Source organism: Citrobacter sp. Cu231 (assembly GCF_030332265.1).
GTDB classification, from domain to species: Bacteria; Pseudomonadota; Gammaproteobacteria; order Enterobacterales; family Enterobacteriaceae; genus Citrobacter; species Citrobacter meridianamericanus.
In genome coordinates, this window is sequence record NZ_JAOWIE010000029.1 from 230686 (window position 1) to 288356 (window position 57671).

Here is a 57671-nt window from a genome sequence, read left to right on the forward strand (position 1 = left end):
TCTGCCCAAGGTGTAGCTGTCGTCCCCCAGGTCGACAATGCGATGACCACCGCCTTCAAGCATCACGCCCTGGTCGTGGCTTTCGCTAACGGGTACTCCCAGCCCGGCAGAGAGCAACATAGCGGCTTCAGCTGCCAACGTGCCGCCGGCGTACAGGCCGTAAATACCTTTACCTGCCACTTCAGGTTGAACCTGTCTCTGCTGCGCCACACGCATCAGCAATACCGCCAGTTGTGCAGCATCAGAAAGTGAATTCGCCAGCCAGACGTTACCTTCGCGACGCTGCTCAGGCTTGCTTCCCAGAAACAGCGCGACAACCGGTTTACCCACGTTTTGCATCGCGGCAATAATGCGGGTTCGTACCTGCGGTGACGGTGGTTTAGAGACAAATGCAATCACACGCGTGGCATCATCCGTAGCCAGCATTTCCAGTGCGGTCAATGCGCTGATACCGCCAACATCAGCACTCAGGTCGCGGCCCCCCAGACCGATGGCGTGGCTAACGCCCTGCTGGTGCAGTGCAATCTGCGAAGTAATTTCCTGAATCCCAGTGCCTGAAGCGCCAATCACGCCAATCCCGCCTTCAGGGAGTACGTTGGCGAAAGCTAATGGACTTCCGGCTATCATCGCCGTTCCGCAGTCTGGCCCCATGACGAGAAGCCCGCGCTCGCGCGCCAAGGTTTTCAGCTCAACTTCTTGCTCCAGCGGTACGTTATCGGAAAAGAGCATCACGTTTTTGTTCGCCAACAATCCCTCTTTGGCAACGGACGCGGCATACTCCCCAGCGACCGATATCAGCAACAGATTAGCCTGAGGCAATTTCTGGCACGCACTTTCGAAGCGACGTGCTTTAACCAGTTGATGCGAACTCCCCGACGCATTGGTAATCGCGTTCAGCTCTTTTTCCAGCTGCTCACGGATCAAATCCAATATCCCGAGCTCTTCGCGTTCGGTTCGGACCGCGACACAAATATCGTTTGGCGTGGCGTCAGCAAAGTCGTCGTGCCAGAATCCGGTGGAATCCAGCATCGATTTATTGGCTGGCGTTCCCATCATGACTGAAACCTGATCGACTTCCGGGCGTTCACTGAGTTTTCGGGAAATGATCATCAGGCTGACGGAATCCTGAAAACTTCCCTTTTTAATAAAGGCGTAAATCATTACCGCTACCTCTTTATGTGCGTTTTTCTTTTAAAAACAGCATTGCAACTAAACCGATAGCCAGCAGAGTGGCTGAAACATAAAAGCTGGAAGCCAGGCTTCCGGTCATATCACGTGCCGCGCCGGCAATAATGGGGGCAAGAATAGATGAGCTCATGCCGATGAAATTAAATAAACCAAATGCGGTGCTATAGTTATTTTCATCCACGCTGTCAGCAACCAGAGCAACCAGTACTGGATCAAGCGCCAGTTTACCCACCAGACCATAGACACACAGCGCAATGATTACCCCTGTCATATTCGGCATCCAAATAATTGACAGCATGCTGATAATCGCTATTGGCACCAGGAACATAATTAATGGCTTACGTTTGCCTAATTTGTCAGACAGGCTAGAGAATAACAGCGCGCCAGGAATTGAAATCCAGGCCACCAGCGAAGAGATAAATCCGGTTTCGCTACCAGCGATTCCACGCTCATTTTGCAGATAATAGGGAAGCCAGGTCAGGATAACGAAGAAACCGAACAGGCTACAGAACACCATTATATAAGTGATAATTAAGTTACGATTTTTCAGCAGGTCGCTGAACTTACCTTTTTTCACTGGCGCGCCATCGACGTCAGCGGTGCGTTTTTTCTCTTTCACGAATAGCCAGATTGCCACCCCGACCAACACAGAGGGAACCGCCATCGCATAAAACGGCATACGCCATGAATATCCCTGGTCGTATACCAGCCAGCTTGAGGTCATCAAACCCAGCGCAATACCAAAGGCCATACCACTGTTGATGATCGCACTGCCAAGAGAACGATATTTCTTCGGGATCTGCTCGGAAGAGAGACCGTATTGCGGACCGTAGTAGGTTCCTTCTCCAGCCCCCGTTACCACACGAGCAAATAGCAGTGTATACCAGCTTTTCGCCCAGCCGGTTACCGCGGTGAAAACACCAAATAGAATAAATCCTGGAACCAGTACTTTTTTCTTACCAATTTTATCGCCCAGAATTCCGGCTGGAACCTGAAGCAAAGCATAAGAAAAATAGAATACGGAATTAAGAATACCTAACTGTGTGCCGCTTAAACCAAATTCCTTTTCTAATTCGCCCATCACCGGATTGAGCACCGTACGGTCGGCGTACATAAAAATCCATCCGAGCCAGAACAGGAAAACGGTGACCCACCAGGCCGGTATTCCCTTTTTCTTTGTGGCCTCAGCCACTTCATATGAACCAGACATAAGCAATCTCCCGGTAATAATTACCGCTGAATACCCCATGTTACCTGACACGATACGTGAGGTTTGATGTTTTAACTGCGCCTACCTTATCGGGGTAAAAATGCATTTCATTTGAACAAAGTCACACAAAATCCATTGTTATAAATTCCTGGGAACTGACCATAGTATTATTAAAAAAAGTCTAATAATCATTTTCAAATCAATTTAAATAAAAAGACTGAAATAATAATTAATTATCGAGTTATTTTTGTAGATATTTGACCTGTCGTTCCCATCACATAATAAAGGTAATAAAACGCTATTTTGACCGCGAGATAATTTGCATAATGAGGTCCTCAATGAAAAAGAGAATTGTCATTGCTCTTGGCGGCAATGCGTTATTACAGCGCGGAGAAATTTTGAGCGCAGAAAACCAGCGGCGGAGCATTCAGGTATTTGCTGAGATGGCAGCCGAATTAGCCCGTGACTATCAGTTGGTCATTGTTCATGGTAACGGCCCTCAGGTTGGCCTGCTGGCGCTACAGAATGCAGCATACAAAGAATCCCCGGCCTGGCCGCTGGATATTCTGGTCGCGGAAAGCCAGGGAATGATCGGTTTCGCTATTACTCAGGAACTGGCGTCATCCGCGGGCAACTCTCCCGTCACAACGCTTATGACCCGGGTTGAGGTGGATCCGCAGGATGAAGCCTTCTCAGCTCCCGGTAAGTATATTGGCCCCGTGTATCAACCGGATCAACAGGCTGAGCTGGAAGCACGCTATGGCTGGCAGATGAAAACCGATGGGCAATATATTCGCCGCGTGGTTCCCTCACCAACTCCGCTGAAAATTCTCGATAGCGACGCCATCCGTACGCTGATGGATGCGGGACATACTGTGGTTTGCTGTGGCGGCGGCGGCATTCCGGTTATTGCACAGGGTGATGGTTACCAAGGAACCGAAGCCGTCATTGATAAGGATTTGACTGCTGCCGTTCTGGCACAATCCATCAACGCCGACCATCTGCTGATCCTGACAGACGCCGATGCCGTGTATGAAAACTGGGGAACTCCGCAAGCACGTGCACTACGACATGCTACCGTTGAGGAACTTACGCCATTTGCTGCACCTGATGGTGCGATGGGGCCTAAAGCGGCGGCGGTGATGCAATTTGTCAAACAGACCGGCAACGCGGCATTTATCGGCGCTCTGAAAGATGCTCCGCAGATTCTGGCCGGAGAAAAAGGCACTTGCGTGACACAGTAAACCGCGAAGAACAAAAAGGCTTCCCAGCGGAAGCCTTTTTGTTGTCATCAGCAGACTGAATTACAGAACGTCAACCGCGTTCAGTTCTTTGAAAGCCTGTTCCAGACGGGTGATCATGGTTGCCTGACCAGCACGCAGCCATACGCGCGGATCGTAGTATTTCTTGTTCGGCTGATCTTCGCCTTTCGGGTTGCCCAACTGGCCCTGCAGGTAAGCTTCGTTTGCTTTGTAGTAGTTCAGAACGCCTTCCCAGGTAGCCCATTGGGTATCGGTGTCGATGTTCATTTTCACTACGCCGTAGCTTACGGAGTCTTTAATTTCCTGAGCAGTAGAACCGGAACCGCCGTGGAAGACGAAGTTCAGGCTGTTGTGCGGCAGGTTATGTTTCTTAGAAACATAGTCCTGAGAGTCGCGCAGGATGGTCGGGGTCAGAACGACGTTACCTGGCTTGTAAACGCCGTGTACGTTACCGAAGGACGCAGCGATGGTGAAACGCGGGCTGATTTTGCTCAGCTCAGTGTATGCGTAATCAACGTCTTCCGGCTGGGTGTACAGTGCAGAAGCGTCCATGTGGCTGTTATCCACACCGTCTTCTTCACCACCGGTGCAACCCAGTTCGATTTCCAGAGTCATGCCCATTTTGGACATGCGTGCCAGATATTTGGAGCAGATTTCGATGTTCTCTTCCAGAGACTCTTCAGACAGGTCGATCATATGAGAAGAGAACAGCGGTTTGCCGGTTGCTGCGAAGTGTTTTTCACCCGCGTCCAGCAGACCGTCGATCCACGGCAGCAGTTTCTTCGCGCAGTGGTCAGTGTGCAGGATAACCGGAACACCGTAGTGCTCAGCCATCTGGTGAACGTGATGCGCGCCAGAGATAGCACCCAGGATTGCAGCACCCTGAGGAATGTCGGACTTCACGCCTTTACCCGCGATGAAAGAAGCACCACCGTTGGAGAATTGTACGATTACCGGCGCTTTAACTTTTGCAGCAGTTTCCAAAACGGCGTTGATGGAGTCGGTACCCACGCAGTTAACAGCTGGCAGAGCAAAGTTGTTTTCTTTAGCTACCTGGAAAACTTTCTGTACGTCATCACCAGTGATTACGCCTGGTTTTACGAAATCAAAAATTTTAGACATTTTACGAGTCCTGTATCTTCGGCCTTGGAAAGGGCGCGCGCCCTAAAGCGCGCTAAAATAAGGGCAGGTTTCCCTGCCCATTAAATTCTTACTTTTTAGCACGCTCTTCGAGCATGGCTACTGCTGGCAGTACTTTACCTTCGACGAATTCGAGGAATGCGCCGCCGCCAGTAGAGATGTAGGAGATTTTGTCAGCAATGCCGAACAGGTCGATTGCTGCCAGGGTGTCACCGCCGCCTGCGATAGAGAACGCTTCGCTGTCTGCGATGGCATTAGCAACGATTTCAGTACCTTTGCGGAAGTTCGGGAATTCGAACACGCCAACCGGGCCGTTCCACAGAATGGTTTTCGCATTCTTCAGGATGTCAGCCAACTGCTGTGCAGAAGCGTCGCCGATGTCCAGGATCTGTTCGTCTTCTTTAACGTCGCTAACGGATTTCAGAGTAGCCGGTGCGGTTTCAGAGAATTCAGTCGCTACGCGAACGTCGGTCGGAACCGGAATGTCGCAAGTGGTCAGCAGACGCTTAGCTTCGTCAACGAGATCTGCTTCGTACAGAGATTTGCCCACGTTGTGGCCTTGAGCAGCAACGAAGGTGTTCGCGATACCACCGCCAACAATCAGCTGGTCAGCGATTTTTGACAGGGAGTCCAGAACGGTCAGTTTGGTAGAAACTTTAGAACCACCAACGATAGCAACCATCGGACGAGCAGGTTCTTTCAGCGCTTTACCCAGTGCATCCAGCTCGGCAGCCAACAGCGGACCTGCACAAGCTACATCGGCGAATTTACCGATACCGTGAGTAGACGCCTGCGCACGGTGAGCGGTACCGAAAGCATCCATAACGAATACGTCGCACAGAGCAGCATATTTTTTGGACAGTGCTTCGTCGTCTTTCTTCTCGCCTTTGTTAAAGCGAACGTTTTCCAGAACAACCAGTTCACCGGCAGCGACTTCAACGCCGTCCAGGTAATCTTTTACCAGGCGAACCGGAGCAGACAGTTTGTCTTTCAGGTAGTTAACAACCGGCAGCAGAGAGAATTCTTCGTTGTACTCGCCTTCGGTAGGACGACCCAGGTGGGAAGTTACCATCACTTTAGCACCCTGTTTCAGGGCCAGTTCGATGGTCGGCAGGGAAGCACGAATACGTGCATCGCTGGTTACTTTCCCTTCTTTAACTGGTACGTTCAGGTCCGCACGGATAAAAACGCGTTTACCAGCCAGATCCAGATCGGTCATCTTAATTACAGACATGGTGAATCCTCTCGTTGATTCATAAAGTTTTGTCGACGCTCAAGCGTCGAGCCTGAAACCAATAGCAGCCATCGCTAACGTCGTGTCGAGCATACGGTTAGCAAAGCCCCATTCATTATCACACCAGACCAGCGTTTTGATCAGGTGAGCGCCACTCACGCGCGTTTGCGTACCATCAACGATGGCGCTGTGCGGGTCGTGGTTAAAATCTACAGAGACCAACGGTAATTCCGTATAGTCAACTATACCATGAAATGCACCCTGTGCTGCTTTTTGCAGCAACTGGTTGACTTCACTGGCTTTTACTGGTTTTTTCACCGTCACGCTTAAGTCGATCGCCGTCACATTTATGGTTGGTACACGCACCGCAATCGCTTCAAAACGATCGTTAAACTGCGGGAAAATTCTCGTGATGCCCGCCGCCAGTTTAGTATCAACCGGAATGATCGACTGACTGGCCGCTCGTGTGCGACGCAAGTCAGGATGATAAGCATCAATAACCTGCTGATCGTGCATCGCGGAGTGGATCGTGGTGACGGTACCAGACTCAATGCCGTAAGCATCATCCAGCAATTTAATGACGGGTATTATACAATTCGTGGTGCAGGAGGCATTGGAAACGATCCGGTGCTCAGCGCGCAGCTGATCCTGATTAACGCCAAACACAACGGTTGCGTCGATGTCGTGACTACCAGGATGTGAAAAGAGCACTTTCTTTGCGCCGGCGGCAATATGCGCCTCTCCGTGTTCGCGACTGCCGAAGACCCCCGTACAATCCAGCACAACGTCGACACCCAGTTCGCGCCATGGAAGCGCATCGAGCGTTCGCTCATGCAGAATGCGGATCGCATCATCGCCAACGATGAGCTGGTCTCGTTCCTGACGAACATCCCAGGCAAAACGCCCATGGCTGGTGTCATATTTCAACAAATGCGCCATGCCTGCAGCATCCGCCAGTTCGTTGATTGCCACCACGGTGATTTCCGCCCGACGCCCGGATTCATACAAAGCACGAACCACGTTGCGTCCGATGCGACCGAAACCATTAATCGCTACGCGTACGGTCATAGGTCTCCTGCAAGGATTTCTCAGAAACGATGTGGCAGACAGAGTAATGCAGCAAATCGCTCAGGGAAACCTTACCTGTCGCAAACTGCGACTAATTGGTTAATTGTCGAACATTTAATCGACTGAAACGCTTCAGCTAGAATAAGCGAAACGCGGAATAAAAGGAATGATTGTCCAGCAACAGAACACAGTTATCTGACTTACGTCACATTTTAACGTCCTTCAACGCGACTTTTATTCCATATTCCAGAATTACGAATAACCGTAGCAAGATTATTTCATTGCCATGTCACAAATCCTGATTTATATCAGAAAGCGCCTTAACCCGCGTCTATATTATCAGCGCTACGTCCGAGTCTCGGAGTTCCTCAACTATGACAACATTCTATTCCCAACCATCTGAAGCTCGCTTTCATGCGCTGCGTTTACTACCCGGCGAGGAAGTCTTTTCAGCGCTACATGCGTTTATCCAGCAACATCAACTACAGGCAGCCTGGATAGCGGGTTGCACCGGCAGTTTGACCAACGTTGCTCTGCGCTTCGCCGGATGTGAAGAAACCACCTTACACACGGGGGCGTGGGAAATTATCTCTCTGAACGGCACGCTGGAACTTACCGGCGAGCATCTCCATCTGGCGATTGCCGACCAGCACGGCGCGATGCTGGGCGGACACATGATGCCGGGTTGTACCGTGCGAACCACGCTGGAACTGGTGATTGGCGAGTTGGCGTCTCTGGCATTCAGCCGACAGCCCTGCGCCGTCTCCGGTTATGACGAACTGGTTATTTCATCCCGCTAACGCTTCACTTATTCGAGGTCTTCTATGGCGCGTCGCCAATTTTCCAGCCAGTCTCTGGTACTTATTGTCATTGCTATCGCCATCAACATGGTCGGCGGGCAACTCATCAGCATGTTGAAATTGCCTATTTTTCTCGACTCGATTGGCACGTTGATCAGCGCGGTGCTGTTAGGCCCGGTCGTGGGGATGCTAACCGGATTACTCACTAACCTGTTGTGGGGGCTTTTGACCGATCCTATTGCCGCCGCCTTCGCGCCTGTGGCGATGGTTATTGGACTGGTTGCCGGTTGGCTGGCACGGGCTGGATGGTTTCGCACCTTACCCAAAGTTGTGGTCAGCGGCGTGATCATCACACTTGCCGTGACCCTCGTTGCCGTGCCGATTCGCACGACCCTGTTTGGCGGCGTCACTGGCAGCGGTGCCGATCTTTTTGTTGCCTGGATGCACTCGGTCGGTCAGAACCTGGTGGAGTCCGTCGCCATCACCGTCATCGGAGCGAATCTGGTCGATAAAATCCTCACGGCAATCATCGTCTGGGTGCTGCTGCGACAACTTCCGCTGCGCACCACGCGTCATTTCCCTACGATGTCTGCCGTGCGCTAAATGCATCCGTTTACGTCGTTAACTCTGTGGGCGCTTGCCGCCTGCTCCACGCTCCTGCTGCCAGCCGGAGTGCCGCTCAGCTTGTACGGCGCCGCGACGTTCGTCAGTTTGTTATGTATGAAGGCTACGCGGTCGCGAGCGAAATACGTACTTTGGCTGATGATCCCCTTAGGGCTGGGGCTATGGCTGGTACACGGCGGATGGCTTACCGAGTGGATTAGCGGACAGCCACGCACGCCAGAGCGCTGGGCCAATGCCGTTACGCTCTGGCTGAGGATCCTGGCCATTGTGTCGACATCGCAGATATGGATGCAGTACGTACCGGTTTCGCGCTTTATGCGTGCTCTGTTCGCTTCCCGTCTGCCACCAGGCGTTGCCTACCTGTTTGCTGGCCCGCTGCTGGTGGTTGAACAACTCAAACGACAGCTGGCAATAATTCATGAGGCTCAGCGCGCACGCGGCGTACCGCTGGATGAGTCCTGGTACCAGCGTTTACGCGCCATGCCGGCATTGATTGTGCCGCTTACCCATAACGCGCTCAATGACCTGGCCGTTCGCGGTGCAGCGCTCGATATGCGGGGATTTCGCCTGCATCGCACTCGCACCACGCTTTGGGCGCCGCCAGACAGCACCTTACAACGTCTGGCCCGCTACGGCATGGCAGTTCTGATGGCGGTTGAGACCGGAGTCTGGATATGGTTACGTTAGAGCAGTTTCGCTATATTCCAACGCACGCTATGCGGCCATCCGTCTGTTACGACTTCCATTACGCCAGACCGGGTATGGTGGCTGTTTTTGGCGAGAACGGCAGCGGGAAAAGCACGCTGGCGCAGCTGATGGCTGGCTGGTACCCCGATTTCCTTCCGGGAGATATTGAAGGCACAGGCACGCTCCTGGGTAATCCCATCGGGCAACTGTCGCTGGTCGAGCAGTCGAGTACCATCCAGCTTGTGCAGCAGTCACCTTACCTGCAGCTTTCAGGTTGTACTTTCAGCGTGGAGGAAGAAGTGGCATTTGGCCCGGAAAATCTCTGCCTTACTGAGGTTGAAATTATGCAGCGCATAGATGCCGCCCTGACGCTGACAGAATGTCAGCCCCTGCGCCATCGTCATCCTAGTACCCTTTCCGGCGGGGAAACCCAACGGGTAGTCATTGCCAGCGCACTCGCCATGCAGCCGAAAATATTGATTCTGGATGAAGCGTTCAGCCGCCTGACGGCGCAAGCCACGGCAATGCTGCTGGCGCGACTGCAACAATGGGCACAGGAACGACATGCTTTGGTAATACTTTTCGAACGCAACCCTTCACCTTTTCTCAGCTACTGCCAGCAGGCATGGCAGCTGCGCGACGGAGCATTGTCACCACTATGCTAACGCTAGACCAGGTCAGTTTTCGCTGGCCGAACGCCGCCGATGACTGCTTACACAATATTTCGCTGGAACTCCAGGAGGGTGAATGGCTGGCGCTAACGGGCGATAATGGGGCAGGAAAATCCACGCTTCTGCGCATCATGGCCGGGCTACTGACGCCTTCATCCGGCACAATAACCGTGCAGAATCGCGCGATTGCGCAACTGAAAAATCGGGAGCGTGCCAGGGTGCTCGGCGTATTGTTTCAGGAGGCGGAGAATCAAATTTTTCACAGCAAGGTTGCAGAGGAAGTCGCATTCGGATTACGGCTACAGAAGCTTCCGGCGACTGAAATTGCGCAACGCACAATGGCGGCGCTGCGATTATGTCAGTTAGAGGATGTCGCCGGCGTGCACCCGCTCGATCTGCATACTGCACAAAGACGCATGGTTGCCGTCGCCAGCCTGGAAGCCCTCGCCCCCACTATTCTACTGCTGGATGAGCCCAGCCGGGACTTTGATGCGCACTGGCTTGGCGTCTTCGAAAACTGGCTGGCAGTGTGTCGTGCGCGTGGTGCCAGCGTTGTAGCGATCAGTCATGACGCTGCATTTACGCAGCGCCATTTTTCGCGCGTAGTACGGCTACACAACAAAAATCTCACGCCGTCCGATATGCGCCCTCAAGCGACATCTCCAGCATAAGATCTGCTGGCAGGCTATCTTCCAGCACCCGACGAACATTCGGTCCGTCGGTACGCTCATAAAATGCCTCAGCGTCAGCTTGTGAGAGTCCGCCAGCCAGTTTACGGCCTACCAGTCGCGTACGCAGCGCATTGGCTGGAGCGCGAATAAACAACGAGTAATCACAAAACTCGGCTAACGCTCGCCATCTGTCATCATTGCGCAATAACCAGTTTCCCTCCACAATCACCATCGGCGCAGTCACCCGTATGGCCTCTTCGACCGGATCGTGCTTTTGCCTATCGTATTGCGGCCAGAAGCCTTCCCCTTCCCTTATCTGGCGTAGATTCTGCGCAAGCTTATCCACATCAAAGGTTTCCGGCGCACCTTTGTATGCCCGCAGGTTATGGGCATCCAGCCAGCTGTTGTAGTGATGGAAGCCATCCATCGGCAGCGTCTGGATCTCCGGCAGACAAGGATCCTGAGCGCAGAGATATTCCCAGAAGGTAGTCAGCGTCGATTTACCCGTACCCGGTGGCGCGCAGAGAAAAACTATCGTACGTCGCTGCGGATTAGCGGCCTGTATTTTTGCCAGTTGCTGTAATAACGGTTTGTGGACGTTCTCTATCTCATCATCATGGTAATGTGCTTCAACCTGGAGCCCATTCACCGTTAGTTCGATTTTCACGGCGTTAATTCCTTTAAAATCGCCGTCACCGCCAGCGTCATTGCCGTCTTGACCATTGCGCTAAAGCGCACCTCGGACCACGCAGCAAAGTCGGCAAATTTCATTGACTCCAGCGCGCCGTACAGCGTTGCGTTGCGGGTAATACTGTTCACGTTGCTGACAAAATCCCAGGTGATGTCATCGGCAAAACCGGGAATATTATCCTGCTCGTTCAGGTACTGATAAAACTGGGAAAAATGGGTGATGTCGGCATAAAGCCATTTATCCATTTTTCCCAGCGCATAAATCAGACGTAACGCAACGTCGATATCGTCAAGCGGTCCACTCTGAGCGAGCAACGGCTTCACTGCATATTCCACGATCTCTTCATCGTTATTAACGAACAGCGACGGCAGAAAGCGCTTAATGCCCTGGAGCAAAATGTTATGTGCCGTCGTCATAAACGAAAGTAAATTATTTTGAGCATCCAGTTGCTCAAGCACATCGTCTTCTGTCAGCGTCGTCATTAGTTATCCGATAAATCACCATGAATGCAGAGAGTCTATTATATTACACGTTCGATCCGCGCCGCCGATCAGTAAAGTTTGCGTGCGCACACCATTCGCAACCTGTTGGATCCCTTTCACAAGATCGCCGCCCGTGACCCCCGTCGCGCTGAAGAGGATCTTATTTCCCCCTACCAGTTCGTCGAGCGCATAGATACGGTTAATCTCGACGCCCATTTCCATGCAGCGCTGACGTTCCTGTGCCGCAATCAGACGATTATCTGCGCTATCTCCTTTCGCCGCGCAAAAATCAATCAGTTCAGCCTGCATGTCGCCCCCCAGCGCTTTAACTGCACAAGCTGAAATAACCCCTTCAGGTGCCCCCCCAATGGTATACATCAGGTCATAGGGATTTTCCTGCATACAGGCCAACACGCTTGCGGCTACATCGCCGTCGGGCAGCGCAAAGACTTTGACGCCAAGTCTTGTCGCTTCGGCAATCGCCGGTTGAAGACGCGGTTTATCCAGCGTCACCATCCGCAGTCGCTCCAGCGGTTTGTCCAACACCTCAGCCACATTGCGCAGATTGTCTGCCAACGGCAGCGCCAGATTAATCGCCCCTTTTGCATACCGATTAACAACCAGTTTTTTCATGTACATATCAGGGGCGTGTAACAAACTGCCGCGAGGGGCAAACGCCATGACAGCCAGCGCATTGCATTGCCCCATCGCCACCATTCGCGTGCCTTCAATAGGATCGACGGCAATATCGACCTCAGGTCCAGCGCCTGTTCCCACTTCCTCACCAATCCACAGCATCGGGGCGCGATCAATCTCCCCTTCGCCAATGACGATTCGTCCGCGGATGGCAACACTGTTCAATGCTTCGCGCATTGCCGTCACGGCCAGACCATCAATCTTGTTTTTATCGCCGCACCCGGTTTGCGGCCAGGCTGCCAGCGCAGCCTGCTCCGTGATACGAAATAGCGGCCATGCCAGCGACATCATATCGCCGCCTCCCCGATATCAACGCCGAAGTGTGCCAGCAGGTATTTTTCTGCCTTTTCGTTCCAGATGCCGTGCGTTTCCTCCACCAGCAGCGCCAGCTCTTTGAATAATGGGTCAGTTTTCCCTTTCTCGGCAAAATCAGCAATGGCGGTTAGCGGCATGGTTACGCCGTTATATATCAGCTTTTTACCGCCAGGAATTGCCGGTAAATTCAATACGGTTTCCGGAACCGCATCAAGGCCGCCAATGTGCGTCACCATAAACGAGGGTTGTAGCTGGCCGGTTGCACTGAGCGCAATAGCCTCCTTCATATCATCCGTTGATCCACCAGAGGTTCCGACAACGTGAGTGCTGTTGTAGTGCACGTTGTAAAAATTAAACGGCACTTTAAAGTTGCTGTCCGTCGGACCAGCAAAGAAATTCAGGCAGCCATCTTCCGCGAGTAAATCATCGGCCATTTCAATGACTGCAGGTACTGCCGCATACACAAAGACATCATCAAAACCTGCGTCATGAGTTAACGCACGCAGCATCGTGGTCGGAGAATCCATGCCGGTCGTATTCACATAGATAAGTTCAATCCCTTTTTCTGCCGCCAGCTCAACCGGCAACAGTTTTTTAGCCTGCGCAAGTCGTGCTTCATCAATATCGACCACCACCACACGTGACGGCTGAATACTGCCGTTAATGGCATAATCAATTGCGCCGATGCCCATCGGCCCGGCGCAGGCCAGAAGCGCAATGCTTCCGCCTGGCTTAATCCCCATGCGATGCTCATAAACGTAAGGTGTGGTGTGAAAATTCGCGTTATACGCGCCAATAATGCAGCACATTGGTTCTGCCAATGAGGCGGCGGCAAAATAAGAGCCGTGGTAAGGTAAAACGCATCCCAGATTAATCGCCACCTCCGGGATAATCATATATGTCGCATTACCGCCAAAATATTCGTAGCTGTATCCCGCGGAATATCCACTTGGCAATCCCATCGCGGGTTGCAACACAAAACGCTGACCTTTCTTATATTTATCCGTCAGGTTTTTTCCTACCTCAACAATGATACCTGCACATTCATGTCCGGTAATAACCGGATGATTTTCCAGATCGTCCGGCACGCGTTTATGCTCGCTCCCCAAAGCCGCCGCTTTCCAGGTGGATAAACAAACGCTATCGGATATTACGTTTACTAACAATTCGTTATCTGTAATTGCAGGCAACTCAAATTCACGGATCCGAATATCCTGCTTACCATATATGGCAGCCACTTTCGTTTTCATACTTACTCCAAAAATAGAAGAAGGCTAGTTCGCAGTAATGCGTTTAAATAAATCGTCCAACAGAGGATCACCAATATAGTTTTTAATCAGCACTAATGGCTTTTCACTCACACGTTTAACACGACCTTCAAGACTGGCATGGGTTACAATAATATCTGCATCTTGCGGAACGTTTTCGATAGCATAGTGCGTTACATTAATATTCAATCCCGCTTTCTCCAGACGCTTACGAAACGTTGTAGCCCCCATCGCGCTGGAACCCATTCCCGCATCACAGACGAAAGCAACGCGTTTAATATTTTTATAAGAGAACTTTCCTTCCTGTTTCATCGCCTTGACGGTTCTGGCTGATTCAGCGAAGTCATCTTCAGTTTCTGTTTCTACACTCTTTTCCATTTTCAGGATTACAGAGGTAATCACAAAAGTAACAATGGTTCCCGCTGTAACGCCTGCAATGGTCGCGAGGAAAGAACCTTTTGGCGTTAATGCCAGATAGGCAAATATTGATCCTGGGCTCGGCCCTGCAACCAACCCACCGTCCAACAGGTGGAATACCCACGTCCCGCTCATTCCCCCGGCAATCATCGCAATCAGGGTTAAAGGCTTCATCAGCACATACGGGAAATACAGTTCATGAATACCACCAAGGAAGTGGATAATCATGGCGCCTGGCGCGGATTTTTTACTCATCCCTTTACCAAAAATGGCAAAGCTGAGTAACAGGCCTAACCCCGGCCCAGGGTTGGATGCCACCATGAAGAAAATCGATTTTCCCGTTTCAGAAGCTTGCTGCATTCCCAACGGATAATAGACGCCCTGATCGATAGCATTATTCAAAAAGAGGATTTTCGCGGGCTCATTGATTACAGATAGCAACGGCAGGTAACCCGCATGAACCAACGCTTCAATACACTCCTTCACAAAATTGTTGGCAATGAGAACCGCCGGGCCAATAACTTCGAATCCCAGCAAACATAAGAGCATTCCCGCAATACCCAGAGAGAAGTTATTGATAACCATCTCGAAACCAGCGGGGATGCGTTTTTCCAGCAGGCGGTCGATATGCTTAATCACCCAACCGCCAAGCGGCCCCATCACCATCGCGCCAAGGAACATCGGGATATCCGCGCCAACAATAACGCCAATAGAACCAATGCCTCCCATTACCGCGCCACGTTTCCCGCCAACCAGATGCCCACCGGTGGAGCCAATCATGACGGGCAGTAAATAAGTAATCATCGGGCCGACAATTTTGGCGAAATGCTCATTCGGCATCCAACCAGTAGGAATAAACAATGCGGTTATAAAACCCCAGGCAATAAATGCGCCGATGTTGGGAATGACCATTGCAGTCAAAAACCCACCAAAAGCCTGGACTTTGGCACGAGCAGACTTGTTTTCCATAATAATATCCTGAAAGGAAACGATGAATTATGCGAAGGCGATAATATCCGCCAGTTGTTTTTCTGATTTAGCCGCTAACAAAGCGGTTAGCGCTTCCTCTTCACATAATAATTCACTTAAAGCCTGAATAGCGCCAATGTGAGAGTCAGCATTTGCCGCCGACAATCCGATTAATAATCTGATGCCTTCATCTTCTTCGGAAAATTTCACTTCCTGTTTGAGAAGCGTTAATGACATTCCGGTTTTTAACGCACCACATTCCGGACGAGCGTGTGGCATGGCGACACCAGGCGCTAAAATATAATAAGGACCATTGTTAATCGTTGAGTCTTTGATCGCCTGAATATAATTTGAATTGACATAATGATTGGCGAGCAAGGACGACATAGAAAAGTCAATTGCCTCCTGCCAGTTCTTTGCTGAATCTTTTATTGAAATAGATGATTCGGGAAAGTAATCAATCAGCCGCATACATTTTCCTTATTTTATTTTTAGGGTACGAGTTAACGTTAAAAATAAAATACGCGTACGGCAAAATGAAATCAATCGAGGGGGAAAATACGTGCAGCGCGGAATGTCTTTTTGTGAAGCCTTTAAAAACAGTTGGTTGAGAATAGAAAAACAAAATGCAACATTAATTATGTGATATGCATTACAAATTCCAAATAACACTAAATATCATATTTGTGACTAAGATCCACAACGGGGAGTTGCACAGGGGAAATTAAATTTAATCCGATTAAAAAACGGGCCGCCTGAGCGACCCGTTTTCACCTGCAATCGAAGTTACAGCAGTTCTTTTGCTTTCGCGACCACGTTGTCTACGGTGAAGCCGAATTCTTCAAACAGCAGTTCTGCCGGTGCAGACTCACCAAAAGTAGTCATCCCGAGGATGGCACCGTTCAGACCCACGTATTTGAACCAGTAGTCCGCAATGCCAGCCTCGATAGCGACGCGAGCAGAAACGGCTTTCGGCAGTACGGATTCGCGGTAGGCGGCATCCTGTTTGTCGAACGCATCGGTAGACGGCATGGAGACCACACGCGCCTTCACACCTTCGGCAGTCAGTTTCTCCCATGCCGCAACAGCCAGTTCAACTTCAGAACCGGTGGCGATGAAGATCAGCTCCGGCTGGCCCGCGCAATCTTTCAGCACGTAGCCACCGCGAGCGATATTCGCCAGTTGCTCTGCGGTACGTTCCTGCTGTGCCAGGTTCTGGCGGGAGAGGATCAGCGCGGTCGGGCCGTCCTGACGCTCAACGCCGTATTTCCACGCCACTGCGGATTCAACCTGATCACACGGACGCCATGTGCTCATGTTCGGAGTCACACGCAGAGAAGCAACCTGCTCTACCGGCTGGTGAGTCGGGCCATCTTCACCCAGACCGATGGAGTCGTGGGTGTAGACCATCACCTGACGCTGTTTCATCAGCGCAGCCATACGCACCGCGTTACGAGCATATTCCACGAACATCAGGAAGGTGGAGGTGTACGGCAGGAAACCACCGTGCAGGGAAATGCCGTTTGCGATAGCGGTCATACCGAATTCACGTACACCGTAATGGATGTAGTTACCGGCGGTATCTTCGTTGATGGCCTTAGAACCAGACCACAGAGTCAGGTTAGATGGCGCGAGGTCAGCGGAGCCGCCGAGGAATTCAGGAAGCCATGGACCGAAGGCTTCAATCGCGTTCTGAGACGCTTTACGGCTGGCGATTTTCGCCGGGTTAGCCTGCAGCTTAGCAATGAACTCGTTGGCTTTCGCGTCGAAATCAGACGGCATTTCACCTTTCATACGACGGGTGAATTCAGCAGCTTCCTGCGGGAAAGCTTTGGCATAAGCAGCGAACTTCTCGTTCCATGCGGCTTCTTTTGCCTGGCCGGCTTCTTTCGCATCCCACTGCGCGTAGATTTCAGACGGGATTTCGAACGGCGCGTATTTCCAGCCCAGCTGTTCACGGGTCAGCGCGATTTCTGCATCACCCAGCGGCGCACCGTGAGAGTCGTGAGTACCGGCTTTGTTCGGGGAACCGAAACCGATGATGGTTTTGCACATCAGCAGGGATGGTTTGTCGGTTACTGCGCGAGCTTCTTCAACTGCGCGTTTAATCGCGTCAGCATCATGACCATCTACGCCACGAACCACGTGCCAGCCGTAAGCTTCGAAACGCTTCGCGGTGTCATCGGTGAACCAGCCTTCAACGTGACCATCGATAGAGATGCCGTTGTCATCATAGAACGCAACCAGTTTACCCAGCTTCAGCGTACCGGCCAGGGAACATACCTCGTGAGAGATACCTTCCATCATGCAGCCGTCGCCCATGAAAGCATAAGTGAAGTGATCAACGATGTCGTGACCAGGACGGTTAAACTGCGCCGCCAGCGTTTTTTCAGCGATAGCCATACCCACTGCATTCGCAATGCCCTGACCCAGAGGACCGGTCGTGGTTTCAACACCCGCGGTGTAGCCCACTTCCGGGTGGCCCGGCGTTTTGGAGTGCAGCTGACGGAAGTTCTGCAGCTCGGACATCGGCAGATCATAGCCGGTGAGGTGCAGCAGGCTGTAAATCAGCATTGAACCGTGGCCGTTAGACAGCACGAAGCGGTCACGGTCAGCCCAGGACGGGTTAGTCGGGTTGTGGTTCAGGAAATCACGCCACAGGACTTCGGCAATGTCAGCCATACCCATCGGGGCACCCGGGTGACCGGATTTGGCTTTCTGTACTGCGTCCATGCTCAGCGCACGAATAGCATTGGCAAGCTCTTTACGTGAGGACATTTTGACTCCAGATCGGATAATGAAGGCCACGCCCTAAACGACTTGACGACAGCGCGTTTTGGGCTACGCCGGAAAAAAGTGCCAACAATGTAACCCAAGCCGCGTGTCATGTACATGGAGCATCCTTTTACCGCTTCAGAAATCTCTGGATCATGCGTGAAAGTTGCGCAATCTTCTCGCCCGCTTATTGTTCTTTTCTTTATACTTAGGCCGAGCGTCGGTTCACCTGTAAACAACGCATTTTTTAGAATAATCCTGACCTTGTGCGGAAGAGAAAAAATGAAAATTCGCGCTTTACTGCTTGCTACGAGCATGGCAGCGGCTTTGACCGGCTGCCAGAACATGGACTCAAACGGGCTGCTTTCTTCGGGCGCGGAGGCTTTTCAGGCCTACAGTCTGAGCGATGCTCAGGTAAAAGCGCTGAGCGATCAGGCCTGTAAAGATATGGACAGCAAGGCTACTATCGCTCCGAGCGGCAGCGAGTACGCTACGCGTCTTGGCAAAATAGCCGCCGCGCTTGGCGATAACATTAACGGTCAGCCGGTGAACTACAAAGTGTATATGGCGAAAGATGTGAATGCCTTTGCCATGGCGAACGGCTGTATCCGCGTATACAGCGGCCTGATGGATATGATGACCGACAACGAAGTCGAAGCGGTGATCGGCCACGAAATGGGCCACGTTGCGCTGGGTCACGTGAAAAAAGGGATGCAGGTTGCGCTGGGTACGAACGCCGTGCGAGCAGCAGCGGCTTCCGCTGGCGGTATTGTCGGCAGCCTGTCGCAGTCGCAATTGGGCGATATCGGCGAAAAGCTGGTGAACTCACAGTTCTCCCAGCGCCAGGAGTCCGAAGCGGATGATTACTCGTATGATTTGTTGCGCAAACGTGGGATCAATCCAGCCGGCTTAGCCACCAGCTTTGAGAAACTGGCAAAACTGGAAGCAGGACGCCAAAGCTCAATGTTTGACGATCACCCGGCATCCGCAGAACGTGCGCAACATATTCGCGATCGCATGAGCGCAGACGGGATCAAATAATCTGTTAACAGTGCCGGATGGCGGCGCAAACGCCGCCATCCGGCAAAAAACAGCTTACTCGCCTTTTTTCGCCGCCTGGATATACAGCATCTCCAACGCTAACGTAGCAGCCGCCAGTGCGGTGATCTCTGACTGGTCGTAGGCCGGAGCCACTTCAACAACATCCATCCCGACGATGTTCAGATCTTTCAGACCACGTACCAGTTTAATTGCACGATCGGAAGTCAGACCACCGATCACTGGCGTACCGGTTCCGGGTGCAAACGCCGGATCCAGGCAGTCGATATCAAAAGTCAGATACACTGGCATATCACCGACAATCTGCTTAACCTGGGCGATAATGTCATCAACGCTGCGGTCGTTAACCTGGCACGCATCCAGCACGGTAAAACCATTATCTTTGTCGAACTCGGTACGAATACCGATCTGCACAGAGTGATTCGGATCGATCAGACCTTCGTTAGGCGCAGTGTAGAACATCGTGCCGTGGTCGAATTCGCAGCCGTTCGCGTAGGTGTCGGTGTGGGCATCAAAGTGTACCAGCGCCATTTTACCAAAGTGCTTGGCGTGCGCGCGCAGCAGCGGCAGCGTGACAAAGTGGTCGCCGCCAAAGGAGAGCATACGCTTACCGGCAGACAGCAGCTTCTCAGCATGCGCCTGCAATTTTTCACTCATTTCACGCGCATCCCCGAACGCATAAACCAGATCGCCGCAGTCCACCACGTTCAGACGCTCGCGCATATCGAAGTCCCACGGGAAGCGGTTGTGTTCCCAGGCCAGGTTGGTGGAAACCTGACGGATCGCCGCCGGACCATGGCGGCCACCCGCGCGACCTGACGTTGCCATATCAAACGGTACGCCGGTGATCACCCAATCGGCGTCGCTGTCGTAAGGCATGAAGTTCATCGGCAGACGCAAAAAACCAAAGGCGTTAGAAACCAGGGAGTTGTCGTATTGATGACCTAAGGTGCTCATGTACTGACCTCTTTTAAAATCGGTGAAAAAAAATCCCCTCCGCGTCGTTAAGCCCGACGAGGAAGGGATTGATTTGGTAACTGCATATTTACGGCAAATTATCGCCGTTATTTTGTACGGATTCAAGTGAGTGCCACAAATGCTGCCCCCGCGGATTCCGACTGCCGGATGGCGGCTTCGCCTTATCCGGCCTACTTTCGTAGGAACGGTAAGCGCAGCGCCACCTGACATTTATCGTTACTCATCTTCCAGATAAGTATAACCGTACAGACCGGCTTCAAACTCTTCGAGGAACTGCTGTTGCAGCTCAGCGTCCAGATCGGTGTTTTTCACCTGGTCACGGAACTGCGTCAGCAGGGTGTTCGGATCCAGCTGCACGTATTGCAACATATCTGCCACGGTATCGCCTTCATCAGAAAGCTCAACTTCCACGCTACCGTCAGGGAAGACGAACACGTCAACCGCTTCGGTATCACCGAACAGGTTGTGCATGTTGCCGAGGATCTCCTGGTACGCACCCACCATAAAGAAGCCCAGCATCGGCGGATTTTCCGGGTCGTATTCCGGCATCGGCATGGTCGTGGCAATACCGTCACCATCGACGTAGTGGTCGATAGCGCCGTCGGAGTCACAAGTAATATCCAATAGCACCGCACGGCGCTCTGGCACCTGATTCAGTCCTTCGAGCGGCAGTACTGGGAACAGCTGATCGATCCCCCATGCATCCGGCATCGACTGGAACAGAGAAAAGTTGACGTAAATCTTATCCGCCATACGCTCCTGCAGCTCGTCGATAATCGGACGATGCGCGCGGTTGCTCGGGTCGAGCTGTTTCTGCACGTCATGGCACATGTTCAGATACAGCTGCTCTGCCCACGCACGCTCCTGCAAGCTGAAAGTGCCAGAAGAGTAGCCCACGTGAATATCATGCAGATCCATCTGGCTGTCGTGTAGCCATTCGCGTAGCGAACGGCGAGTCCCCGGCTCATGCATCTCTTGCCAGGTTTCCCACATGCTTTGCAGGGCACGCGGCGCATCGTCAGCCGGCGGCGTGGCTTCGGTATGTTCGCTACGCTCGACGCCGATAATGTTAGACACCAGCACGGTATGGTGCGCGGTAACCGCACGACCAGACTCGGTGATGACCGTCGGATGCGGCAGACCATGCTCTTCACAGGCATCGCCAATGGCCCAAATGATATTGTTCGCGTATTCGTTCAGACCGTAGTTTACGGAGCAGTCAGACTGCGAACGAGTACCTTCGTAATCCACGCCCAGACCACCGCCCACGTCGAAGCACTGGATATTCACGCCCAGCTTGTGCAGCTCAACGTAGAAACGCGCTGATTCACGTACGCCGGTGGCGATATCACGAATGTTCGCCATCTGGGAGCCGAGGTGGAAGTGTAGCAACTGAATGCTGTCCAGACGACCGCGCTCGCGCAGAATTTCCACCAACTGCAGCACCTGGTTTGCCGCTAGGCCGAATTTTGATTTTTCGCCGCCAGAGGACTGCCACTTGCCGGATCCCTGCGACGCCAGACGCGCACGCACGCCCAGACGCGGAACCACATTCAGACGTTCAGCTTCATCCAGCACGATAGCGATTTCAGACATCTTCTCGATGACCAGATAGACCTTATGGCCCATCTTCTCGCCAATCAACGCCAGACGGATGTATTCGCGGTCTTTATAACCGTTACACACGATCACGCTACGGGTCATTCCGGCATGGGCCAGAACGGCCATCAGTTCAGCTTTGGAACCAGCCTCCAGCCCCAGCGGTTCACCGGAGTGGATCAGCGATTCAATCACGCGACGGTGCTGGTTGACCTTGATCGGGTAAACGAGAAAATAGTCGCCGTTGTAGCCATAAGATTCACGGGCGCGTTTAAACGCCGCGTTAATCGAACGCAGACGGTGTTGCAGGATCTGCGGGAAGCAGAATAATGCAGGCAGACGCTGCCCCTGCGCTTCACGGGCTTTCACCAACTCAGCAAGGTCAACGCGCGCTTCTGGTACGTCCGGATCCGGGCACACGCTGATGTGGCCCAGCTCATTGACGTCATAGTAGTTATTACCCCACCAGGCAATATTGTAAGTACGCAGCATCTTGCTGGCTTCCTCGGAACTCATTGCAACCTCCTGCATGGAGCGTAGTACACCGTGTTCGCCTGCTGACGAAGGCGAACCCAAAGAAATGTCGTCAGACATAGCGAACCTCAAATTTTATTAACAAGTGTAAAACAGTTGACTACTATCGCAATCCATAGACGCGATAACAACCCAAATACAGGCAGAATTTGCAGCAGATAGTGCTGACGCTCCGACTGTGCGACCGGTTTCTTTTTCATATCAATGTAAACACGTAACCGAACTTAATGCTGACGGTTCGGCGAAACCACGAGAAAACTCTTGTTTACCAAGAGCGCCCTTGTTCAGTTCTTAGTGACCGTAGCCGGCTCTTGAGTCCTGAGATACGCCGAGATGGGTATACACTTCATCCTTCATGCAGCCTCTTTGTTGGCTACGCTCATTCGCCCCAGTCACGTACTACTCGTACGTTCAGGGGACTCATTCACTTGCCGCCTCGACGCAACATGAATGATTTTGTGTATATAACATCGACAGGTATGCAAAGCAGAGATGCAGATTGCGGGGAACATATGTACACCAGAACGGTGCGACAGATTCAGCAGAATACAACGGTTCATTATCTCGTATCACCTCCACGGTTGCTCCTGACGGAACGAACCCACAAGCCAAAGCTAACGTCTTAACCCGGCTGGAAGTGGCAACACGATGAAAACGTCGTGTGCTTTTGTCTATCCTAAATAATTCGAGTTGTGGGAAGGCGGCAACGCAGGGAGTTCCCGGAGCTTACATGAGTAAGTGACTGGGGCGAGCGAGGAAGCCAACGCACATGCAACTTGAAGTATGACGGATATGAGCCGCGCGCCGCGTTTTATACCGATATGGAACATAAAAAGCAAAAGATAAATACGCACATTGCCAGCACCGTCAGGAAAAATTTCCAGTTACATTTTCAGTACAATGCGACCTCAATCAAAAAAAGCTGGAAATTAGACGAAGAACTGTCCTAAAATAGCCGTCCAGATGTTAATCCATCTATACCGATTAACACTCAGACTGCCAGTGTCCGTCATCTGCAGACTCATGGTAGAATCTTCTACACATGGCTATTCCACTCGACAGTTTGAGCTAACCAAATTCTCCTTAGGTGAAATTAAATATGGCAAAACACCTTTTTACGTCCGAGTCCGTATCAGAAGGGCATCCTGACAAAATCGCTGACCAAATCTCTGATGCCGTGCTGGACGCAATCCTCGAGCAGGATCCGAAAGCACGCGTTGCCTGCGAAACCTACGTCAAAACCGGTATGGTTTTAGTTGGCGGTGAGATCACCACCAGCGCATGGGTTGATATCGAAGAGATCACCCGTAACACGGTTCGCGAAATTGGCTATGTGCATTCCGACATGGGCTTTGACGCCAACTCTTGTGCGGTACTGAGCGCGATTGGTAAACAGTCTCCGGACATCAACCAGGGTGTTGACCGTGCCGATCCGCTGGAGCAGGGTGCAGGCGACCAGGGTCTGATGTTTGGTTATGCAACCAATGAAACCGATGTACTGATGCCAGCCCCGATTACCTATGCTCACCGTCTGGTGCAGCGTCAGGCTGAAGTGCGTAAAAACGGCACCTTATCCTGGCTGCGTCCGGATGCAAAAAGTCAGGTTACCTTCCAGTATGACGATGGCAAAATCGTCGGTATTGATGCGGTTGTTCTGTCGACTCAGCACTCTGAAGACATCGATCAGAAATCGCTGCAAGAAGCCGTTATGGAAGAGATCATCAAGCCGGTACTGCCGACTGAATGGCTGACCGCATCGACCAAGTTCTTCATCAACCCAACTGGTCGTTTCGTTATCGGCGGTCCAATGGGCGACTGTGGCCTGACAGGTCGTAAAATCATCGTTGATACCTACGGCGGCATGGCGCGCCATGGCGGCGGCGCATTCTCTGGTAAGGATCCGTCTAAAGTTGACCGTTCCGCAGCCTATGCAGCCCGTTACGTCGCGAAAAACATTGTCGCCGCAGGTCTGGCTGACCGCTGCGAGATTCAAGTTTCTTACGCAATCGGCGTGGCTGAACCGACTTCGATCATGGTAGAAACGTTCGGTACTGAAAAAGTGCCTTCTGAGCAACTGACCCTGCTGGTTCGCGAGTTCTTCGACCTGCGTCCGTATGGCCTGATTCAGATGCTGGATCTGCTGCACCCGATTTACAAAGAAACTGCCGCTTACGGCCACTTTGGTCGCGAGCATTTCCCATGGGAAAAAACCGACAAGGCGCAGTTGCTGCGTGAAGCTGCTGGTCTGAAGTAATTTCCCCACAGTTCAACGCTTATGAAGACCAGCCTCGCGCTGGTCTTTTTTATGTCCTTTTCTTTTCCATACCCCATCGCCAGAACAATGCTAAGTTCCCTTGTTTTAAACAACAAATGAAAGCGATTACATACCGCATAATTTCAATCCAAACTGAATAAACATCTCCTTGTGACTATGATTGCATCGTCGTTACATTACAATTCAGCATTGTCTTAAATTCAGGCAATTAACTTTATTTCGGCAAAATAAATATCGTTATTTTTCATATACATAAACAATAACCCATATAAATATTAGTGTAACCGATTACACTAATGTGATGTGATTCGCATTTTTTTACTCCGTACTCACCTACCCTTAACATCAACAAAACTAGCTACCCAACCGGAGGGCATCATGCCTGACAATAAAAAAACGGGGCGTTCCAACAAAGCCATGACATTTTTTGTCTGCTTTCTTGCAGCCCTGGCTGGATTACTTTTTGGCCTGGATATCGGTGTTATTGCTGGAGCTTTGCCATTCATCACCGACGAGTTCCAAATTACCCCACACACTCAGGAATGGGTGGTGAGTTCTATGATGTTCGGTGCTGCTGTGGGTGCCGTCGGCAGCGGTTGGCTCTCCTTCAAACTGGGGCGCAAAAAGAGCCTGATGATCGGCGCAATTCTGTTTGTTGCCGGTTCACTGTTCTCCGCCGCAGCGCCAAACGTTGAAGTACTGCTGGTTTCCCGCGTGCTGCTCGGCCTTGCGGTAGGCGTTGCGTCTTATACCGCGCCGTTGTACCTGTCTGAAATCGCCCCGGAAAAAATTCGCGGCAGCATGATCTCTATGTATCAGTTGATGATCACCATCGGTATTTTAGGTGCGTATCTTTCCGATACGGCGTTTAGCTACAGCGGCGCATGGCGCTGGATGCTGGGCGTAATCATCATCCCTGCCCTGCTGCTGCTAATTGGCGTCATCTTCCTGCCAGACAGTCCACGCTGGTTTGCGGCTAAACGTCGTTTTGTTGATGCTGAACGTGTTCTATTGCGTCTGCGTGATACCAGCGCAGAAGCCAAACGCGAGCTGGATGAAATTCGTGAAAGCCTGCAGGTGAAGCAGAGCGGTTGGGCGCTGTTTAAAGAAAACAGCAACTTCCGCCGCGCGGTATTCCTTGGCGTTCTGTTGCAGGTGATGCAGCAGTTCACCGGGATGAACGTCATTATGTATTACGCGCCAAAAATCTTTGAACTGGCGGGTTACACCAACACCACCGAGCAGATGTGGGGGACGGTTATTGTCGGTCTGACCAACGTGCTGGCCACCTTTATCGCCATTGGCCTGGTTGACCGCTGGGGCCGTAAACCAACACTGATCCTCGGCTTTATCGTCATGGCCGTCGGTATGGGCGTGCTGGGTACAATGATGCACGTGGGCATTCACTCGGCGGCCGCACAATACCTCGCTGTACTGATGCTGCTGATGTTTATCGTTGGCTTTGCCATGAGCGCCGGTCCGCTGATTTGGGTGCTGTGCTCTGAAATCCAACCGCTGAAAGGCCGCGATTTCGGTATCACCTGCTCTACTGCAACCAACTGGATTGCCAATATGATCGTCGGTGCAACCTTCCTGACGATGCTGAACTCGCTGGGCAGTGCCAACACTTTCTGGGTCTACGGTGGTCTGAACGTCCTGTTCATCTTCCTGACTCTGTGGCTGATCCCTGAAACGAAAAATGTCTCTCTGGAACACATTGAACGTAACCTGATGAAAGGCCGTAAACTGCGCGAAATTGGCGCACACGACTAATAACTAAGGCTTCCTCCCCACGGGGGGAAGCCTTCCTCTTGCAGTCCCTTCCCTGTCGCACTATCCTCTGGCGTTATGAAAACCTCCCGTCTCCCTATCGCCATCCAGCAAGCCGTTATGCGCAGCCTGCGGGAAAAACTCGCTCAGGCCAATCTCAAGCTCGAACGCAATTACCCGGAGCCAAAGCTGGTTTACCAACAGCGCGGAACCGCTGCGGGCACCGCGTGGCTACAAACCTACGAAATTCGTCTGAATCCCGTCCTGCTGATGGAGAACGTTGATGCGTTCGTTAACGAAGTGGTGCCCCATGAACTGGCGCATTTACTGGTGTGGAAGTATTTTGGCCGCGTGCCGCCGCACGGGAAAGAGTGGAAATGGATGATGGAGAGCGTACTGGGCGTACCTGCCCGGCGTACGCATCAGTTCGAACTGCAATCCGTGCAGCGTAAGACCTATACTTACCGCTGTAAGTGTCAGGAACACCAACTGACCATCCGCCGCCACAACCGCGTGGTACGCGGTGAAGCCACCTACCGCTGCGTTCACTGCGGCGAACCGCTGGTTGCAGAATAATCTTCAGAATTATCAGGAACTTTTCTGATCTAACTGATTGCATACAGGAATGACTTTCGCTACGTTGCGGGCTCGTTTTGACACGGAGTTCGCGATGTACCGTAATCTTTCTTTTGCAGCCGCCCTGTTAGCCGCTGCGTTTTCAGGCCCGGTTTTAGCCGAAGGTATCAACAGCTTTTCTCAGGCAAAAGCGGCGGGCGTCAAAGTTAACGCCGATGCGCCTGGCGATTTCTATTGTGGCTGTAAAATTAACTGGCAAGGCAAAAAAGGGGTCGTTGACCTCGAATCCTGCGGCTATAAAGTGCGAAAAAACGAAAACCGCGCCAGTCGAATTGAATGGGAACACGTTGTCCCCGCCTGGCAGTTTGGTCATCAGCGTCAGTGCTGGCAGGACGGAGGACGTAAAAACTGCGCTAAAGATCCGGTCTATCGCAAAATGGAAAGCGATATGCATAACCTGCAGCCTGCGGTAGGTGAAGTGAATGGCGATCGCGCAAACTTTATGTACAGCCAGTGGAACGGTGGCGAAGGCCAGTATGGGCAGTGCGCGATGAAGGTTGATTTCAAAGAGAAAGTTGCCGAACCGCCTGCCCGCGCCCGTGGCGCCATCGCGCGTACCTATTTTTATATGCGCGACCAATACAACCTGACGCTCTCCCGCCAGCAAACCCAGCTTTTTAACGCCTGGAATAAGCAGTATCCGGTCACCGACTGGGAGTGTGAGCGCGACGAACGCATCGCGAAGGTACAGGGGAATCATAACCCCTATGTGCAACGCGCTTGCCAGGCGCAAAAGAGCTAACCTACACTAGCGGCAATATTTTTAACCATGCCCTGGCTTGTTGCAGCCCAGGGCCATGACGCGGATGTTTAACTATGCGCATTCCTCGCATTTATCACCCAGAGCCACTCACTTCCGGTAGCCAAATTTCACTGTGTGAAGATGCTGCCAACCATATCGGCCGCGTACTACGTATGGGGCCAGGCCAGCCGCTACAGCTGTTTGATGGCAGCAATCAGGTATTCGACGCCGAAATTACCCACGCCAGTAAAAAAAGCGTGGAGGTGAAGGTGCTTAACGCAGAACTCGACGATCGGGAATCACCGTTGCATATCCACCTGGGTCAGGTGATGTCGCGCGGTGAAAAAATGGAATTTACTATCCAGAAATCGATCGAACTGGGTGTAAGCCTCATTACGCCACTTTTTTCTGAGCGTTGCGGCGTTAAACTGGACACTGAACGCCTGAACAAGAAGCTCCAGCAGTGGCAAAAAATCGCCATTGCCGCCTGCGAACAGTGCGGTCGTAATCGGGTGCCTGAAATTCGCCCGGCAATGGATCTGGAAGCATGGTGCGCAGAACAGGACGCAGGACTGAAACTCAATCTACATCCTCGCGCCAGCGCCAGCATCAACACGCTGCCGCTCCCGGTAGAGCGCATCCGCTTGCTGATTGGCCCGGAAGGTGGGTTGTCGGCAGATGAAATTGCCATGACCGCACGGTATCAGTTTACTGATATTCTGTTAGGACCTCGCGTTCTGCGTACTGAGACAACTGCGCTCACCGCCATTACCGCGCTACAGGTGCGTTTTGGCGATCTGGGCTAACGGAGAAAAACAATGATCAAGCTCGGCATCGTGATGGATCCCATCGCAAGCATCAACATCAAGAAAGATTCCAGCTTCGCTATGCTGCTGGAAGCACAACGTCGCGGTTACGAAATTCATTATATGGAGATGGCCGATCTTTATCTGATTAACGGTGAGGCCCGCGCCCATACGCGTACCCTGAGCGTAGAGCAGAACTACGACAAATGGTATGAGTTCAAAAGCGAGCAGGATCTCCCGTTGGCAGACCTGGACGTTATTCTGATGCGTAAGGATCCGCCGTTTGATACCGAGTTCATCTACGCAACCTATATTCTGGAACGTGCAGAAGAGAAAGGAACACTGATCGTCAACAAGCCGCAGAGCCTGCGCGATTGCAACGAAAAGTTGTTCACAGCATGGTTTGCCGACCTGACGCCGGAAACACTGGTCACGCGTAATAAAGCGCAGTTGAAAGCCTTCTGGCAAAAACACAGCGACATCATACTTAAGCCGCTGGACGGCATGGGCGGGGCCTCTATTTTCCGCGTGAAGGAAGGCGATCCGAACCTTGGCGTTATTGCGGAAACGCTGACTGAGCACGGTACCCGCTACTGCATGGCGCAGAACTATCTGCCGGCCATTAAAGATGGCGATAAACGCGTCCTGGTGGTCGATGGCGAACCTGTTCCATATTGCCTGGCGCGTATTCCACAGGGTGGAGAAACCCGGGGCAACCTGGCTGCAGGTGGTCGTGGCGAGCCGCGTCCCTTAACCGACAGTGACTGGGAAATCGCCCGTCGCATTGGGCCAACGCTGAAAGCGAAAGGTTTGATTTTTGTCGGTCTGGATATCATTGGCGATCGTCTGACGGAAATTAACGTCACCAGCCCAACCTGTATTCGCGAGATTGAAGCGGAGTTCCCGGTTTCGATTACCGGTATGCTGATGGACGCTATTGAAGCTCGTCTGCAAAAATAAAAAAATTCGCCGGTAGAAGGGACCCTACCAATACTCATAGTGACAGCGCTCCTGTTTGTACGCATACTGGGCGCTGTTGCTTTTTTGAACCAGGAAACAGAACCTCTGACAATGAATTTACAGCATCACTTTCTAATTGCCATGCCTGCTCTCCAGGATCCAATTTTCCGCCGTTCCGTGGTGTATATCTGCGAACACAATGAGAACGGTGCAATGGGGATTATCGTCAATAAGCCTCTGGAAAACTTACAAATTGAAGGGATTCTGGAAAAGCTGAAGATTACTCCAGAAGAACGCGATCCGGCCATTCGTCTGGATAAGCCCGTGATGCTCGGCGGCCCGCTGGCAGAAGATCGTGGATTTATTCTTCATACCCCACCGTCGCGCTTTGCGTCCAGTATTCGCATCTCTGATAACACCATCATTACGACTTCCCGCGATGTATTAGAAACGCTGGGCACGCAGGAGCAACCGTCCGAAGTGCTGGTGGCATTAGGCTATTCATCATGGGAAAAGGGCCAGCTGGAACAAGAGTTACTGGATAACGCCTGGCTCACCGCCCCCGCCGACCTCAACATTCTGTTTAAAACGCCGATTGCAGACCGCTGGCGCGACGCAGCCAAACTTATCGGGATAGATATTCAGACCATGCCCGGCGTGGCGGGACACGCATGATGAGCGGAACATTACTCTCTTTTGATTTTGGTACAAAAAGCATCGGCGTCGCGGTGGGTCAGCGTATTACCGGTACGGCCAGGCCATTGCCCGCCATCAAAGCACAGGACGGTACGCCAGACTGGAATTTGATTGAACGCCTGCTGAAAGAGTGGCAACCGGATGAAATCATTGTCGGCCTGCCGCTCAACATGGATGGCACCGAACAGCCCCTTACCGCGCGCGCGCGTAAATTCGCTAACCGCATTCATGGTCGCTTTGGCGTAACCGTAACGCTGCACGATGAACGTTTGAGCACCGTCGAGGCCCGCTCAGGCCTGTTTGAGCAAGGCGGTTATCGGGCATTGAATAAAGGCAAAGTGGACTCCGCTTCTGCCGTTATTATCCTGGAAAGCTATTTCGAGCAGGGCTACTAAAGCCGCCCCAGCGCCTGCCGCTGCTGCTTACTTTGTGCAAACGACTGCATACCTGTCTGCTGCCCGGTTTGAATCACGCTGGGTAGCTGATGTGTTTTCCCTTCGCGGATCAAATTGCCCACGGCGGGCGTGTTGACGAGCAGCTCGAATAGCGCCACGCGTCCCCCCTGCTTATCCTCCTCCAGCTTTTGCGAAAGAACCGCCTTTAGGCTGTCTGCCAGCTGGTTACGCACCGGATCTTTCTCTGTTGCTGCAAAGGAATCCACCAGCCGTGCGATAGCCTGCACCGCCCCGCGCGTATGTAACGTTGCCAGCACCAGATGTCCGGTCTCCGCCGCCGTTAATGCCAGCCGAATGGTTTCCACGTCGCGCAGCTCGCCCAGCAAAATGACGTCAGGATCTTCGCGTAACGCACCGCGCAAACCGGCGGCAAAAGAGGTGCAGTGTACGCCCACCTCCCGCTGTTGAATCAGACAACGTCGACTGGTGTAGCGATATTCAATAGGATCTTCCAGCGTCAGAATGTGTCCCTCACTATGCTGATTAAGATACTCCACCATCGCCGCCAGGGTCGTAGATTTACCGCTGCCGGTGGCGCCCGTCACCAGAATTAATCCATTTTCACTGTGCAGCAGTTCAGGTATGACCGTGGGGGTCTGGAGATCGTCTAAATGAGGACAATCCAGCGGTAGCAGTCTTAACGCCAGCGACGTTCCCTGTTGATGGGCAAATGCGCTGACGCGCAGCCGCCGGGAGTCTGTCAGAGTAACGGCAAAATCAATCTGCCCCTGCTCCTGCAACTGTACCTGTTGTTGCTCACTGAGCCAGCACATCAGCAGATTCTCTACGTCAGGCGCGGTAAATGGCGCACTTTCGACTTTTCCACGCCTGCGCCAACGCGCAGGCCATGCATTGCACAGGTGTAGATCCGACACGTTATGCTTTACACTAAGGGCCACTATTTCTTCCATATTCATATGAACATCCTCGGAAAATGAACGATATCGCGCATAACCTGGCACATGTCCGGGACAAAATCTCAGCCGCCGCGACGCGTTGCGGGCGGTCTTCAGAAGAAGTTATGTTGCTTGCAGTCAGCAAAACCAAACCTGCGAGCGCCATCGAAGAAGCCATTACCGCGGGGCAGCGTGCCTTTGGTGAAAACTATGTTCAGGAAGGGGTGGATAAAATCCGCTACTTCCAGGAAAAAGGCGTCAACGATCTGCAGTGGCACTTTATCGGCCCGCTGCAGTCCAACAAAAGTCGTCTGGTCGCTGAACATTTTGACTGGTGCCATACGATTGATCGTCTGCGCATCGCTGCCCGCCTGAGCGAACAGCGCCCAGAAGGCCTGCCGCCGCTGAATGTGCTGATCCAGATTAATATCAGCGATGAGAACAGTAAGTCGGGGATTCCGTTGGCAGAGCTTGATGCCCTGGCCGCTGAAGTCGCCGCGCTGCCGCGCATTACCCTGCGAGGTTTGATGGCTATTCCGGCGCCAGAGTCAGATTATGTAAGGCAGTTTGAAGTTGCACAGCAAATGGCGGTAGCATTTGCCGGGTTGAAAACACGCTACCCAAATATCGATACGCTCTCACTGGGGATGTCTGATGATATGGATGCCGCTATCGCGGCGGGTAGCACAATGGTGCGCATCGGCACTGCCATTTTTGGTGCTCGTGATTACACTAAAAAATAAGGAAAACTAAGGAACACCATGAATACGTTGACCTTCCTGCTCTCAACGGTAATTGAGCTGTATACCATGGCGCTTCTGCTGCGCGTGTGGATGCAATGGTCTCGCTGCGATTTCTATAACCCGTTCTCGCAGTTTATTGTGAAAATCACTCAGCCCATTATCGGCCCGTTACGCCGTATTATTCCGCCGATGGGGCCAATTGACAGCGCATCAGCATTGGTTGCACTCGTTCTCAGCTTTATCAAAGCCATCGTGCTGTTTAAGGTGGTCACGTTCCAGCCGATCATCTGGATCGCCGCCGTACTCATTGTCCTGAAGACCATTGGGCTGCTGATTTTCTGGGTGCTGCTGGTGATGGCGATTATGAGCTGGGTCAGCCAGGGTCGCAGCCCGGTGGAGTACGTGCTGATTCAACTGGCGGATCCACTGTTGCGTCCTATTCGTCGTATCCTTCCAGGTATGGGCGGGATCGATTTCTCTCCGATGATCCTGGTTCTGCTGCTCTATGTCATCAACATGGGGATCGCGGAAGTATTACAAGCGACAGGCAACATACTGCTGCCGGGGCTGTGGATGGCGCTATGAGTGCCGTAACACCCTGCGATGACGGTCTGGTTTTACGGCTCTACATTCAGCCGAAAGCCAGCCGTGACAGTATTGTGGGTTTACATGGCGACGAGCTAAAAGTCGCCATTACCGCCCCACCGGTTGATGGACAAGCCAACAGTCATCTGGTGAAGTTTCTCGGCAAACAGTTCCGTGTAGCGAAAAGCCAGGTCGTCATTGAGAAGGGCGAGCTTGGCCGCCATAAACAGGTTAAAATTATTCATCCGCAACAAATCCCGCCCGAAATTGCGGCACTAACTGATTAGGTATCCCATGCAAAAAGTTGTCCTTGCGACCGGCAATGCCGGTAAAGTGCGTGAACTCGCCTCTCTTCTGAGTGATTTCGGTCTTGATGTTGTTGCCCAAACGGATCTGAGTGTTGATTCTGCAGAAGAGACCGGGCTGACGTTTATTGAGAACGCCATTCTGAAGGCGCGTCATGCCGCACAAATTACAGGTTTGCCAGCCATTGCTGATGACTCCGGCCTGGCGGTTAATGCCCTTGGCGGCGCGCCTGGCATCTATTCGGCCCGCTATTCCGGTGAGGATGCGACTGACAGACAGAACCTGGAAAAACTGCTGCACACCCTGCGGGATGTCCCGGATGACCAGCGTCAGGCGCAATTCCACTGCGTGCTAGTGTATATGCGCCATGCGGACGATCCCACGCCTTTAGTGTGCCACGGAAGCTGGCCGGGCGTGATTACCCGTGAACCGGCCGGAAACGGTGGTTTTGGTTACGACCCAATCTTTTTTGTGCCGTCCGAAGGAAAAACAGCTGCAGAGCTAACCCGCGAAGAAAAAAGTGCGATTTCTCACCGCGGGCAGGCGCTGAAGCTGCTGCTGGATGCCCTGCGTAATGGTTAAGCTTCCGCCGCTAAGTCTTTATATTCACATCCCGTGGTGCGTGCAGAAATGCCCGTATTGCGACTTTAACTCGCATGCGCTCAAGGGCGAGGTTCCTCATGACGACTATGTTCAGCACCTGCTGAGCGATCTCGATTCTGAGGTGGCCCACGCCCAGGGACGTGAAGTAAAGACGATTTTTATCGGTGGTGGTACGCCGAGCCTGCTTTCTGGCCCGGCAATGCAAACGCTGCTCGACGGCGTGCGCGCACGGCTGAATCTGGCCGCAGATGCAGAAATCACCATGGAGGCGAATCCCGGGACGGTGGAAGCCGCTCGCTTTGTTGATTATCAACGCGCTGGCGTAAATCGTATCTCGATTGGCGTACAGAGCTTTAGCTCCACCAAGCTCGAACGTCTGGGACGTATTCACGGGCCGGAAGAAGCCAAACGCGCAGCGCACCTGGCGAGTGGTCTGGGACTACGCAGCTTTAACCTCGACCTGATGCATGGTTTACCGGATCAGACGCTGGAAGAGGCGCTGGGTGATTTGCAGCAGGCCATCGCGCTCAATCCGCCGCATCTTTCCTGGTATCAGTTGACCATCGAACCCAACACGCTGTTCGGGTCCCGACCGCCAGTATTACCGGACGACGACGCGCTGTGGGATATTTTTGAGCAAGGCCACCAGTTGCTGACCGCCGCCGGGTATCAGCAGTACGAAACCTCAGCCTATGCGAAGCCGGGTTATCAGTGTCAGCACAATCTTAATTACTGGCGTTTTGGCGACTATCTTGGCATTGGCTGTGGCGCCCATGGCAAAGTCACGTTCCCTGACGGTCGCATTCTGCGCACCACTAAAACGCGGCATCCGCGCGGGTACATGCAGGGGCGTTATCTGGAAAGTCAGCGTGATGTCGCCGAGGCCGATAAACCATTCGAGTTCTTTATGAACCGTTTCCGGTTGCTTGAGGCCGCGCCTCGCGCGGAGTTCACGCAATATACCGGGCTTACCGAAGACGTTATTCGTCAACAGATCGATGAAGCTATCGCCCTGGGCTACCTGAGTGAATGCGATGAATACTGGCAGATTACCCAACACGGTAAGCTGTTTTTGAACTCCCTCCTTGAATTGTTCCTCGCAGAATAATCACCGATGCGCCTGCGGGCGCATATTTATTTCGCCCTATAAAACCATAAACTCGGTAAAACCGAATATATCAGAAGTTATTTCTGAACAATACCTGCATTAATTATTTTATGTTGTTCAAATACCCCCCCACTCAAAAGTAAATATATTGAACACAGCGCACAAAATAAGATCAAACTACTGCCATGTGAAAGGTATCTGATTAAGATAGCGAATAGATGTCTGACAACTATGAAGACTTATCATACAGAAACAGTTTGGACATTATGAGATGTCAACCAATTACTGTACCTTAAAGCACGGAGCTTACTTATGAAAATCAGAACCTTTTCCCGCTCGTTGGTCTGTGCGTCCTTACTGACGTTGCTTAGCGCTGGCGTAAATGCTGCTGAGAAAGTTACCCTTAAACTGGCACACAACCTGGAACGAAGCCATGTTGTCCACCAGGCCTTTGAAGAGATGGCCAAAGAGGTGAAACAACTGTCCGACGGCAAAATGACTGTGCGAATTTATCCCAGCAGCCAAATGGGTAATGCTCGTGAAACAATGGAGCTATTGCAAAATGGTGCGCTGGATATGACCAAAGGTTCTGCCAGTGATTTAGAGTCTTTTGATAATATTTACGCTATTTATAATTTACCTTTCTTATTTAAAGATCAAAATCATTTCAACAAGGTTGTATTTGGTGAGGTTGGTAAAGAAATTATGGAATCCACTAAAGAGAAAGGATTCTTTGCTTTGTCTGCCTATGTTGCCGGTACGCGTAGTTTTTATGCTAAACAGCCAATTACCAAGCCAGACGATCTAAAAGGTCTAAAAGTCCGTGTTCAGCCCAGCCCAACAACCATTAAAATGATTGAGTTGATGGGGGGATCACCTACGCCAATTTCCTTTGGCGAAGTTTATACAGCGATGCAGCAAGGCGTAGTGGATGGCGCGGAGAACAACGTCCCGTCATGGGTACAAACCCGCCATATTGAAATTGCCAAGGTGTTCTCCGAAGACGAGCATGCCTCTATTCCAGATTTTCTGGTTATCTCGACCAAAACATGGAACAAATTGACGCCAGAGCAACAACAAATACTCGCCCAGGCTGCTAAAAACTCCGAAGCTTATCAACAAAAATTGTGGGATAAAATCGATGCCGATACCCGTGCTCAGGCAAAAGCCATGGGTGGCGAAATCGTGAAAGTAGAAAAAGCCCCTTTCCGTGCTGCCGTTCAGCCACTGTTTGATGATTTCAAAAAAGACCCAAAACAAGCCGCCCTGCTGGCGAAGTTTGAAGACGCTGCACAATAACCTTAAGGGCCAGTAACTGGCCCCGTTTCACCAGGATCCTAATGATGATATTTAACCGCCTTAAACTTGCGGTAGACCGCGTCATTGCTACATTTTCGGTCACCGTAATGATTGCGCTGGTTGTCTGCGTAGTCTGGCAGGTTTTTAGCCGCTACGTACTCAATCAGCCCAGTACCTTAACTGACGAACTGGCGCGCTTCTTAATGATCTGGGTCGGATTATTAGGTGCAGCCTATACCGTAGGTGCCCAACGCCACCTGTCCATCGATCTACTGGCCATGTCGATCAATAAACGTAAACAGGCTTTGTTGAGCATATTCATTAATCTGCTGATTTTCGGCTTTGCTGGCTCAGTCATCGTCACTGGCGGTATCAAGCTGATTAATAAAACACTGGCAACGGCACAAGTTTCTGCGGCCATGCAAATACCGATGGGCTATGTGTATATCATCCTGCCGCTAAGCGGCGCAGTCATGATGTTCTACGCCCTGTGGTTTATTCACCAAAATGTTCAGCAATTGAAAAAATCTTCTCTGGGAGCAATTTGATGGACGGTTATATCGCACTTACCCTATTCGGCTGCTTCTTTGCTCTGGTATTTATTGGCGTACCTATCTCTTTCTCTATTGGCATTGCCACCGTGGCCTCCATGCTGCTGATGTTTCCCTGGGATGTTGCCGTTATCACCGTCTCTCAGCGCCTGGCAAATGGATTAGATAATTTTGCCCTACTGGCTATCCCATTTTTCATCTTCGCGGGTACGCTGATGAACAGCGGTGGGATCGCCATCCGGCTAATTAACCTGGCGCAGGTGATGGTTGGACGAGTTCCTGGTTCACTTGGTCATGTCAACGTGCTGGCAAACATGATGTTTGGTTCGATTTCCGGCTCTGCCGTTGCCGCTGCTGCCGCCGTTGGCGGTACACTTAATCCTATTCAGACAAAGCAAGGATACGATCCAACCTTCTCTACAGCCGTTAACGTTTCCTCCTGTATTACCGGGCTGTTAATCCCACCATCAAATGTGTTAATTGTGTTTTCTCTCACTGCCGGCGGTGTTTCGGTTGCCTCGTTGTTTATGGCGGGTTATTTACCTGGGATCCTGATGGGGCTTTCTATCATGGTGGTATGCGCGATTATCGCCAAACGCCGTGGTTATCCCTTGTCGGAAAGACCAACCTGCGCACAGGCAGTAAAAGCGCTTCTGGATGCGCTACCGAGTCTGTTACTGGTCATTATTGTGATGGGCGGTATTTTGGGTGGGATCTTTACCGCAACAGAAGCCTCAGCGATTGCTGTCATCTACACCTTCATTCTCTCGGTGCTGATTTATCGGGAAGTTAAATGGCGTGATTTACCAAAACTGATCCTGGAATCAGTCGTGATGACCTCTATTGTACTGTTACTGATCGGCTTCTCTGTCGGCATGTCCTGGGCAATGACCAATGCCGATATTCCTTATATGATCAGTGATACATTAATGGGTATTTCCGATAATCCACTGATTATTCTACTATTAATCAATATTGTATTGCTGGTTGTTGGGATCTTTATGGATATGACCCCGGCAGTACTGATCTTTACCCCCATTTTCTTGCCAATCGCTCAAGAGCTGGGTATGGATCCGGTACATTTCGGCATCATGATGGTCGCCAACCTGTGTATTGGTTTGCTGACACCACCTGTAGGAAGTGCATTGTTTGTGGGTTGTTCAATCTCAGGCGTGAAGATTCAGCAATTGATCAAACCCCTGCTGCCATTTTACGCCGCATTGCTGGTCGCACTTATGATGATCATATACATTCCACAGATCTCTCTGTTTATTCCACAGATGCTGGGGTTGATGTAAATACGAAGAGTTACAGAGACAAGCTATCTCTGGAGAATGCCCCAACGTTACGGTTGGGGCATTTTTTATGCAATTAGTACTGATTAAACATTTCCTGGATCTGCTTAGGATCCTTGGTCTGCGTCAGCGCCAGCTGCAGCAGCACGCGGGCTTTTTGCGGATTCAGCGAGCCTGAAGCCACAAAGCCGTACTTCGCATCATCAACTTCAGCATCCTGGGTGGTAGCGCCCGTTGGTACACGGGATGAACGCACCACAACGGTACCTTTATGCGCGGCAGTTGCCAGCGTATCGAAAATGGTTTTATACAGGTTACCGTTACCTACACCCGCACTGACGATCCCGGCGTACCCCGCGTCCACCAATGCTTTGGCTGGCAGGTCGGAGGCGTTAGCGTAGTTATAAACAATCCCAACTTTCGGCAGCTCGGTCAGCTTAGAAACATCGAACGGCGTGGATGTGGTGTGCTTACGCGCAGGCGTACGCTGGTAGTCGATTTTACCGTTATGGATATAGCCCAAAGGACCATAGTTAACGGATTTGAAGGTAGCGACATCCGTAGTGTTGGTTTTGGTCACGTCGCGACCATCCATAACGGTGTCGTTCATCACCACGAGCACACCGCGGTTGGCAGAGGCTTTATCTGCGGCGGTTACCACGGCGTTATATAAGTTGAACGGGCCATCAGCGCTCATACCCGTAGACGGACGCATAGCACCTACCAGCACCACAGGCTTGTTGCATTTGACAGTCAGATCGAGGAAATAGGCGGTTTCTTCCATGGTATCCGTACCATGTGTTACCACGAAGCCGTCTGTTTTATCACACTCGGTATTAATCTTTTTCGCCAGCGTTAACCAGACGTCGTCATTCATATCCTGGGAGCCGATGTTCACCACCTGCTCGCCTTTAACCACGGCGATATCTTTCAACTGAGGTACGGCTTCAACCAGATTTTCTACGCCGACCTTGCCTGCAGTGTAGTTAGATTTTGTCGCGGAATCACCACCGCCGGCAATCGTCCCACCGGTCGCTAAAATAGTGATATTTGGCAGTGCAAGCGCCGCGCCGCTGAAACCCATAACCAGTGCGGCAAGTGCCGTTCTCTTGAAAAACTCCATGTTATTTCTCCAGTTACTTGAATTTGCAGCATTATGTCTATCTCACAGATGAATAATGTGACGCCATCCAATTAACCAGATTTATATCTCCATCAAATTGTCATTCTTAGAGATGGATATCAAAAAAACAGAAATATACAAAATAAAACGGCACAGAATGTTTCTGTGCCGTTAAAAAGAGGTGAAGATTATTTCAGAGTGCTAACCAGCGTTTTACGATCGTTTTCCAGCGTCACGACGCGGGCACAAACATCTTTGCCAAATTGCTGGAAGTCTTGTTCCTGATTCTTCCATTCATTTTGAATTGAAGTCTGCAAACCACCGAGGCTTCCGAGTACGCCCTGCAGCGGATTACCGCCGCCTTTCAGCACGGCTTTGGCACCCATTTCGTTGATACTGTCCTGCAAAATACCGCCCATCGCCTGATTCACCAGTTGCTGTCCGTCCGCGCGAACCTGGTCAATCGCCTTATAATGGAAGGTCAGACCGTCAGTACGATGCTCAATGATCCGGTTCATCTGCTCTTTCAGTTGCGCATCGAGCTTGGTTAAACGCCCGCGCATATTGCTGCTTTCACCGACTTCTTTGGCAATGATTTTATCCAGCGCTACGCGACCTTTCTCAACACGCTCTCTGGCACCGTCGTCAATCCACGGCAGGCTGCTACGCAACGCCGCCTGATAATCTTTGGCCTGCTCACGCTGTGCGGCGCTCAGGGTGTACTGTTTACCATTGAAGGTGATATCTCCGGCCTGAGTAATCACCAGGTCGCCGTTCTCTCCCTTCACCTGAACCGTTTGTGGGCTCAAAATCACATCGTCACGCGGGGTGACGCTGCACTTATAATCTGCATGTGCGGCCATCGCCGTAAACGTCAGAACTGCCGCCAGCAGCGTTTTGCGCATCATATCTTTCCCTCAAGACAAATCGGGCCGGCATTTGCCGACCCTGTGCTACTTAGTCCCACCAAATATCGAAAAGTTCGCTGGTACGCACTTCTTCGAGCTTGTGCTCTTCCAGCCACTTACGCACGATTGCCTGATGTTCTTCGGTGCATTTGCCGATTTCCTGCAGACAGATCAAACCTTCCCAGGCCAGATAGCCGCTGCCATCAAAAGCCAGCTTGTTCGGTTCAATAACTTCATTGATAAAGTCATCAACGATTTGATCGACCTGCTCTCCAGATGTACCTTCCGGGAAACGCCATGCAACCGAAAATCCTACTTCCTGGAATTCGTCGATGTGCATCTTTTTACGCAGACGACGGCTACGGTTCTTTGCCATTATTTCACCCTCTCGAACATTAAGTCCCATACGCCGTGGCCAAGACGATGACCACGTTGTTCAAATTTGGTTACCGGGCGCGATTGTGGGCGCGGTACATAATCGTTACTCTCTGACTGGTTTTTATACCCGTCAATGGAGGACATCACTTCCAGCATGTGTTCCGCATAAGCTTCCCAGTCGGTTGCCATGTGGAATACGCCGCCCAGCTTCAGCTTGCTTAAGATGTGCTCAGCAAACGGTACCTGAACGATACGGCGTTTATTATGACGTGCTTTATGCCACGGGTCAGGGAAAAACAGCTGAACCATAGATAAAGAATTGTCAGGAATCATTTTATGCAGGACTTCAACGGCATCATGGCACATGACGCGCAGGTTTTCGACGCCCTCTTCATGCGCTGAAGCCAGACACGCGCCAACACCCGGGGAGTGAACCTCAATACCGAGGAAATTTTGCTCCGGACGCGCTTTCGCCATCGCCACCAGCGAAGCCCCCATACCAAAACCAATTTCAAGAGTGACTGGCGCATCACGACCAAACAGTTCAGCGAAATCCACGGGCTCTTCGCTGAACTCAACGCCCATCACCGGCCAGTAGTTTTCCAGCGCGTGTTCCTGCCCTTTGGTCAGTCGCCCCTGGCGACGAACAAAACTACGAATCCGGCGCAGAGGGCGGCCGTTTTCATCAAATTCCGGTGAAATGACGTCGTTCTTCATAAAAGTTTAGTCTGCTGTGTTTGAGTACTGAAAACGGGCATTATCCAAAGTTAGTTGCCGGATGCAAGTAAAGGAAGAAAGTGAGCAGCGGAAAGTTCCGGTTTACACCCCGTTGCCGCTGTGCTGCAATCTTGCCCCCGGCAATAATGAAACGATAATCATGCAAGCGTCTCAATTCTCGGCTCAGGTGTTGAGCTGGTACGACAAATACGGGCGGAAAACGCTACCCTGGCAAATTGACAAGACGCCTTACAAAGTATGGCTCTCTGAGGTGATGCTGCAACAAACCCAGGTTGCGACCGTAATCCCCTATTTTGAGCGTTTTATGGCGCGCTTCCCAACGGTAACAGATTTAGCCCATGCGCCGCTGGATGAAGTCCTGCATTTATGGACCGGGCTGGGCTATTACGCCCGAGCGCGTAATCTGCATAAAGCCGCGCAGCAGGTTGTCACGCTACATGGCGGCACATTCCCGCAAACCTTTGATGAGGTGGCTGCTCTGCCAGGCGTCGGACGTTCAACCGCAGGCGCGATCCTTTCTCTTTCTCTGGGTCAGCATTTTCCGATTCTCGACGGTAACGTCAAACGCGTGCTGGCTCGCTGTTATGCTGTAAGCGGCTGGCCGGGTAAAAAAGAGGTCGAAAAGAAGCTGTGGGAGTTGAGCGAGCAGGTGACGCCCGCCCATGGCGTTGAGCGATTTAATCAGGCGATGATGGATTTAGGCGCCATGGTCTGTACGCGATCCAAGCCTAAATGTTCTCTGTGTCCGTTGGATAATGGCTGTGTGGCCAGCGCCAATGCAAGCTGGGCGCTTTACCCGGGTAAAAAGCCCAAACAAACGCTGCCGGAACGGACGGGCTATTTTTTACTGATGCAGCATAATGACGAAGTATTGCTCGCGCAGCGCCCCCCCAGCGGCTTATGGGGTGGTTTATACTGTTTTCCGCAGTTTGACGATGAAAACGGGCTGCGCAACTGGCTGGCGCAACGGCAAATTAACGCAGATAATCTGACCCAACTTAATGCGTTTCGCCATACCTTTAGCCATTTCCACTTAGATATTGTGCCTATGTGGCTTCCCGTGTCTTCGTTCAGCTCATGCATGGATGAAGGCAACGCGCTCTGGTATAACTTAGCGCAACCGCCGTCGGTCGGACTGGCGGCCCCCGTGGAGCGTTTGTTACAGCAATTACGTGCCGGTACACACGTTTAACGTACCGGTCGATAGAGAGGATTTTTTATGAGCAGAACAATTTTTTGCACTTTCCTGCAACGCGAAGCCGAAGGCCAGGATTTTCAGCTGTACCCGGGCGATCTGGGGAAACGCATCTATAACGAAATTTCTAAAGAAGCATGGGCGCAATGGCAGCATAAGCAAACCATGCTGATTAACGAGAAGAAGCTTAATATGATGAACGTTGAGCACCGTAAACTGCTTGAGCAGGAGATGATCAATTTCCTGTTTGAAGGCAAAGATGTGCATATTGAAGGCTATACACCAGAGTCATAAGAACCGTTGCCGGATGACGCTGTGCTTATCCGGCCTACGATTTAATCTGGTCCTTGCAAATAACAAACACAACACGCACTCCCGGAATGATGAAAAAATTTCTCGCGCTTGCCGTTATTGCGCCGTTGCTCATCTCCTGTTCCAGTTCGACCAAAAAAGGCGATTCCTATAACGAAGCCTGGGTCAAGGATACCAACGGTTTTGATATTCTGATGGGGCAATTTGCCCATAACATTGAGAATCTGTGGGGGTTTAAGGAAGTGCTGATTGCGGGTCCAAAGGACTACGTAAAGTATACCGATCAGTATCAAACCCGCAGCCATATCAACTTTGATGACGGCACGATAACCGTCGAAACCATAGCCGGGACAGATCCCGCCGGACACCTGCGTCGGGCGATTATCAAGACATTGCTGATGGGCGATGATCCGGGGTCTATCGACCTCTATTCCGATGTCGACGACATTAAGATTTCCAAAGAGCCGTTCCTGTACGGGCAAGTGGTCGATAATACTGGCCAGCCAATTCGTTGGGAGGGCCGCGCCACCAATTTCGCTGACTATCTGCTGAAAACGCGCCTGAAAAGCCGCAGCAACGGTATTCGCATCATCTATAGCGTGACAATCAATCTGGTACCGAACCACCTTGATAAGCGCGCCCATAAATACGTCGGCATGGTGCGTCAGGCTTCGCGTAAGTATGGCATCGATGAGTCACTGATTCTGGCCATCATGCAAACCGAATCCTCATTTAACCCGTATGCGGTCAGCCATGCCGATGCGCTGGGGCTGATGCAGGTGGTGCAACACAGCGCCGGGAAAGATGTATTTCGTTCGCAGGGGCGCTCCGGCACACCGAGCCGTAGCTTCCTGTTTGACCCGGCCAGCAACATTGATACCGGTACCGCTTATCTGGCAATGCTCAATAATGTCTATTTAGGCGGCATTGATAATCCAACCTCCCGTCGCTATGCGGTGATCACCGCGTATAACGGCGGTGCGGGCAGCGTGCTACGCGTTTTCTCGAACGATAAAATTCAGGCCGCAAATATTATCAACAGCATGACCCCGGGGGACGTTTATCAAACGCTGACCACCCGACATCCGTCTGCTGAATCACGCCGATACCTTTACAAGGTCAATTCCGCACAAAAATCATATCGACGCCGCTAATATATCCCCTCTCCTGCCCCGGAAAACGGGGCCAGAAGAGGGTAAAGTGTTAACTCCATCACTCTTTTGCTTTGCAATCAGAAATTGTTTGCAAATATTTGTCACAGGTAACAAAAAAAGAGTGTCTCTCGTTGATAGAATCACATCATCAAGCCCCGGCAAATGTGCCTTTTAAAACATTCATCCGCATTACGGTGTGAGGAAATTAACATGAATCTTAAGCTGCAGCTGAAAGTGCTCTCGTTTCTGCAGTTCTGCTTATGGGGTAGTTGGCTCACTACCCTCGGCTCCTATATGTTTGTCACCCTAAAATTCGATGGTGCATCCATTGGCGCAGTGTATAGCTCGCTGGGGATCGCCGCCGTGTTTATGCCTACCCTGTTAGGGATCGTGGCCGACAAATGGATCAGTGCGAAATGGGTGTACGCCATTTGTCACCTGGTCGGCGCAGCCACGCTGTTCGCCGCAGCCGAAGTCACCACCCCTGGTGCCATGTTCTTTGTGATCTTGCTTAACTCCCTGGCCTATATGCCAACGCTGGGGTTAATCAACACCATTTCTTACTATCGCCTGCAGTCAGCCGGGATGGATATCGTTACAGACTTCCCGCCAATTCGTATTTGGGGCACCATCGGCTTTATTATGGCGATGTGGGGAGTAAGCTTCTCCGGCTTCGAGCTGAGTCATATGCAGCTGTATATCGGTGCCACGCTGTCCGTTGTTTTGGCGCTGTTCACGCTGACGCTGCCGCATATTCCGGTTGCTAACCAGCAGAAAAACCAGAGCTGGTCGTCCATGCTGGGCCTGGATGCTTTCGCGCTGTTTAAAAACAAGCGCATGGCGATTTTCTTCATCTTCTCAATGATGCTGGGCGCTGAGCTGCAAATTACCAATATGTTCGGTAATACCTTCCTGCACAGCTTCGATAACAACCCGCTGTTCTCCGGTAGCTTCATCGTTGAACACGCCTCGGTGATGATGTCGATCTCGCAGATTTCCGAGACGCTGTTTATCCTGACCATCCCATTCTTCTTGAGCCGTTACGGTATTAAGAATGTAATGCTGATCAGTATTGTGGCGTGGATGTTGCGCTTCGGCCTGTTTGCCTACGGCGATCCAACGCCGTTCGGTACCGTGCTGCTGGTTCTGTCGATGATTGTTTACGGCTGCGCCTTCGACTTCTTCAACATCTCTGGCTCGGTGTTCGTAGAGAAAGAAGTTCGCCCTGAAATCCGCGCCAGCGCACAAGGTATGTTCCTGATGATGACCAACGGCTTCGGCTGTATTCTTGGCGGTCTGGTGAGCGGTAAAGTGGTTGAACACTATACGCTGAACGGTATTACCGACTGGCAGACCGTATGGCTGATCTTCGCTGGCTACTCGCTGGTACTGGCTTTTGCCTTCGTGGCGCTGTTTAAATACAAACACGTACGCGTTCCGGCTGGCACCCAAACTATCGCGCACTAACGTTTACGCAGAGAAAAGCGGGTTACCAAAAGGTAACCCGCTTTTTTTGTGCTTACTTCACAACATATCCATACAGACGCTTAATACCGTCTGCATCCGTTTCACTGTAAACGCCTTGCAGCTCCGGCGAAAAGCCCGGCAGCAGGTTTATGCCCTCTTCCAGCGCCAGGAAATAACGTTGCACTGCCCCGCCCCAGACTTCACCCGGTACCACGCACAGCACGCCCGGAGGATAAGGCAGCGCACCTTCTGCAGCAACGCGACCTGCGGCATCACAAATACGCACCAGTTCAACATCACCACGGATAAAGGCGCTGTTGGCATCCTGCGGGTTCATCGCCACGGCAGGTAAACTCTCCTGGCGGAACATCGCTTTTTGCAGATCCTTCACATCAAAGCTGACGTATAAATCGTGCATCTCCTGACACAGTTCACGCAGCGTGTAATCCCGGTAACGTACCGGATACTTGTTGAAGATGGAGGGCAGCACGTCTGCCAGCGGCGTATCGTCCTCAATATGCTGCTCAAACTGCGCCAACATCGCCACCAGTTGCGCCAGTTTCTCGGGGCTTTCTGCCGGGGTCAGCAGAAACAAAATCGAGTTAAGGTCGCATTTCTCCGGCACGATACCGTTTTCACGCAGGTAATGCGCCAGAATCGTCGCCGGAATACCAAACTCAGTATATTGTCCTGTTTGCGCATTAATGCCTGGAGTGGTTAACAACAGCTTGCAGGGATCAACGAAATACTGGTCGCGCGCATAGCCGGAAAAACCATGCCATTTAGCGCCCGGTTCAAAGCTAAAGAAGCGGCGCTCGCTGGCGATCACCGGCGTTGGATAGCTTTCCCACGGTTTGCCATCAACTACCGGAGGAATAAACGGCTGAATCATCTTACAGCAGGCAATAATCGCTTTACGGGCCTCGATCCCCAGCGCCACACACTCCGCCCATAGCCGACGACCGCTCTCGCCTTCATGGATTTTGGCGTTCACATCCAGCGCCGCAAACAGCGGGTAAAACGGACTGGTGGAAGCATGCAGCATAAACGCATTATTCAGACGCTTATGCGGGCAGAATCGCGCCTGACCACGAATATGGTTATCCTTTTTGTGGATCTGCGAGGTTTGCGAGAATCCGGCCTGCTGTTTGTGTACCGACTGGGTGACAAAGATCCCCGGATCGTCAGCATTGAGCTCCAGTAGCAGCGGTGACCCATCGGCCATCATCGGGATAAATTGCTCGTAGCCAACCCAGGCAGAATCAAACAGGATGTAATCGCACAGACTACCGATCTTGTCGATCACTTGTCGGGCGTTGTAGATCGTACCATCATAGGTACCCAGTTGAATGATCGCCAGACGGAACGGACGCGGCTGGTCAGCCTTGTGCGGCGCAACTTCGCGCAGTTGCTGGCGCAGATACGCCTCATCAAAGCAGTGCTCATCAATACCGCCAATAAAACCAAATGGATTACGCGCCGCTTCCAGATAAACCGGCGTCGCACCGGCCTGGATCAGCGCGCCGTGGTGGTTGGACTTATGGTTGTTGCGGTCAAACAACACCAGATCGCCGCGTGTCAGCAGCGCATTGGTCACCACTTTATTCGCCGCAGAAGTCCCATTCAGCACAAAGTAGGTTTTATCCGCATGGAAAACTTTCGCGGCAAATTTCTGCGCATGTTTCGCTGATCCCTCATGAATCAGCAGATCGCCCAGTTTAACGTCAGCGTTGCACATATCCGCGCGGAACAGGTTCTCGCCAAAGAACTCGTAGAAATGTCGTCCCGCCGGATGCTTTTTAAAAAACTCACCGTGCTGGTGCCCCGGACAAGCAAACGTGCTGTTCCCCATCTCGACATACTGGGTGAGCGTGTCATAGAACGGCGGCAGCAATGCTTCCTCATACTGACAGGCAGCAGACTCCAGCTCCAGCCAGTCCTGAGGCTGACCGTGAATCACCACGTTAACGCCCGCAGGCACATCGACATCAAACTCTGCGAACAAAAACACCGGTATATGAAAACCGGTACGTTTCAGCAAGGCCAGGATCCCACTGCGGCTGTCCGCAACGGTAATGACGACTGCCGCAACGTCAGTAAAATCGGTGCTGTCCAGTGAAACCACCTGGCGATGGCTGGAAAGACGAGAAGCCAGTTCACCACTGGCGGCAATTTTCATTGATTTCATAAGCGCAATAACCCGTTTCGGGAAAATCAAAAGTCCCGGACAAAGCCGCATTGCTTTGCCCACGAAATGACGGGTCAAACTGGTTACCAGCCCCGACCGCCAGACATCAGTAAAAGCAGATAGCCTCTGATTTTACTGTTATCCTGCAGTGAGCGTACGCTGCCCTCACCGCATGGTGAGAGCGTGAAGATAAGTCGCAGAAAGGGGCAAACGTCGCGCAAAAAGGCGATGTTGAAGGCGATGTTGAAGGCGATGTAGGGGAAGTAATATCATCCCAGGCAGCCCCATTCAGACAGGATAAAATTCGCGCAATCATGGCACCTTTCACCTACAGGCGCAAGATAAAATCCTGTGCTTAAACCTCACAGATAAACAAGCATTTCGTCTTAAAATAGCGGCATAATAATTCAATCTGAAACATAATTTCACCCAGCTAATTGCCTTTAGCATCAAGACGATAATGGGTATGCAGGAGCTAATGTGGTAATCGGACCGTTTATTAATGCCAGCGCCATTTTATTTGGTGGCGTTCTCGGCGCGCTGCTCAGCCAGCACTTACCCGAACGTATTCGGATCTCAATGACCTCAATATTCGGGTTGTGCTCGTTGGGAATTGGTATCTTGTTGGTTATCAAATGCGTTAACTTGCCGGTGATGGTTCTGGCAACGTTGGTCGGCGCATTAATTGGCGAATTCTGCCATCTGGAAAAAGGAATCAATGCCGCAGTAGCCAAAGCGCAACAGCTTTTCACCCGCTCGGACACCAACGTTACACACGAATCCTTTATCCAAAACTATGTGGCGATCATCGTGCTGTTTTGCGCCAGCGGGACCGGGATATTCGGGGCGATCCATGAAGGGATGACCGGCGATCCTAATATTTTAATCGCCAAGTCATTTCTCGATTTCTTCACCGCTATTATCTTCGCCTGCTCGCTAGGGATCGCCGTGTCTGCCATTTTCATACCGATGCTGGCAATTCAGTTGACGCTTGCCACCTGTGCTGCACTAATTTTGCCTCTGACGACGCCCGCCATGATGGCTGATTTCAGCGCTGTAGGCGGACTGTTGCTACTGGCAACCGGTTTGCGGATTTGCGGCATCAAAATGTTTGCGGTTGTGAATATGCTTCCTGCCCTGCTGCTGGCAATGCCGCTTTCCGCCGCGTGGACAGCATTTTTTGCCTGAGAATGCGTGCAATACCAGCAATGTGGTGATAGATTGTGCAGTCTGCATTGATTTGAAGAAATTTCGTTGACGAAGCGAAGCGAATCGGGTTTAATGCGCCTCGTTGCCCGGATAGCTCAGTCGGTAGAGCAGGGGATTGAAAATCCCCGTGTCCTTGGTTCGATTCCGAGTCCGGGCACCACTATTTAGAAAAACCAGCCTTAGGGCTGGTTTTTTGCGTTTGGGGTTCCGGTAGATATCTGGTCGAGATGCCCGCTGATGCCCCTGCCCTGCTTCTACCATCCAGCATGAGCATTTCTCTTGAGCAGCTACCAGCCCCTCTGGTCGCTATAGCCCTGTCTGTCAGACTTCAAATCCCCAATCGACACTATATTTCACATGAGTACCTGGCTGACAGATTCATTACTGCACGGCTATATCCGGTCTTTGTCCGGTCTGAAGTCAAACGCGAACCACCAGCACTAACTCTACCCCCAGCTCTCAACAACAATCCCTATATCAAGCCGAACATTTTTCACTCTGATTGATTTAGCTTTAGTCATCTTTTGGGTGTTATGCCTACGATATCAATATGATTCAGAATGACCACAAAATCAGAGCGCAACAATTAATATTGATTTAATACAAAGCCCCATATAAGATGGTTTTACAAGGTGATGGTGTTCCACCTTTCCCAACCGCCGGTGTTTTCAATACCGGATGATGACGCCTGATATACAGTTAAATTAGTCCTATTACGGGCATGTATGTCAGGTATCGCTATGCAAAATAAAACCATATTACCGCTTACCGCAAAATCTCTCTCTTCTCAAAGAGAGAATTCAATCTATGTCTTCGGTCATAAAAATCCTGACAGTGATGCTGTCTGCAGCGCGCTGGTTGTGGCTGACTGGCTTAATTACACAGGTCGTCCTGCAACCCCATGGCGTCTTGGAGAGATCACCCCAGAGACCCAATATATCCTAAACGTCGCAGGTGTTTCACAGCCCGATTTACTCACCGCCGACCTGACTGATAAAACCGTATGGCTGGTTGATTTTACAGATGCGGAGCAAGGGCCCTCTTCGCTGATGGACAGCAACGTCATCGGCATCATTGACCATCATCGTATTGGCACCCTCATTACTCACAATCCACCGGATGTCTGGGTGCGGGCGGTAGGATGCTGCGCAACCGTGATTCTCTCGATCCTTCAGCATGGCATTCCGATGCCGGTAACGGCCGCTCAGGCTGTGCTACTGATGGGGGCGATCCTCAGTGATACCGTTGCGCTGACCAGCCCCACAACCACCATCCAGGATCAGGAAGCCGTAGCTGTTTTGCGGGAAATCGCCGACATCGATTATGGCCAGTTTGTGGCCGGACTGCTGCGTGCCAAAACAGATATAGCCGGGCAATCCGCATTAGCATTACTCAACCGTGACGCCAAAAATTACCGGATCCATGATGTGCCGCTGTTGTTGTCACAAATTGAGGTACGCAACATGGCTGATATCACTCCCCTGTTACCTGCGCTGCTGCAGGAAATAGATAAAACCAGCAAGAACAGTGCGCAGGAAATGGTGATCCTGATGGTGACAGACATCACCAGCCGGAACTCCGTGTTGTTTTTTTCAGACAGCAGCCTGACAGGTTCCCGCCAGGAGTCACTGCCCGGCATGACAAGCCGGAAAAAAGAAATCCTCCCCTGGCTGACCGACCGCATCGCTTCTTATAAGAGGTGATTTATGCAAATTTATCGGCATGCATTGTTACTTGTAGAAAATGAAACTGACGGCCTGCTGTTGCTTGAGCAGGCAGAAGGTCTGGCAAAAGAGATGGGGACCCGTATTACTGTCGGCCATCTCAGCGCTGACTACCGAGAGCTGGATTACACCAGTGATTCATTAATCAAAGATCGTCAATCCCAAGACGTTATTGATGCAAAAGCAATGCTGAGCCGCCTGGTGGAGTCCAGCAGTGTTGATATCGAAGTCAGGTCCATCGTCAGCATTCATCGTTTCCGTGACGTCGAAGCCGTTGTGCAGCACGAAGATATCGACCTGGTCATGCTGGGGCATAAAAATCACCTGTTCGGTTTTTTTTCCTCCTTTTCTTTTGAATTCATCAATCACCTTTCTGTTGATGTTCTGATTAAACATATTCCAACCCCTTAAAAGAAGGTCAAACTTATGAATTTTGAAATTGAACGTATTGTCGCAAGAGAGATTCTGGATTCCCGTGGCAACCCAACCGTAGAGGTTGAAGTGACGTCTGTGGGTGGCTGTATGGCACGGGCCTCCGTTCCTTCCGGTGCCAGCACCGGCTCCCGTGAAGCCATCGAGCATCGCGATGGTGACAAGACCCGTTTTGGCGGTAAAGGCGTCCAGGATGCGGTCCGCTGTATCAATACCGAAATTAACGATGCTCTGCAGGGCTACGATGTACGCCGCCAGAAGGAAATTGACAACTGCCTGATCGCCCTTGACGGCACAGAAAACAAAGGCCGCCTGGGCGCCAATGCGATCCTTGGCGTGTCGCTGGCAGTATCCCGCCTGGCGGCTCAACTCTCCTCGACCCCGCTCTACCGCTATCTGGGTGGCGTCGGCGCGAATCTGCTGCCAGTTCCCTGTATGAATATCATTAACGGCGGGGTTCATGCTCGCTGGCAAGGTGCAGATTTTCAGGAGTTTATGATTGCACCGTGGGGGGCGTCTTCCATACGTGAAGCTATTCGCTGGGGTAGCGAGGTTTACCAGGCCCTGTGTCAGGTTCTGCTGGAAAAAGGTTTATCCACCGGTGTGGGCGATGAAGGAGGATTTGCACCGGCTGTTTCCTCAAATCGCCAGCCGCTGGAGCTTATCGTGGAAGCAATTAACAAGGCGGGATACCGCCCGGGCGAAGATATCGTTATTTGTATGGATCCGGCTTCCAGTGAATTCTACACCGATGGAAAATATATCCTGCGTACCGAAAATGCCCGGCTCAGCGCCGACGAAATGACCCGCTACTATGAGCAATTGGTGAATGATTTCCCGATTGTCCTGATTGAAGATGGCCTGGCGGAAGACGACTGGGCTGGCTGGCAGATCCTGCACCGCGCGCTCGGCGATAAAGTTGAGCTGGTTGGGGATGATATCTTTGTGACCAACGTGAAATATATCCAGCGAGGTATCGATGAAAACCTGGCCAATGCCGCATTGATAAAACTGAACCAGATAGGCACCCTGAGTGAAACTATTGAAGCTGTCCAGTTGTGTCAGGATAACAACTGGGGAACCTTTATTTCGCACCGGAGCGGAGAAACTGTGGACAGCTTCATTGCGGATATGACTGTCGGCCTGCGAGCCGGTCATCTGAAAACCGGCGCCCCCAGCCGCGGGGAACGCATTGAGAAATACAATCAACTGATGCGTATTGAAGATGAATTAGGTGACGCCGCTATCTTTGCCGGTAAAACCGCCTTCAAAAAACGCTGATTCCGTCATCCTTCCCGTATGCTCAGATACGGGAAGGGCTAAGGTGGTCCTGCGAACTGAAAAATACTCATACTATCAACAGCAATGGGAATCCTGGCAACATGTCTGGTATTCCCGATCGCTGATGTCTTTTTTAACGTACTGCCGGATGATACCAGTGCCGTTGTAATTGCTCTGTTCATCGGAAGCCGCCCCCATCCCCTGATACGTCACCTCCTTGACCGGGAGCCAGATAAATTCGGGGAATCATTACCAACAAATGAATGGGTCCAGGTCCTTCAGGTTCAGTCGCTGTGGGTAACAGGCAAATAACAGTTTATGGGAAAAACTATTTTACTCCGTCATGGCAAAAATCAATGGAGTCAGCAAAATCGTTTTACCGGATGAGCCGGGATTGCAAAAGTAATAGACCGTGTAAATTTGGAAAGAAGATCATCGTAAGCAGGCTGGTCAAATACGACCAGTGGTATATTCCTGTTGATGGCCCGGTAAAGGATGCTTATCCCGGACCATCAGGACAAATGCCCGACAGACTGACAATCAGCTAACTCGGGATCAGGCCTTGTTTGCACTGACGTCGAGTTTCAGAACGAAACTCTTTGATTTGACTTTATCGATATTCGTAATCATCTTAGGACTAGAACCTGACATGTCATACAGCATTCCCGATATGCTTCCTGCTTCATCTTTATTGAAAATTGTCTCGACCCCATCTCCGGTTTTCGCTTTGGACCACTCGTGTGCTTTACCGCCTCCAGTCGGTGCCCATATCAGTATCATAGCTTCGTCGGATGACTGCCCTGTCCCGTCAGGCATGGTATAACCCACTGCATAAGGGTTTACGTTACCACCGGGGAAAGTTGTATACGTCTGTCCTTTCGCAGTAGCCACAACCGCCTGAGGACCATTTGTGTAGTTACCAACGCCGCCGGTTCCCAGATTAACTACTCCACCAATGTCCACACTGACAATATCGCTGGGGGTTACCGTAAAAGAGAAAGCGATCGGTTTATTAACTACCCATAATATTGGCTGTTCTCCACCTTTGACTTGGTTCCAGGTAACTGCAGACGAGGTCGCGGCGCTCGAAATACCGCTCATCAGACCTGCTGACAGAAGTGCAACGACCATGACTGTTTTTTGTATTTTCATCTCTGTTTTCCTTACGTTTTATGCTTACTGTTTTCTACGTTATTTGACGGGATGAACGCGCTGACTATTGCCAGCCCTCGCACGCCCGTCACGTGCCTTATTCCTGGCGCAGATCGCCTTTTACTTGGATCACATACGTGTCCGCAGGAATCGTCTGATCAACAGACGAAACCAGTATGAAGCTGGCCTGCTTGTCGCTGCCTGGGTACACCCATCGCTGCTCCGGACTGATATCTCCGGCGTACCACCCGTCACCCGACAGGCACACGCGCACGACATGAGCTCTCTTTGTCTTTCCCGTCAGCCGGTAACATCCCGGTCGGTCGCCGTCCGTTTCATTATCCAGCCACAGCGCATACCCGCTGTGCGTGACACTACTGCGGATTTCTCCCCGCCCCAGTACTGTCCCTGCCCGCACCGGGCCAGCCACGGTATGACGGGTCATCTGCAGTACCACTCTTACCGTTTCAGCGCGAACTGGCAGCATCGCCAGCAGCAGCGCGGTCAGTAACCCCCAGGCGACCAGTTGGCCTGTCGCGAATCTCATTTCTGCCCTCCCGTTATTGCCTTTTGGTCACTCTCTCGACATACCGCCTTTAGCCGGTACACTCCGCCACCACCCGGTTTTTCTGGTAACTGATACAATGCCTCACAGGCATGTGTTCCCATGCTCGCTGTTAGTCTCCCTGATGGCGGTAATCCACTCATGTACACTGTCCCGCCGTCACCCGTGATACCGCTCTCTACTGTCGCTGTCCCCGCCAGGGAAACCAATGCACCAAATGGCACCGCCATTCCGTCAGTTCGGGTCAGTGTTATCAGTGCGCGGGCGCCTATCCGTGGATCAAAATGCGCTCGAATCACCGCCCCACGGGTCGGCACCACCTTCACATCCGTCTGTCCCACCTCCGCATCTTCCGGCAACGTCGACACGTCCAGACTGACTGTATTTATCTGGTACGGCGCAAGGGTGTTCTCTGTGGTGTAACCGAAGAGGTCTGTCTGCACGCCAGGCATATAGCCAACCGATACCCCGGCGACTCCTGGGATTTCTATTAACCCGGTCGTGTCTCCAGGCGTCTGCCCCAGCGTGATACCGTGGCGGTGTATCAACATTCCGCCGTCTAGCTCTGCACTCATGTAACGCTGGCTGCGACTGTAGCTGTAACTTCCCGAGACACTGCCGTATCCACCTGTCCAACCCGCACTGAGGCCCCGGACCGCATCTTGCGTGCGCTCCCCACCAGAGTACATCTGCTGGCTCAGACCCCAGTTCAGACGACTGTCATATCCGCTCCCGCTGATACCCACCGAATGGATCACTTGTCCATCTCCGGAACGGACCTGATAATTCGCCGAAGGCGACCCTCCCAGCCAATGTGATAACGGCACGCTCATTGACAGCGCCATCATCTTCTCCCTCCGGTTACGGGTACTCACATAGTTGACGCTCAGATTCATGCTGATGTACCGCCAGCTGTAGCTATAGCCATACCCGGTATTCAACGTGTCCTCATGTTCCCCGTCCTGCCATTGTGTTCGACTTCCAGACGCATATATTGTCCCTAGTTCGCCCAACGTCTGGCTAACTTGCATGGTGGTTGCATAACGCCGCCCCTGAAGGTCACGCGGGGAAAAGTGCTGTGGCGTCCACCCAAAATCGTCATCAAACGGCGACAGGTCCCCCCGGGTATCGTCCATCACTTCTGAAAGCGTGTGATATCGACCGGTCGGATACCACTCACTGCTAGCCGACAGACCTGTTCCTGTGGCCTCCAGATATTTGTTGTAACGCACCCGTATTGCAGTTCCCTCTTCACGCCGTCCGTCACGGAATCGTCCCCGGGTGGCTGTGATATCTGCAGATACCGCGCCCAGATAACTCAGCATCAGCCCCGCGCCAAGGGATGCGGACTGGTACCGTTCTCCGCCTAGCATCCCGCCATACAAGGTTACGTTCGACGGCAGGCCATACATCAGCGTCGCCAGGCCCAGAGATGAACGCCCGCTATCTCCTCCCGCCGTTTCTGCTGAGGAGCGGTATTGACCCGCCATCACGCTGTATTTCATATAGCCAGCACGCAGCGCCACTGGTGGTACGGTATAGGGCACAGTGAACCGCTGCGTCGGCCCCTGGGATTCCACCACTGTGACCTGCAAGTCACCACTGCCCATCATTCCGGGCAAGTCTGTGACGGCAAATGGCCCAGCAGCAACATGTCGGCTGTACAACAGATACCCGTTTTGGCGAATCTCCAACTGCGCCGGACTCCGGGCTATCCCGCGCACGGCTGGCGCAAACTCTCGCAGGGCACTCGGTATCATCGCCTCATCCGTTGCGAGCATCACGCCGCGAAACGGCACACTGTCAAACACATCCGACGGGGTAGCGCTTTCTCCCAGCGTCAGTCGACTCTTCAACCGAATTATTCCTCTCTCTACGTAGCTCTGCTGCCGCTCCCAGCGTCCAGGGCTTTGCCCGTTTCGCTGCCAGTTGAGGATGTTCCGTAGCCGCCAGGGGCCCAGGTTGGCTCCGGGGGTCAGCCGCAAATAAGCCGAATCCATATGGCTGCCTGCGCCCGTGGTCTGCTGTGACCGGTTGACGCTAACCTGGTAACCGCTCATCAGCGCAGGAATACCGTCGTCCCACATCGACTCCGGGGCGATCCCGTCAAAACGGGGTCGTAGGGCTGCCTGCGGAACGCTGATAATCAGTTGCTGGCGGAAAAAAGCGAACGTCATACTGCCCTGTGGGATAGCGTTTATTCGTGCACACTGCACGCCACCTTCTTCTCCTCCTCCTGTCGCCAGACCTGGATATTTCTCCGTGCGAATGCCATACCGCGATAACTGTTCCACCGTCAGACAGGGTTGCAGGGAACGCTTTCCGTCAGGCTCGCGCTGAAGATGAAAGGCCAGGTTCCGACGATCTACTATCTCTTCGCCAAGCACGATATTGACCGGATAGATGCCGGGCATCTGTGCCCCCTCTTCAAACAAAGAGAGGTCAACCATTGAGTTACCACCGTCCAGCATTGACGGATCAAAGGTATACGGTACTGCAAGGAGCTGACCGGACCAGATACCTGACAGAGATAGCGCCACCACACAGGACAGACGGAAATGCAGCATGTCCGGAACTCCTGTCAGTTAATGGCGGCATCATAAGTTGGTCCCTGACCACCGTTGTCAGTGATAATCTGCCATTGCACCCGTTTCACTCTGGCCACTCCGGCCGGCACGCTGAACGTTTGCGCGCCGTAAGGGGAGATATAGTGCGGCTGTAACACTTCTGCGCCGTTTAATTTCAGTGAAATCAGGTTGATATAAAAAGGACTGTCATTCCGGGCGCGGATCTGATTACCCACACGTTGCCATTTCAAACCACCGGCCACATCTAGCGGTGTGGCATGCAGGCTAGCTGGTCGGGTTAGTAACTTAATGCAATTGTTCAGCGAAACCTGAATTCCCACCGCGGGCATGGTTGGTTCGCCAGCTTTCTTATTCTCCTTCAACCAGGCATCACCGCCTGACGGTGGAATGGCCTTAACACACAACCACTGCAGGCTCTCCCGGTCAGACGGAAACTCCCCACCCGTACGTACAATGCGCAGGCGACCTCGCTGATTACCGTCAAGGCGGAACAACGGCGGTGTCACCACAAAGGGAGCACTTTCTTTCTGGTTTTCATCAAGTGTTCTGGACTGGACTAGCATCGGGTAATCCTGACTGTTCTCTATCCACAACTCAGCCCCGCGGCTATCCGGGTCGTATATCACCCGTGTCGCTCCCAGCGTCACCTTATAATCACGGATTTGGGGTTTTATCCTGACAGCTTGTCCCTCAATAGGCAGAGCTGCCCGAGCGTCTCCGAAAAAAGGATTTGACCAAAAGACCATAACGGCCAGCCCTAAATAGGCGGTAAAGATCCCCCGGTTGGTCAAGGCAACCGGGCGTAAAGACAGTAAACTGCAACGGGAAAACACCCTTATGCTCATGCGATAAATATCCTCGTAAATACGCTGCCAACGGCCTGCTGTCTGAAAAAAGGCTGCACAAATCCCTTTCGCGACGCGGCGCGAAAAAAGGGAATGAAATTACATAAACTCAGCCGGAAATATTCTGGCCGAGCGAAGGCTCAGAAAACACCTGATGCCAGTTTCAAGGGGTAGACCCGCCCCTGAGGATGATCCGGTACGGACTGTTCCTGCATATCCGGGAAGCCCGCATCATTCAGTCCAGCAGTACTGAGTTCCATCAGTGTCAGGTGGCTGGCTGGATTACGGGTAACGGGTGTCAACATTGCTGTCGGCATAACACGCCCAGGCATCCCCAGCTTGTCCAGC

Annotated in this window: 57 protein-coding genes, 1 tRNA gene, 1 pseudogene and 1 riboswitch (2 of these 60 only partly in view); of the genes and pseudogenes, 32 read left to right on the forward strand and 27 right to left on the reverse strand. The window is 51.9% G+C overall.

Annotated features, from left to right (window positions below; genetic code table 11):
- On the reverse strand, positions 1-1161 hold the 5' portion of the coding sequence (locus OGY15_RS04125; RefSeq protein WP_187258977.1) for an acyl-CoA synthetase FdrA. It extends 501 nt beyond the left edge of the window; the window shows 1161 of its 1662 coding nt (coding positions 1-1161); the start codon lies at positions 1159-1161; the stop codon falls past the left edge of the window.
- A 13-nt stretch (positions 1162-1174) separates the two neighbouring features.
- Positions 1175-2398 carry an MFS transporter gene (locus OGY15_RS04130; RefSeq protein WP_151218335.1) on the reverse strand — a complete coding sequence of 408 codons (1224 nt, stop codon included), beginning with the start codon at positions 2396-2398 and terminating at the stop codon, positions 1175-1177.
- 338 nt (positions 2399-2736) lie between these two features.
- Between OGY15_RS04130 and OGY15_RS04135 the strand changes: the two genes are divergently transcribed.
- Entirely contained in the window at positions 2737-3642 is a 906-nt protein-coding gene (locus tag OGY15_RS04135; RefSeq protein ID WP_151218336.1) for a carbamate kinase, read from the forward strand.
- Positions 3643-3702: 60 nt separating this feature from the next.
- On the opposite strand, the gene fbaA is transcribed toward OGY15_RS04135, so the two are convergent.
- From fbaA to epd, 3 genes are all read right to left on the reverse strand, one after another.
- Positions 3703-4782, reverse strand: a complete 1080-nt coding sequence (gene fbaA, locus OGY15_RS04140) for a class II fructose-bisphosphate aldolase (protein WP_151218337.1) — start codon at positions 4780-4782, stop codon at positions 3703-3705.
- Between the two features lie 88 nt (positions 4783-4870).
- Entirely contained in the window at positions 4871-6034 is a 1164-nt protein-coding gene (gene pgk, locus OGY15_RS04145) for a phosphoglycerate kinase (RefSeq protein WP_003027032.1), read from the reverse strand.
- Between the two features lie 39 nt (positions 6035-6073).
- On the reverse strand, positions 6074-7102 hold the full coding sequence (gene epd, locus OGY15_RS04150; protein WP_003027035.1) for an erythrose-4-phosphate dehydrogenase: 1029 nt from the start codon (positions 7100-7102) through the stop codon (positions 6074-6076).
- 374 nt (positions 7103-7476) lie between these two features.
- Here epd and OGY15_RS04155 point away from each other — a divergent pair, with 374 nt between their 5' ends.
- From OGY15_RS04155 to OGY15_RS04175, 5 genes are read left to right on the forward strand one after another with little or no spacing between them, the layout of a single operon-like run.
- The gene (locus tag OGY15_RS04155; RefSeq protein ID WP_286538439.1) at positions 7477-7902 is read left to right on the forward strand and encodes a PPC domain-containing DNA-binding protein; all 426 of its coding nucleotides are present in this window, start codon (positions 7477-7479) and stop codon (positions 7900-7902) included.
- Between the two features lie 24 nt (positions 7903-7926).
- Complete coding sequence (locus OGY15_RS04160) at positions 7927-8505, forward strand: ECF transporter S component (RefSeq protein ID WP_003027040.1); 579 nt, start codon at positions 7927-7929, stop codon at positions 8503-8505.
- Positions 8506-9213 carry an energy-coupling factor transporter transmembrane component T gene (locus OGY15_RS04165; protein WP_151218339.1) on the forward strand — a complete coding sequence of 236 codons (708 nt, stop codon included), beginning with the start codon at positions 8506-8508 and terminating at the stop codon, positions 9211-9213.
- On the forward strand, positions 9201-9878 hold the full coding sequence (locus tag OGY15_RS04170; RefSeq protein WP_151218340.1) for an ABC transporter ATP-binding protein: 678 nt from the start codon (positions 9201-9203) through the stop codon (positions 9876-9878). The genes OGY15_RS04165 and OGY15_RS04170 overlap by 13 nt, the downstream gene beginning before the upstream one ends.
- Entirely contained in the window at positions 9872-10555 is a 684-nt protein-coding gene (locus OGY15_RS04175) for an ABC transporter ATP-binding protein (protein ID WP_151218341.1), read from the forward strand. The genes OGY15_RS04170 and OGY15_RS04175 overlap by 7 nt, the downstream gene beginning before the upstream one ends.
- Here OGY15_RS04175 and OGY15_RS04180 read toward each other — a convergent pair.
- The 7 genes from OGY15_RS04180 to tkt all read right to left on the reverse strand — a co-directional run bounded on the left by OGY15_RS04180 (position 10512) and on the right by tkt (position 18171).
- Positions 10512-11222 carry a nucleoside/nucleotide kinase family protein gene (locus OGY15_RS04180; RefSeq protein ID WP_151218342.1) on the reverse strand — a complete coding sequence of 237 codons (711 nt, stop codon included), beginning with the start codon at positions 11220-11222 and terminating at the stop codon, positions 10512-10514. The two genes, OGY15_RS04175 and OGY15_RS04180, sit on opposite strands and share 44 nt — an antisense overlap.
- A complete protein-coding gene (locus OGY15_RS04185; RefSeq protein ID WP_016154381.1) occupies positions 11219-11728 on the reverse strand; it encodes an MltR family transcriptional regulator in 510 nt (169 codons plus the stop codon). Before OGY15_RS04185 ends, OGY15_RS04180 begins: the two co-directional genes overlap by 4 nt.
- 15 nt (positions 11729-11743) lie before the next feature.
- Entirely contained in the window at positions 11744-12715 is a 972-nt protein-coding gene (glpX, locus tag OGY15_RS04190; RefSeq protein ID WP_151218343.1) for a class II fructose-bisphosphatase, read from the reverse strand.
- Positions 12712-13989, reverse strand: a complete 1278-nt coding sequence (locus OGY15_RS04195) for a zinc-binding dehydrogenase (RefSeq protein WP_187258983.1) — start codon at positions 13987-13989, stop codon at positions 12712-12714. The genes glpX and OGY15_RS04195 overlap by 4 nt, the downstream gene beginning before the upstream one ends.
- Positions 13990-14013: 24 nt before the next feature.
- Positions 14014-15393, reverse strand: coding sequence for a PTS mannitol transporter subunit IIBC (locus OGY15_RS04200; RefSeq protein WP_151218345.1), 1380 nt, complete (start codon positions 15391-15393; stop codon positions 14014-14016).
- A 27-nt stretch (positions 15394-15420) separates the two neighbouring features.
- Positions 15421-15864, reverse strand: a complete 444-nt coding sequence (gene cmtB / locus OGY15_RS04205) for a PTS mannitol transporter subunit IIA (protein WP_151218346.1) — start codon at positions 15862-15864, stop codon at positions 15421-15423.
- Between the two features lie 315 nt (positions 15865-16179).
- Positions 16180-18171 carry a transketolase gene (gene tkt / locus OGY15_RS04210; protein WP_286538447.1) on the reverse strand — a complete coding sequence of 664 codons (1992 nt, stop codon included), beginning with the start codon at positions 18169-18171 and terminating at the stop codon, positions 16180-16182.
- Between the two features lie 279 nt (positions 18172-18450).
- Between tkt and loiP the strand changes: the two genes are divergently transcribed.
- A complete protein-coding gene (loiP, locus tag OGY15_RS04215; protein WP_151218347.1) occupies positions 18451-19209 on the forward strand; it encodes a metalloprotease LoiP in 759 nt (252 codons plus the stop codon).
- 54 nt (positions 19210-19263) lie between these two features.
- Here loiP and speB read toward each other — a convergent pair whose 3' ends face one another.
- The 4 genes and pseudogenes from speB to yqgG form a co-directional block, all read right to left on the reverse strand.
- Positions 19264-20184, reverse strand: coding sequence for an agmatinase (gene speB / locus OGY15_RS04220; protein WP_278238378.1), 921 nt, complete (start codon positions 20182-20184; stop codon positions 19264-19266).
- 237 nt (positions 20185-20421) lie between these two features.
- A complete protein-coding gene (gene speA / locus OGY15_RS04225) occupies positions 20422-22398 on the reverse strand; it encodes a biosynthetic arginine decarboxylase (protein ID WP_187253183.1) in 1977 nt (658 codons plus the stop codon).
- 8 nt (positions 22399-22406) lie between these two features.
- The gene (gene yqgB / locus OGY15_RS04230) at positions 22407-22538 is read right to left on the reverse strand and encodes an acid stress response protein YqgB (protein WP_151218349.1); all 132 of its coding nucleotides are present in this window, start codon (positions 22536-22538) and stop codon (positions 22407-22409) included.
- Between the two features lie 258 nt (positions 22539-22796).
- A pseudogene (gene yqgG, locus OGY15_RS04235) lies at positions 22797-22898 on the reverse strand (small protein YqgG); the annotation flags it as partial.
- A 539-nt stretch (positions 22899-23437) separates the two neighbouring features.
- Here yqgG and metK point away from each other — a divergent pair.
- From metK to ruvX, 8 genes are all read left to right on the forward strand, one after another.
- Complete coding sequence (metK, locus tag OGY15_RS04240) at positions 23438-24592, forward strand: methionine adenosyltransferase (protein ID WP_151218350.1); 1155 nt, start codon at positions 23438-23440, stop codon at positions 24590-24592.
- A gap of 399 nt (positions 24593-24991) precedes the next feature.
- Positions 24992-26386 (forward strand): galactose/proton symporter, encoded by a 1395-nt coding sequence (gene galP, locus OGY15_RS04245; RefSeq protein ID WP_151218351.1) that lies wholly within the window; start codon positions 24992-24994, stop codon positions 26384-26386.
- 75 nt (positions 26387-26461) lie between these two features.
- A complete protein-coding gene (locus OGY15_RS04250) occupies positions 26462-26959 on the forward strand; it encodes a SprT family zinc-dependent metalloprotease (RefSeq protein ID WP_151218352.1) in 498 nt (165 codons plus the stop codon).
- Between the two features lie 94 nt (positions 26960-27053).
- On the forward strand, positions 27054-27761 hold the full coding sequence (gene endA / locus OGY15_RS04255; RefSeq protein ID WP_151218353.1) for a deoxyribonuclease I: 708 nt from the start codon (positions 27054-27056) through the stop codon (positions 27759-27761).
- A 74-nt stretch (positions 27762-27835) separates the two neighbouring features.
- Positions 27836-28567: a 16S rRNA (uracil(1498)-N(3))-methyltransferase gene (rsmE, locus tag OGY15_RS04260; protein ID WP_210905352.1), complete on the forward strand. Its 732-nt coding sequence runs from the start codon at positions 27836-27838 to the stop codon at positions 28565-28567.
- Between the two features lie 12 nt (positions 28568-28579).
- Positions 28580-29527, forward strand: coding sequence for a glutathione synthase (gene gshB / locus OGY15_RS04265; protein ID WP_003027083.1), 948 nt, complete (start codon positions 28580-28582; stop codon positions 29525-29527).
- 111 nt (positions 29528-29638) lie between these two features.
- Entirely contained in the window at positions 29639-30202 is a 564-nt protein-coding gene (locus tag OGY15_RS04270; protein WP_003027086.1) for a YqgE/AlgH family protein, read from the forward strand.
- On the forward strand, positions 30202-30618 hold the full coding sequence (ruvX, locus tag OGY15_RS04275) for a Holliday junction resolvase RuvX (RefSeq protein WP_006686843.1): 417 nt from the start codon (positions 30202-30204) through the stop codon (positions 30616-30618). The genes OGY15_RS04270 and ruvX overlap by 1 nt, the downstream gene beginning before the upstream one ends.
- On the opposite strand, the gene OGY15_RS04280 is transcribed toward ruvX, so the two are convergent.
- A complete protein-coding gene (locus tag OGY15_RS04280; protein WP_151218354.1) occupies positions 30615-31595 on the reverse strand; it encodes a type IV pilus twitching motility protein PilT in 981 nt (326 codons plus the stop codon). The two genes, ruvX and OGY15_RS04280, sit on opposite strands and share 4 nt — an antisense overlap.
- A gap of 17 nt (positions 31596-31612) precedes the next feature.
- On the opposite strand from OGY15_RS04280, the gene OGY15_RS04285 reads away from it, so the two are divergent.
- The 8 genes from OGY15_RS04285 to OGY15_RS04320 all read left to right on the forward strand — a co-directional run bounded on the left by OGY15_RS04285 (position 31613) and on the right by OGY15_RS04320 (position 38067).
- Complete coding sequence (locus OGY15_RS04285) at positions 31613-32317, forward strand: YggS family pyridoxal phosphate-dependent enzyme (RefSeq protein WP_151218355.1); 705 nt, start codon at positions 31613-31615, stop codon at positions 32315-32317.
- An 18-nt stretch (positions 32318-32335) separates the two neighbouring features.
- Entirely contained in the window at positions 32336-32902 is a 567-nt protein-coding gene (locus OGY15_RS04290) for a YggT family protein (protein ID WP_003027097.1), read from the forward strand.
- A complete protein-coding gene (gene yggU, locus OGY15_RS04295) occupies positions 32899-33189 on the forward strand; it encodes a DUF167 family protein YggU (RefSeq protein WP_005123286.1) in 291 nt (96 codons plus the stop codon). Before OGY15_RS04290 ends, yggU begins: the two co-directional genes overlap by 4 nt.
- 7 nt (positions 33190-33196) lie before the next feature.
- Positions 33197-33790 (forward strand): XTP/dITP diphosphatase, encoded by a 594-nt coding sequence (locus OGY15_RS04300; protein ID WP_286538463.1) that lies wholly within the window; start codon positions 33197-33199, stop codon positions 33788-33790.
- Positions 33783-34919: a radical SAM family heme chaperone HemW gene (hemW, locus tag OGY15_RS04305; RefSeq protein WP_151224320.1), complete on the forward strand. Its 1137-nt coding sequence runs from the start codon at positions 33783-33785 to the stop codon at positions 34917-34919. Before OGY15_RS04300 ends, hemW begins: the two co-directional genes overlap by 8 nt.
- 312 nt (positions 34920-35231) lie before the next feature.
- The gene (locus OGY15_RS04310; RefSeq protein WP_151218358.1) at positions 35232-36218 is read left to right on the forward strand and encodes a TRAP transporter substrate-binding protein; all 987 of its coding nucleotides are present in this window, start codon (positions 35232-35234) and stop codon (positions 36216-36218) included.
- Positions 36219-36262: 44 nt separating this feature from the next.
- Entirely contained in the window at positions 36263-36766 is a 504-nt protein-coding gene (locus tag OGY15_RS04315) for a TRAP transporter small permease (protein ID WP_151218399.1), read from the forward strand.
- Positions 36766-38067, forward strand: a complete 1302-nt coding sequence (locus OGY15_RS04320; RefSeq protein ID WP_151218359.1) for a TRAP transporter large permease — start codon at positions 36766-36768, stop codon at positions 38065-38067. The genes OGY15_RS04315 and OGY15_RS04320 overlap by 1 nt, the downstream gene beginning before the upstream one ends.
- Positions 38068-38140: 73 nt before the next feature.
- On the opposite strand, the gene ansB is transcribed toward OGY15_RS04320, so the two are convergent.
- The 4 genes from ansB to trmB all read right to left on the reverse strand — a co-directional run bounded on the left by ansB (position 38141) and on the right by trmB (position 41190).
- Positions 38141-39187, reverse strand: a complete 1047-nt coding sequence (ansB, locus tag OGY15_RS04325) for an L-asparaginase 2 (protein WP_101742768.1) — start codon at positions 39185-39187, stop codon at positions 38141-38143.
- Between the two features lie 188 nt (positions 39188-39375).
- Positions 39376-40095 (reverse strand): YggN family protein, encoded by a 720-nt coding sequence (locus OGY15_RS04330; protein WP_187253189.1) that lies wholly within the window; start codon positions 40093-40095, stop codon positions 39376-39378.
- Positions 40096-40144: 49 nt separating this feature from the next.
- Positions 40145-40471 (reverse strand): YggL family protein, encoded by a 327-nt coding sequence (locus tag OGY15_RS04335; protein WP_016154406.1) that lies wholly within the window; start codon positions 40469-40471, stop codon positions 40145-40147.
- Positions 40471-41190, reverse strand: coding sequence for a tRNA (guanosine(46)-N7)-methyltransferase TrmB (trmB, locus tag OGY15_RS04340; protein WP_151218360.1), 720 nt, complete (start codon positions 41188-41190; stop codon positions 40471-40473). The genes OGY15_RS04335 and trmB overlap by 1 nt, the downstream gene beginning before the upstream one ends.
- Before the next feature lie 160 nt (positions 41191-41350).
- On the opposite strand from trmB, the gene mutY reads away from it, so the two are divergent.
- From mutY to OGY15_RS04360, 4 genes are all read left to right on the forward strand, one after another.
- Positions 41351-42403, forward strand: a complete 1053-nt coding sequence (gene mutY / locus OGY15_RS04345) for an A/G-specific adenine glycosylase (RefSeq protein ID WP_187253190.1) — start codon at positions 41351-41353, stop codon at positions 42401-42403.
- A 27-nt stretch (positions 42404-42430) separates the two neighbouring features.
- Entirely contained in the window at positions 42431-42700 is a 270-nt protein-coding gene (locus tag OGY15_RS04350; protein ID WP_003027126.1) for an oxidative damage protection protein, read from the forward strand.
- Between the two features lie 86 nt (positions 42701-42786).
- The gene (gene mltC, locus OGY15_RS04355; protein WP_286538471.1) at positions 42787-43872 is read left to right on the forward strand and encodes a membrane-bound lytic murein transglycosylase MltC; all 1086 of its coding nucleotides are present in this window, start codon (positions 42787-42789) and stop codon (positions 43870-43872) included.
- A 210-nt stretch (positions 43873-44082) separates the two neighbouring features.
- Entirely contained in the window at positions 44083-45339 is a 1257-nt protein-coding gene (locus OGY15_RS04360; protein WP_003027130.1) for a nucleoside permease, read from the forward strand.
- Between the two features lie 52 nt (positions 45340-45391).
- Here the strand turns inward: OGY15_RS04360 and OGY15_RS04365 are convergent, their stop codons facing one another.
- Entirely contained in the window at positions 45392-47527 is a 2136-nt protein-coding gene (locus OGY15_RS04365; protein ID WP_187258988.1) for an ornithine decarboxylase, read from the reverse strand.
- 480 nt (positions 47528-48007) lie between these two features.
- Between OGY15_RS04365 and OGY15_RS04370 the strand changes: the two genes are divergently transcribed.
- The 5 genes from OGY15_RS04370 to eno all read left to right on the forward strand — a co-directional run bounded on the left by OGY15_RS04370 (position 48008) and on the right by eno (position 52173).
- Complete coding sequence (locus tag OGY15_RS04370; protein WP_151218362.1) at positions 48008-48715, forward strand: DUF554 domain-containing protein; 708 nt, start codon at positions 48008-48010, stop codon at positions 48713-48715.
- Between the two features lie 105 nt (positions 48716-48820).
- A tRNA-Phe gene (locus tag OGY15_RS04375) sits at positions 48821-48896 on the forward strand.
- A 462-nt stretch (positions 48897-49358) separates the two neighbouring features.
- Positions 49359-49434, forward strand: a riboswitch (Fluoride riboswitch).
- 42 nt (positions 49435-49476) lie between these two features.
- Complete coding sequence (locus OGY15_RS04380) at positions 49477-50439, forward strand: DHHA2 domain-containing protein (protein ID WP_151218363.1); 963 nt, start codon at positions 49477-49479, stop codon at positions 50437-50439.
- 3 nt (positions 50440-50442) lie between these two features.
- Entirely contained in the window at positions 50443-50871 is a 429-nt protein-coding gene (locus OGY15_RS04385; RefSeq protein ID WP_151218364.1) for a universal stress protein, read from the forward strand.
- 15 nt (positions 50872-50886) lie between these two features.
- A complete protein-coding gene (eno, locus tag OGY15_RS04390) occupies positions 50887-52173 on the forward strand; it encodes a phosphopyruvate hydratase (protein WP_286538475.1) in 1287 nt (428 codons plus the stop codon).
- Positions 52174-52728: 555 nt separating this feature from the next.
- Here the strand turns inward: eno and OGY15_RS04400 are convergent.
- The 5 genes from OGY15_RS04400 to OGY15_RS04420 all read right to left on the reverse strand — a co-directional run.
- Positions 52729-53325, reverse strand: a complete 597-nt coding sequence (locus OGY15_RS04400; protein ID WP_286538477.1) for a hypothetical protein — start codon at positions 53323-53325, stop codon at positions 52729-52731.
- A 97-nt stretch (positions 53326-53422) separates the two neighbouring features.
- Positions 53423-53872 (reverse strand): AfaD family invasin, encoded by a 450-nt coding sequence (afaD, locus tag OGY15_RS04405; RefSeq protein WP_151218367.1) that lies wholly within the window; start codon positions 53870-53872, stop codon positions 53423-53425.
- On the reverse strand, positions 53869-56457 hold the full coding sequence (locus OGY15_RS04410) for a fimbria/pilus outer membrane usher protein (protein ID WP_286538480.1): 2589 nt from the start codon (positions 56455-56457) through the stop codon (positions 53869-53871). Before OGY15_RS04410 ends, afaD begins: the two co-directional genes overlap by 4 nt.
- Positions 56458-56471: 14 nt before the next feature.
- Complete coding sequence (locus tag OGY15_RS04415; protein WP_151218369.1) at positions 56472-57323, reverse strand: fimbria/pilus periplasmic chaperone; 852 nt, start codon at positions 57321-57323, stop codon at positions 56472-56474.
- Positions 57324-57463: 140 nt separating this feature from the next.
- On the reverse strand, positions 57464-57671 hold the 3' end of the coding sequence (locus tag OGY15_RS04420; RefSeq protein ID WP_151218370.1) for a helix-turn-helix transcriptional regulator. 494 nt of this gene lie beyond the right edge of the window; only the last 208 of its 702 coding nucleotides appear in the window; its start codon lies off the right edge, out of view; the stop codon is at positions 57464-57466.

Excerpts from the sequence above, each read along its gene's own strand:
- OGY15_RS04400 (WP_286538477.1), bottom strand. The coding sequence starts at position 53,325 with ATGAAAATACAAAAAACAGTCATGGTCGTTGCACTTCTGTCAGCAGGT.
- OGY15_RS04195 (WP_187258983.1), bottom strand. The coding sequence starts at position 13,989 with ATGAAAACGAAAGTGGCTGCCATATATGGTAAGCAGGATATTCGGATC.
- OGY15_RS04320 (WP_151218359.1), top strand. The coding sequence starts at position 36,766 with ATGGACGGTTATATCGCACTTACCCTATTCGGCTGCTTCTTTGCTCTG.
- OGY15_RS04200 (WP_151218345.1), bottom strand. The coding sequence starts at position 15,393 with ATGGAAAACAAGTCTGCTCGTGCCAAAGTCCAGGCTTTTGGTGGGTTT.
- fbaA (WP_151218337.1), bottom strand. The coding sequence starts at position 4,782 with ATGTCTAAAATTTTTGATTTCGTAAAACCAGGCGTAATCACTGGTGAT.
- OGY15_RS04285 (WP_151218355.1), top strand. The coding sequence starts at position 31,613 with ATGAACGATATCGCGCATAACCTGGCACATGTCCGGGACAAAATCTCA.
- OGY15_RS04160 (WP_003027040.1), top strand. The coding sequence starts at position 7,927 with ATGGCGCGTCGCCAATTTTCCAGCCAGTCTCTGGTACTTATTGTCATT.
- yqgB (WP_151218349.1), bottom strand. The coding sequence starts at position 22,538 with ATGAAAAAGAAACCGGTCGCACAGTCGGAGCGTCAGCACTATCTGCTG.
- OGY15_RS04250 (WP_151218352.1), top strand. The coding sequence starts at position 26,462 with ATGAAAACCTCCCGTCTCCCTATCGCCATCCAGCAAGCCGTTATGCGC.
- OGY15_RS04185 (WP_016154381.1), bottom strand. The coding sequence starts at position 11,728 with ATGACGACGCTGACAGAAGACGATGTGCTTGAGCAACTGGATGCTCAA.
- tkt (WP_286538447.1), bottom strand. The coding sequence starts at position 18,171 with ATGTCCTCACGTAAAGAGCTTGCCAATGCTATTCGTGCGCTGAGCATG.
- afaD (WP_151218367.1), bottom strand. The coding sequence starts at position 53,872 with ATGAGATTCGCGACAGGCCAACTGGTCGCCTGGGGGTTACTGACCGCG.
- OGY15_RS04310 (WP_151218358.1), top strand. The coding sequence starts at position 35,232 with ATGAAAATCAGAACCTTTTCCCGCTCGTTGGTCTGTGCGTCCTTACTG.
- OGY15_RS04165 (WP_151218339.1), top strand. The coding sequence starts at position 8,506 with ATGCATCCGTTTACGTCGTTAACTCTGTGGGCGCTTGCCGCCTGCTCC.
- OGY15_RS04365 (WP_187258988.1), bottom strand. The coding sequence starts at position 47,527 with ATGAAATCAATGAAAATTGCCGCCAGTGGTGAACTGGCTTCTCGTCTT.
- loiP (WP_151218347.1), top strand. The coding sequence starts at position 18,451 with ATGAAAATTCGCGCTTTACTGCTTGCTACGAGCATGGCAGCGGCTTTG.
- mutY (WP_187253190.1), top strand. The coding sequence starts at position 41,351 with ATGCAAGCGTCTCAATTCTCGGCTCAGGTGTTGAGCTGGTACGACAAA.
- yggU (WP_005123286.1), top strand. The coding sequence starts at position 32,899 with ATGAGTGCCGTAACACCCTGCGATGACGGTCTGGTTTTACGGCTCTAC.
- epd (WP_003027035.1), bottom strand. The coding sequence starts at position 7,102 with ATGACCGTACGCGTAGCGATTAATGGTTTCGGTCGCATCGGACGCAAC.
- OGY15_RS04410 (WP_286538480.1), bottom strand. The coding sequence starts at position 56,457 with ATGCTGCATTTCCGTCTGTCCTGTGTGGTGGCGCTATCTCTGTCAGGT.
- glpX (WP_151218343.1), bottom strand. The coding sequence starts at position 12,715 with ATGATGTCGCTGGCATGGCCGCTATTTCGTATCACGGAGCAGGCTGCG.
- pgk (WP_003027032.1), bottom strand. The coding sequence starts at position 6,034 with ATGTCTGTAATTAAGATGACCGATCTGGATCTGGCTGGTAAACGCGTT.
- OGY15_RS04130 (WP_151218335.1), bottom strand. The coding sequence starts at position 2,398 with ATGTCTGGTTCATATGAAGTGGCTGAGGCCACAAAGAAAAAGGGAATA.
- eno (WP_286538475.1), top strand. The coding sequence starts at position 50,887 with ATGAATTTTGAAATTGAACGTATTGTCGCAAGAGAGATTCTGGATTCC.
- OGY15_RS04415 (WP_151218369.1), bottom strand. The coding sequence starts at position 57,323 with ATGAGCATAAGGGTGTTTTCCCGTTGCAGTTTACTGTCTTTACGCCCG.
- OGY15_RS04350 (WP_003027126.1), top strand. The coding sequence starts at position 42,431 with ATGAGCAGAACAATTTTTTGCACTTTCCTGCAACGCGAAGCCGAAGGC.
- OGY15_RS04300 (WP_286538463.1), top strand. The coding sequence starts at position 33,197 with ATGCAAAAAGTTGTCCTTGCGACCGGCAATGCCGGTAAAGTGCGTGAA.
- OGY15_RS04315 (WP_151218399.1), top strand. The coding sequence starts at position 36,263 with ATGATATTTAACCGCCTTAAACTTGCGGTAGACCGCGTCATTGCTACA.
- OGY15_RS04135 (WP_151218336.1), top strand. The coding sequence starts at position 2,737 with ATGAAAAAGAGAATTGTCATTGCTCTTGGCGGCAATGCGTTATTACAG.
- OGY15_RS04335 (WP_016154406.1), bottom strand. The coding sequence starts at position 40,471 with ATGGCAAAGAACCGTAGCCGTCGTCTGCGTAAAAAGATGCACATCGAC.
- OGY15_RS04170 (WP_151218340.1), top strand. The coding sequence starts at position 9,201 with ATGGTTACGTTAGAGCAGTTTCGCTATATTCCAACGCACGCTATGCGG.
- OGY15_RS04385 (WP_151218364.1), top strand. The coding sequence starts at position 50,443 with ATGCAAATTTATCGGCATGCATTGTTACTTGTAGAAAATGAAACTGAC.
- endA (WP_151218353.1), top strand. The coding sequence starts at position 27,054 with ATGTACCGTAATCTTTCTTTTGCAGCCGCCCTGTTAGCCGCTGCGTTT.
- galP (WP_151218351.1), top strand. The coding sequence starts at position 24,992 with ATGCCTGACAATAAAAAAACGGGGCGTTCCAACAAAGCCATGACATTT.
- ruvX (WP_006686843.1), top strand. The coding sequence starts at position 30,202 with ATGAGCGGAACATTACTCTCTTTTGATTTTGGTACAAAAAGCATCGGC.
- OGY15_RS04380 (WP_151218363.1), top strand. The coding sequence starts at position 49,477 with ATGCAAAATAAAACCATATTACCGCTTACCGCAAAATCTCTCTCTTCT.
- OGY15_RS04155 (WP_286538439.1), top strand. The coding sequence starts at position 7,477 with ATGACAACATTCTATTCCCAACCATCTGAAGCTCGCTTTCATGCGCTG.
- rsmE (WP_210905352.1), top strand. The coding sequence starts at position 27,836 with ATGCGCATTCCTCGCATTTATCACCCAGAGCCACTCACTTCCGGTAGC.
- mltC (WP_286538471.1), top strand. The coding sequence starts at position 42,787 with ATGATGAAAAAATTTCTCGCGCTTGCCGTTATTGCGCCGTTGCTCATC.
- speA (WP_187253183.1), bottom strand. The coding sequence starts at position 22,398 with ATGTCTGACGACATTTCTTTGGGTTCGCCTTCGTCAGCAGGCGAACAC.
- OGY15_RS04290 (WP_003027097.1), top strand. The coding sequence starts at position 32,336 with ATGAATACGTTGACCTTCCTGCTCTCAACGGTAATTGAGCTGTATACC.
- OGY15_RS04270 (WP_003027086.1), top strand. The coding sequence starts at position 29,639 with ATGAATTTACAGCATCACTTTCTAATTGCCATGCCTGCTCTCCAGGAT.
- trmB (WP_151218360.1), bottom strand. The coding sequence starts at position 41,190 with ATGAAGAACGACGTCATTTCACCGGAATTTGATGAAAACGGCCGCCCT.
- metK (WP_151218350.1), top strand. The coding sequence starts at position 23,438 with ATGGCAAAACACCTTTTTACGTCCGAGTCCGTATCAGAAGGGCATCCT.
- hemW (WP_151224320.1), top strand. The coding sequence starts at position 33,783 with ATGGTTAAGCTTCCGCCGCTAAGTCTTTATATTCACATCCCGTGGTGC.
- OGY15_RS04360 (WP_003027130.1), top strand. The coding sequence starts at position 44,083 with ATGAATCTTAAGCTGCAGCTGAAAGTGCTCTCGTTTCTGCAGTTCTGC.
- speB (WP_278238378.1), bottom strand. The coding sequence starts at position 20,184 with ATGAGCACCTTAGGTCATCAATACGACAACTCCCTGGTTTCTAACGCC.
- ansB (WP_101742768.1), bottom strand. The coding sequence starts at position 39,187 with ATGGAGTTTTTCAAGAGAACGGCACTTGCCGCACTGGTTATGGGTTTC.
- OGY15_RS04175 (WP_151218341.1), top strand. The coding sequence starts at position 9,872 with ATGCTAACGCTAGACCAGGTCAGTTTTCGCTGGCCGAACGCCGCCGAT.
- OGY15_RS04280 (WP_151218354.1), bottom strand. The coding sequence starts at position 31,595 with ATGAATATGGAAGAAATAGTGGCCCTTAGTGTAAAGCATAACGTGTCG.
- OGY15_RS04330 (WP_187253189.1), bottom strand. The coding sequence starts at position 40,095 with ATGATGCGCAAAACGCTGCTGGCGGCAGTTCTGACGTTTACGGCGATG.
- gshB (WP_003027083.1), top strand. The coding sequence starts at position 28,580 with ATGATCAAGCTCGGCATCGTGATGGATCCCATCGCAAGCATCAACATC.
- cmtB (WP_151218346.1), bottom strand. The coding sequence starts at position 15,864 with ATGCGGCTGATTGATTACTTTCCCGAATCATCTATTTCAATAAAAGAT.